At 62.9% G+C, this 57,561-nt stretch carries 51 protein-coding genes; 34 read left to right on the top strand and 17 right to left on the bottom strand.

Annotation, left to right across the window (positions count from 1 at the left end):
• Positions 1–92: 92 nt before the first annotated feature.
• Positions 93–1,220, bottom strand: a complete 1,128-nt coding sequence (locus GPA25_RS09950; protein WP_169260219.1) for a tyrosine-type recombinase/integrase — start codon at positions 1,218–1,220, stop codon at positions 93–95.
• Between the two features lie 255 nt (positions 1,221–1,475).
• Here GPA25_RS09950 and mutS point away from each other — a divergent pair, with 255 nt between their 5' ends.
• Together mutS and GPA25_RS09940 are read left to right on the top strand one after the other, a co-directional pair.
• Positions 1,476–4,019, top strand: a complete 2,544-nt coding sequence (gene mutS / locus GPA25_RS09945) for a DNA mismatch repair protein MutS (RefSeq protein ID WP_425486379.1) — start codon at positions 1,476–1,478, stop codon at positions 4,017–4,019.
• Positions 4,016–4,771, top strand: coding sequence for a fused MFS/spermidine synthase (locus GPA25_RS09940; protein ID WP_169260218.1), 756 nt, complete (start codon positions 4,016–4,018; stop codon positions 4,769–4,771). Before mutS ends, GPA25_RS09940 begins: the two co-directional genes overlap by 4 nt.
• A gap of 42 nt (positions 4,772–4,813) precedes the next feature.
• Here GPA25_RS09940 and dnaQ read toward each other — a convergent pair whose 3' ends face one another.
• Genes dnaQ through GPA25_RS09925 form a run of 3 tightly spaced genes read right to left on the bottom strand, consistent with a single transcriptional unit; the run spans position 4,814 to position 6,793 of the window.
• The gene (dnaQ, locus tag GPA25_RS09935) at positions 4,814–5,539 is read right to left on the bottom strand and encodes a DNA polymerase III subunit epsilon (RefSeq protein ID WP_169260217.1); all 726 of its coding nucleotides are present in this window, start codon (positions 5,537–5,539) and stop codon (positions 4,814–4,816) included.
• 45 nt (positions 5,540–5,584) lie between these two features.
• Positions 5,585–6,052: a ribonuclease HI gene (gene rnhA, locus GPA25_RS09930; RefSeq protein WP_169260216.1), complete on the bottom strand. Its 468-nt coding sequence runs from the start codon at positions 6,050–6,052 to the stop codon at positions 5,585–5,587.
• On the bottom strand, positions 6,053–6,793 hold the full coding sequence (locus tag GPA25_RS09925; protein ID WP_169260215.1) for a class I SAM-dependent methyltransferase: 741 nt from the start codon (positions 6,791–6,793) through the stop codon (positions 6,053–6,055).
• On the opposite strand from GPA25_RS09925, the gene gloB reads away from it, so the two are divergent.
• Entirely contained in the window at positions 6,792–7,583 is a 792-nt protein-coding gene (gene gloB, locus GPA25_RS09920; protein ID WP_169260214.1) for a hydroxyacylglutathione hydrolase, read from the top strand. The genes GPA25_RS09925 and gloB overlap by 2 nt on opposite strands.
• Positions 7,584–7,633: 50 nt before the next feature.
• On the opposite strand, the gene GPA25_RS09915 is transcribed toward gloB, so the two are convergent.
• Positions 7,634–8,602 (bottom strand): GGDEF domain-containing response regulator, encoded by a 969-nt coding sequence (locus tag GPA25_RS09915; RefSeq protein ID WP_169260213.1) that lies wholly within the window; start codon positions 8,600–8,602, stop codon positions 7,634–7,636.
• Between the two features lie 309 nt (positions 8,603–8,911).
• Between GPA25_RS09915 and GPA25_RS09910 the strand changes: the two genes are divergently transcribed.
• Positions 8,912–10,276, top strand: coding sequence for a transglycosylase SLT domain-containing protein (locus GPA25_RS09910; RefSeq protein ID WP_425486377.1), 1,365 nt, complete (start codon positions 8,912–8,914; stop codon positions 10,274–10,276).
• Between the two features lie 40 nt (positions 10,277–10,316).
• Here the strand turns inward: GPA25_RS09910 and GPA25_RS09905 are convergent, their stop codons facing one another.
• The 3 genes from GPA25_RS09905 to GPA25_RS09895 form a co-directional block, all read right to left on the bottom strand.
• The gene (locus GPA25_RS09905) at positions 10,317–12,401 is read right to left on the bottom strand and encodes an ABC transporter ATP-binding protein (protein WP_169260212.1); all 2,085 of its coding nucleotides are present in this window, start codon (positions 12,399–12,401) and stop codon (positions 10,317–10,319) included.
• A 75-nt stretch (positions 12,402–12,476) separates the two neighbouring features.
• A complete protein-coding gene (locus GPA25_RS09900) occupies positions 12,477–12,956 on the bottom strand; it encodes an FKBP-type peptidyl-prolyl cis-trans isomerase (protein ID WP_169260211.1) in 480 nt (159 codons plus the stop codon).
• Positions 12,929–13,429 (bottom strand): peroxiredoxin, encoded by a 501-nt coding sequence (locus GPA25_RS09895; RefSeq protein ID WP_169260210.1) that lies wholly within the window; start codon positions 13,427–13,429, stop codon positions 12,929–12,931. Before GPA25_RS09895 ends, GPA25_RS09900 begins: the two co-directional genes overlap by 28 nt.
• 140 nt (positions 13,430–13,569) lie before the next feature.
• Here GPA25_RS09895 and lexA point away from each other — a divergent pair, with 140 nt between their 5' ends.
• The 4 genes from lexA to GPA25_RS09875 all read left to right on the top strand — a co-directional run bounded on the left by lexA (position 13,570) and on the right by GPA25_RS09875 (position 17,772).
• Positions 13,570–14,181 carry a transcriptional repressor LexA gene (lexA, locus tag GPA25_RS09890; protein WP_169260209.1) on the top strand — a complete coding sequence of 204 codons (612 nt, stop codon included), beginning with the start codon at positions 13,570–13,572 and terminating at the stop codon, positions 14,179–14,181.
• 39 nt (positions 14,182–14,220) lie between these two features.
• Positions 14,221–14,943: a translesion DNA synthesis-associated protein ImuA gene (gene imuA, locus GPA25_RS09885; RefSeq protein ID WP_169260208.1), complete on the top strand. Its 723-nt coding sequence runs from the start codon at positions 14,221–14,223 to the stop codon at positions 14,941–14,943.
• Entirely contained in the window at positions 14,879–16,309 is a 1,431-nt protein-coding gene (locus GPA25_RS09880) for a Y-family DNA polymerase (protein WP_169260207.1), read from the top strand. The genes imuA and GPA25_RS09880 overlap by 65 nt, the downstream gene beginning before the upstream one ends.
• A gap of 95 nt (positions 16,310–16,404) precedes the next feature.
• A complete protein-coding gene (locus GPA25_RS09875) occupies positions 16,405–17,772 on the top strand; it encodes an MATE family efflux transporter (protein ID WP_425486376.1) in 1,368 nt (455 codons plus the stop codon).
• Positions 17,773–17,802: 30 nt separating this feature from the next.
• On the opposite strand, the gene GPA25_RS09870 is transcribed toward GPA25_RS09875, so the two are convergent.
• Entirely contained in the window at positions 17,803–19,614 is a 1,812-nt protein-coding gene (locus tag GPA25_RS09870) for a M61 family metallopeptidase (RefSeq protein WP_169260206.1), read from the bottom strand.
• 333 nt (positions 19,615–19,947) lie between these two features.
• Positions 19,948–20,400, bottom strand: a complete 453-nt coding sequence (locus tag GPA25_RS09865) for a YaiI/YqxD family protein (RefSeq protein ID WP_169260205.1) — start codon at positions 20,398–20,400, stop codon at positions 19,948–19,950.
• A gap of 131 nt (positions 20,401–20,531) precedes the next feature.
• On the opposite strand from GPA25_RS09865, the gene GPA25_RS09860 reads away from it, so the two are divergent.
• Positions 20,532–23,768, top strand: a complete 3,237-nt coding sequence (locus GPA25_RS09860; RefSeq protein WP_169260204.1) for an error-prone DNA polymerase — start codon at positions 20,532–20,534, stop codon at positions 23,766–23,768.
• A gap of 30 nt (positions 23,769–23,798) precedes the next feature.
• Here GPA25_RS09860 and GPA25_RS09855 read toward each other — a convergent pair whose 3' ends face one another.
• Entirely contained in the window at positions 23,799–25,049 is a 1,251-nt protein-coding gene (locus GPA25_RS09855; RefSeq protein WP_169260203.1) for a GGDEF domain-containing protein, read from the bottom strand.
• 25 nt (positions 25,050–25,074) lie between these two features.
• Here GPA25_RS09855 and pabB point away from each other — a divergent pair, with 25 nt between their 5' ends.
• Complete coding sequence (gene pabB, locus GPA25_RS09850) at positions 25,075–27,141, top strand: aminodeoxychorismate synthase component I (protein WP_343034888.1); 2,067 nt, start codon at positions 25,075–25,077, stop codon at positions 27,139–27,141.
• Here the strand turns inward: pabB and GPA25_RS09845 are convergent.
• Entirely contained in the window at positions 27,135–27,497 is a 363-nt protein-coding gene (locus tag GPA25_RS09845; RefSeq protein ID WP_169260202.1) for a hypothetical protein, read from the bottom strand. The two genes, pabB and GPA25_RS09845, sit on opposite strands and share 7 nt — an antisense overlap.
• 249 nt (positions 27,498–27,746) lie before the next feature.
• Between GPA25_RS09845 and GPA25_RS09840 the strand changes: the two genes are divergently transcribed.
• Positions 27,747–29,018 carry an O-acetylhomoserine aminocarboxypropyltransferase/cysteine synthase family protein gene (locus GPA25_RS09840; protein ID WP_169260201.1) on the top strand — a complete coding sequence of 424 codons (1,272 nt, stop codon included), beginning with the start codon at positions 27,747–27,749 and terminating at the stop codon, positions 29,016–29,018.
• Positions 29,019–29,108: 90 nt separating this feature from the next.
• On the opposite strand, the gene GPA25_RS09835 is transcribed toward GPA25_RS09840, so the two are convergent.
• Together GPA25_RS09835 and GPA25_RS09830 are read right to left on the bottom strand one after the other, a co-directional pair.
• The gene (locus tag GPA25_RS09835) at positions 29,109–29,405 is read right to left on the bottom strand and encodes a 4a-hydroxytetrahydrobiopterin dehydratase (RefSeq protein WP_169260200.1); all 297 of its coding nucleotides are present in this window, start codon (positions 29,403–29,405) and stop codon (positions 29,109–29,111) included.
• A 103-nt stretch (positions 29,406–29,508) separates the two neighbouring features.
• Positions 29,509–33,216 (bottom strand): DUF748 domain-containing protein, encoded by a 3,708-nt coding sequence (locus GPA25_RS09830; protein WP_169260199.1) that lies wholly within the window; start codon positions 33,214–33,216, stop codon positions 29,509–29,511.
• Positions 33,217–33,371: 155 nt separating this feature from the next.
• Here GPA25_RS09830 and GPA25_RS09825 point away from each other — a divergent pair, with 155 nt between their 5' ends.
• The 13 genes from GPA25_RS09825 (at position 33,372) to GPA25_RS09765 (ending at position 45,831) form a co-directional block, all read left to right on the top strand.
• On the top strand, positions 33,372–34,595 hold the full coding sequence (locus GPA25_RS09825; RefSeq protein ID WP_169260198.1) for a BaiN/RdsA family NAD(P)/FAD-dependent oxidoreductase: 1,224 nt from the start codon (positions 33,372–33,374) through the stop codon (positions 34,593–34,595).
• A gap of 127 nt (positions 34,596–34,722) precedes the next feature.
• Positions 34,723–35,169 carry a hemerythrin domain-containing protein gene (locus GPA25_RS09820; RefSeq protein ID WP_169260197.1) on the top strand — a complete coding sequence of 149 codons (447 nt, stop codon included), beginning with the start codon at positions 34,723–34,725 and terminating at the stop codon, positions 35,167–35,169.
• Positions 35,166–35,381 carry a DUF2249 domain-containing protein gene (locus tag GPA25_RS09815; RefSeq protein WP_169260196.1) on the top strand — a complete coding sequence of 72 codons (216 nt, stop codon included), beginning with the start codon at positions 35,166–35,168 and terminating at the stop codon, positions 35,379–35,381. The genes GPA25_RS09820 and GPA25_RS09815 overlap by 4 nt, the downstream gene beginning before the upstream one ends.
• On the top strand, positions 35,378–36,643 hold the full coding sequence (locus GPA25_RS09810; protein ID WP_169260195.1) for a hypothetical protein: 1,266 nt from the start codon (positions 35,378–35,380) through the stop codon (positions 36,641–36,643). The genes GPA25_RS09815 and GPA25_RS09810 overlap by 4 nt, the downstream gene beginning before the upstream one ends.
• Positions 36,644–36,799: 156 nt before the next feature.
• A complete protein-coding gene (gene nosZ, locus GPA25_RS09805; protein WP_169260194.1) occupies positions 36,800–38,749 on the top strand; it encodes a TAT-dependent nitrous-oxide reductase in 1,950 nt (649 codons plus the stop codon).
• 222 nt (positions 38,750–38,971) lie between these two features.
• Positions 38,972–41,155 (top strand): 4Fe-4S binding protein, encoded by a 2,184-nt coding sequence (locus GPA25_RS09800; protein WP_169260193.1) that lies wholly within the window; start codon positions 38,972–38,974, stop codon positions 41,153–41,155.
• 18 nt (positions 41,156–41,173) lie between these two features.
• Positions 41,174–41,602 (top strand): transcription regulator, encoded by a 429-nt coding sequence (locus GPA25_RS09795; protein ID WP_169260192.1) that lies wholly within the window; start codon positions 41,174–41,176, stop codon positions 41,600–41,602.
• Between the two features lie 9 nt (positions 41,603–41,611).
• Entirely contained in the window at positions 41,612–42,907 is a 1,296-nt protein-coding gene (locus GPA25_RS09790; RefSeq protein WP_169260191.1) for a nitrous oxide reductase family maturation protein NosD, read from the top strand.
• Entirely contained in the window at positions 42,879–43,820 is a 942-nt protein-coding gene (locus tag GPA25_RS09785; RefSeq protein WP_169260190.1) for an ATP-binding cassette domain-containing protein, read from the top strand. Before GPA25_RS09790 ends, GPA25_RS09785 begins: the two co-directional genes overlap by 29 nt.
• A gap of 12 nt (positions 43,821–43,832) precedes the next feature.
• On the top strand, positions 43,833–44,648 hold the full coding sequence (locus GPA25_RS09780) for an ABC transporter permease (RefSeq protein WP_169260189.1): 816 nt from the start codon (positions 43,833–43,835) through the stop codon (positions 44,646–44,648).
• On the top strand, positions 44,645–45,196 hold the full coding sequence (locus tag GPA25_RS09775; protein WP_169260188.1) for a nitrous oxide reductase accessory protein NosL: 552 nt from the start codon (positions 44,645–44,647) through the stop codon (positions 45,194–45,196). Before GPA25_RS09780 ends, GPA25_RS09775 begins: the two co-directional genes overlap by 4 nt.
• A 6-nt stretch (positions 45,197–45,202) precedes the next feature.
• Positions 45,203–45,475 carry a hypothetical protein gene (locus GPA25_RS09770; protein WP_169260187.1) on the top strand — a complete coding sequence of 91 codons (273 nt, stop codon included), beginning with the start codon at positions 45,203–45,205 and terminating at the stop codon, positions 45,473–45,475.
• Positions 45,472–45,831 carry a hypothetical protein gene (locus GPA25_RS09765; RefSeq protein ID WP_169260186.1) on the top strand — a complete coding sequence of 120 codons (360 nt, stop codon included), beginning with the start codon at positions 45,472–45,474 and terminating at the stop codon, positions 45,829–45,831. Before GPA25_RS09770 ends, GPA25_RS09765 begins: the two co-directional genes overlap by 4 nt.
• A gap of 96 nt (positions 45,832–45,927) precedes the next feature.
• On the opposite strand, the gene GPA25_RS09760 is transcribed toward GPA25_RS09765, so the two are convergent.
• Complete coding sequence (locus GPA25_RS09760; protein WP_169260185.1) at positions 45,928–46,368, bottom strand: c-type cytochrome; 441 nt, start codon at positions 46,366–46,368, stop codon at positions 45,928–45,930.
• A 288-nt stretch (positions 46,369–46,656) separates the two neighbouring features.
• Between GPA25_RS09760 and GPA25_RS09755 the strand changes: the two genes are divergently transcribed.
• From GPA25_RS09755 to serB, 5 genes are all read left to right on the top strand, one after another.
• Positions 46,657–47,142: a rubrerythrin family protein gene (locus GPA25_RS09755; RefSeq protein WP_169260184.1), complete on the top strand. Its 486-nt coding sequence runs from the start codon at positions 46,657–46,659 to the stop codon at positions 47,140–47,142.
• A 51-nt stretch (positions 47,143–47,193) separates the two neighbouring features.
• Positions 47,194–47,358: a rubredoxin gene (locus tag GPA25_RS09750; protein ID WP_169260183.1), complete on the top strand. Its 165-nt coding sequence runs from the start codon at positions 47,194–47,196 to the stop codon at positions 47,356–47,358.
• Positions 47,359–47,492: 134 nt separating this feature from the next.
• Complete coding sequence (locus GPA25_RS09745; protein ID WP_169260182.1) at positions 47,493–48,653, top strand: NAD(P)/FAD-dependent oxidoreductase; 1,161 nt, start codon at positions 47,493–47,495, stop codon at positions 48,651–48,653.
• 82 nt (positions 48,654–48,735) lie between these two features.
• A complete protein-coding gene (locus GPA25_RS09740) occupies positions 48,736–49,815 on the top strand; it encodes a 3-deoxy-7-phosphoheptulonate synthase (RefSeq protein WP_169260181.1) in 1,080 nt (359 codons plus the stop codon).
• Positions 49,812–50,642 carry a phosphoserine phosphatase SerB gene (gene serB, locus GPA25_RS09735; RefSeq protein WP_169260180.1) on the top strand — a complete coding sequence of 277 codons (831 nt, stop codon included), beginning with the start codon at positions 49,812–49,814 and terminating at the stop codon, positions 50,640–50,642. The genes GPA25_RS09740 and serB overlap by 4 nt, the downstream gene beginning before the upstream one ends.
• A gap of 87 nt (positions 50,643–50,729) precedes the next feature.
• On the opposite strand, the gene GPA25_RS09730 is transcribed toward serB, so the two are convergent.
• Together GPA25_RS09730 and yaaA are read right to left on the bottom strand one after the other, a co-directional pair.
• Entirely contained in the window at positions 50,730–51,857 is a 1,128-nt protein-coding gene (locus GPA25_RS09730) for a M14 family metallopeptidase (RefSeq protein WP_169260179.1), read from the bottom strand.
• Between the two features lie 28 nt (positions 51,858–51,885).
• Entirely contained in the window at positions 51,886–52,671 is a 786-nt protein-coding gene (gene yaaA / locus GPA25_RS09725; RefSeq protein ID WP_169260178.1) for a peroxide stress protein YaaA, read from the bottom strand.
• 145 nt (positions 52,672–52,816) lie between these two features.
• On the opposite strand from yaaA, the gene bioA reads away from it, so the two are divergent.
• The 5 genes from bioA to bioD are packed head-to-tail and all read left to right on the top strand — an operon-like array spanning position 52,817 to position 57,535.
• The gene (gene bioA, locus GPA25_RS09720; RefSeq protein WP_169260177.1) at positions 52,817–54,136 is read left to right on the top strand and encodes an adenosylmethionine--8-amino-7-oxononanoate transaminase; all 1,320 of its coding nucleotides are present in this window, start codon (positions 52,817–52,819) and stop codon (positions 54,134–54,136) included.
• 5 nt (positions 54,137–54,141) lie between these two features.
• Positions 54,142–55,302 carry an 8-amino-7-oxononanoate synthase gene (gene bioF, locus GPA25_RS09715; protein WP_169260226.1) on the top strand — a complete coding sequence of 387 codons (1,161 nt, stop codon included), beginning with the start codon at positions 54,142–54,144 and terminating at the stop codon, positions 55,300–55,302.
• Complete coding sequence (locus GPA25_RS09710; protein WP_169260176.1) at positions 55,299–56,054, top strand: alpha/beta fold hydrolase; 756 nt, start codon at positions 55,299–55,301, stop codon at positions 56,052–56,054. Before bioF ends, GPA25_RS09710 begins: the two co-directional genes overlap by 4 nt.
• On the top strand, positions 56,047–56,865 hold the full coding sequence (gene bioC, locus GPA25_RS09705; RefSeq protein WP_343034886.1) for a malonyl-ACP O-methyltransferase BioC: 819 nt from the start codon (positions 56,047–56,049) through the stop codon (positions 56,863–56,865). The genes GPA25_RS09710 and bioC overlap by 8 nt, the downstream gene beginning before the upstream one ends.
• On the top strand, positions 56,858–57,535 hold the full coding sequence (gene bioD, locus GPA25_RS09700) for a dethiobiotin synthase (protein WP_169260174.1): 678 nt from the start codon (positions 56,858–56,860) through the stop codon (positions 57,533–57,535). The genes bioC and bioD overlap by 8 nt, the downstream gene beginning before the upstream one ends.
• The last annotated feature ends 26 nt before the right edge of the window (positions 57,536–57,561 follow it).

Below are 57,561 nucleotides of genomic sequence, written 5' to 3'. Positions count from 1 at the left end.
GGGCGCCCCTTGCGGGTCACCCGGGTGATGCCATTCGTGGCCAAAGTGGTCCCCACCAGAAATTTGGTGGGCACCACTTTGGGCGATCTAGATCACGGGAAAAAGGCGGTGCAGACCGGACGCTTACTTATCGGCAGCCGGGAACGCTGAACGTTTGGCGTCGTCTGGCTGTATGGCTGGTGGTAATAGACCGCTACCTGCACCGTCTTCTGCTCGACCGGTCGCACGTCCTTGGTTCTCGCAGGGAACAGGAATCCGTCGCCGAAACGCTCACGACGCCGAAACACTACGTTCCGCGCCCGGCCATACAATGGCACCCGCAAGTCAGAAGCGTTTGCGTGCCGCGCGTTTTTCGTACGCGCCTTCGGGATGGTCCACCACCACAGACCGTCCGCCTCGCGCGTGACTTCGGCGCCGCGCATCCCACAAATCTCTGCGCCGCGCGTGCCCGTCCACAGGTACAGCGTGAGTACGTCCTCGACCAGTGCGGTGAAGTTCGGCAGCCATCGGATCAACGTGCCGACCTCCTCTCCGGACAGCACTCGTTTGACAGTGCCGACATTTTTTCCGGAGATCTTCTTGCCCTTCGATTGGATCTTCCCACGCAGAATGAGCCGCCACCAGTTCGCTGCAGTCTCGGGCAGACGGCCAGAGTCAATCGCGTAATCCCACGCCGCCCCCAACTCGGCACGAAGCTTTGACGCCTGCACTGGCGCCGACTCGGCGTAGCTTTTGATCAGATCGAACGCCTGCGCGCGGGTCAGCTCCGCCGCAGGTATGCCGGCCGTTCCGCCGAGCATCGAATCGAACATGCGGCGGACCTCCGTCGCCCCCTTCCGCGCCCGCGACAGGCGCACGTGCCCAAGGTAATAATCGTCACAGACCTTGGCCACGGTGTAGGCCTCTCGCTCCGCAGCCAGTCGCCGCTGCTCGAGTTGCCTGCGGGCATCCTCCCTCGCGGCCTTCGCTATGAGGGCGGGATCAACACCGCCTTCTCGCCCCAGGCGCACCTGCTCCCACGCCGCGATCGCTGCATGAACCGACATCGCCGGCCACTTCCCGAGCTTGGTCTGACGCATTCGTCCATCAACCGGACTCTTATAGCGGTAGATCCACGATCGCCCGCCAGCACTCGCGGTGATCCGGAGGCCCGGGAAGTCAGGGCTGGTAAGATGCTCGCCAACCGGAAGTAATTTGATGTCGCGGGCGTCGAATGACATGGGGCCCCGGCGTAGCTTTTTTTCAAGTACCGAGGCGGCGTCAACATCCAAAACGGAACTCGGCGTAGCTTTTGAAAATCACGCTCGAAAAGTTACGCCAAACTGGCAAGTTTAGGCAAGTTTATTTAGGCGTCGTTACGTTAAGATCAACGACGGCATCGAACGCAAAACATAATGAAACTCAAAGACATAGATGTAATTTCCGCGCAAAAACAGGGCGGTGACAGCATTGAGGCGAGTGGCCACACTCCAATGATGCAGCAGTACCTCGGGATCAAAGCCCAGCATCCGGACACGCTGTTGTTCTACCGAATGGGCGATTTCTACGAGCTATTCTTTGGCGACGCCGAAAAGGCGGCGCGGCTGCTCGATATCACCCTCACGACCCGTGGTCAGTCGGCCGGCCAACCGATCAAGATGGCGGGCGTGCCCTTCCACGCTGTCGAACAGTACCTCGCACGCCTCGTCAAGCTCGGCGAGTCGGTGGTGATTGCCGAGCAGATCGGTGATCCCGGTGCGACCAAGGGGCCGATGGAACGGGCTGTGAGCCGCATCGTTACGCCCGGCACGCTGACCGATGCGGCACTCCTCGACGACCGTTCGGACTCGCTGCTGCTGGCGGCGAACCTGCATCGCGGCGTGCTGGGGCTCGCATGGCTGAACCTGGCGAACGGCGATCTGCGGGTCATGGAATGTCCGGCAGAGCAGTTACAGACTCAGTTCGAGCGCCTGCGCCCGGCCGAGGTGCTGGCGCCCGGCGGGCTCGCGTTGCCGCTGCTCGAGACGCTGTCGCCGGTATTGCGGCGGCTGGCAGACTGGCAGTTCGACGGGGAAACCGGCGAGCGCCTCTTGACCGGGCATTTCGGTACGCGCGACCTGACGGGTTTCGGTGTCGAGGGACTGCCGGTGGCCTTGGGAGCCGCGGCGGCCTTGTTCGACTATGCACGCAGCACGCAACGCCAGAGTCTGGAGCACGTAACCGGCTTGAAGGTCGAGCGTGAGGCCGAGTACCTGCGCCTCGATGCCGCGACCCGGCGCAATCTGGAACTGACCGAAACACTGCGCGGCGAGGCCTCACCCACCCTGCTCTCCCTGCTCGATACCTGCATCACCAGCATGGGCACGCGCTGGTTGCGCCATGCGCTGCATCACCCGCTGCGCGACCGGACACTGGCCGCCGCGCGCCATGGGGCAGTCGGCGAGTTGATCGGAGCCGAAACGGGTGGTGACGCGAGGATGCTCGCCGACACCCGCGCAGCGCTGCGTGGCGTGGCGGACATCGACCGCATCACCGCACGCATCGCACTGCGCAGCGCCCGCCCACGCGACCTGGCGGCGCTCCGCGACAGCCTTGCGCGCCTGCCCGAACTGCATGCTGCCCTGGACCGTCCGCAGGCCGCGTTGCTGGCGGCACTGCTCGCGGCGCTGGACGTGCCAGATGTCGCATTGGACCTGCTACTGCGCGCGGTGGCGCCGGAGCCCGCCGCGGCGGTGCGCGACGGCGGCGTGATCGCGGCGGGTTTCGACGCCGACCTCGACGAACTGCGTGGTATCCAGACCAATTGCGGCGAGTTCCTGTTGGCACTGGAAGCGCGCGAGCGCGAACGCAGCGGGATCGCGACCCTCAAGGTCGAATTCAACAAGGTGCATGGCTTTTACATCGAGGTCAGTCATGCGAACACTGGCAAGGTGCCGGATGATTACCGCCGCCGCCAGACGCTGAAGAACGCCGAACGCTACATCACGCCCGAACTCAAGGCATTCGAGGACAAGGCGCTGTCCGCGCAGGAGCGTGCGCTGGCACGCGAGAAACTGCTCTACGAAGCGCTGCTGGAAAATCTCGCCGCCCACATCCCGACGCTGCAGCACATTGCCCAGGCGCTCGCTAGTCTCGACGGCCTGGCGGCGTTCGGCGAGGCGGCGGTGCGCTATGGCTATGTCTGTCCGCGGTTTTCGGACCAGCCGGGCATGGACATCGTCGGCGGACGCCACCCGGTAGTCGAGCGGCAAGTCGAGAATTTCATCCCGAACGACTGTAACCTCGCGCCGACGCGGCGCATGCTGATGATTACCGGCCCGAATATGGGCGGTAAATCGACTTTCATGCGGCAGGTCGCGCTGATCGCCCTGCTGGCCCATGTCGGCGCCTTCGTGCCTGCGCAGTCGGCACGCATCGGGCCGATGGATGCGATCTTCACACGCATCGGGGCCTCCGACGACCTCGCCTCCGGGCGTTCGACCTTCATGGTCGAGATGACCGAGGCCTCGGCGATTCTGCATGGTGCCACCGGACAAAGTCTCGTGCTGATGGACGAGATCGGGCGCGGCACCTCGACCTTCGATGGTCTCGCACTGGCGTTCGCGATCGCGCGCCACCTGCTGGAGAAAAACGGCTGCCTGACGCTGTTCTCGACGCATTACTTCGAGCTCACGCGCCTCAACGGCGACTATCCCGAGTGCGCCAACGTGCATCTGGACGCCGTCGAGCACGCCCATCGCATCGTCTTCCTGCATGCGGTCGAGGAAGGTCCGGCGAGCCAGAGCTACGGGATCGAGGTCGCTGCCCTGGCCGGCATTCCCGGCTCGGTGATCCGCGATGCCAAGCGGCGTCTGCGCGCGCTGGAAAATCGCGAGGTCGGCGCCGGCCCGCAGGCCGATCTGTTTGCCGCCCTGCCGGAACCGGAGAGCGAAACCTTGTCGCATCCCGCGCTGACCGCTCTGGCCGAGATCGATCCGGACAGCCTTAGCCCGCGTGAAGCGCTGGAGCATCTCTATGCATTGAAACGGATGACCGCATGAGCACGCCCATCGACATCAGCGAAGACGCCGGCGTGCGCTATCTGCACTTCGGTTCGGAATGGATCCAAGGGGCGATGCGCATCCGGCGACCCTATGCGCTGGAACTTGCCTACACGCGCGAGATGATGGCGGGCCTGTTGCTACGCGATGCCGACGAATGGCCGCGCAGTGCGCTGCTGATCGGCCTCGGCGCTGCGTCGCTCACGCGTTTTGTGCATCATCACTGCCCGCAGGCACGCATTCAGGTCGTCGAGATCGAACCGCGCGTCGTCGCCGCCGCGCGCCAGTTCTTCAAGCTGCCGGACGAGGATGCGAGGCTGGCGATCCATGTCGGCGACGGCGCACGCTACGTGATGGAGACCGAGCGCCATTTCGACCTGATCCTGGTCGACGGTTTCGATCGCCATGCGCGCGCCGGCGCGCTCGACACCTCCCCGTTCTATCAGGCGGTGCGGGCGCGATTGTCGGGAAAAGGGCTGATGTCGGTGAACCTGTTCGGACGCTCGCGCGGTTTTCGCGCGAGTGTCGAGCGCATCATCACGGCGTTCGACGATCGCGCGATCGCTTTTCCGTCCTGCGACAGCGGCAACGTCGTGGCTTTCGGCGCCGAGGGCGAGCGCATCGAAGTGCCGCTGGCGGAACTGCGCGAGCGCGCCCGCGCGCTGAAGGATAGGACGGGTCTGGACCTCGGTCCGACCGTCACGCGCCTGGAACAGGCGGGCAGTCTGCCGGGGGGCCGGCTGATCCTGTAGACCTTGCCGCAACCTCGCCGCCGGCAAGGATTGCGAGCGGCGTCAGCCGGCAGGCGCCCCGGCTTCGGACGCCGGAGGAATCCACAGGCAGCTTCCCTTCGTCGCCTTGACGATGTCCTGAAGTACGCGCGCGTGCTCGGCGAGCTCCTCGTCGGACGCACGCAGCACCGCCAGCGGTGGCCGCTCGACCAAGACGCCGCCCGCCTCGGCGCTACCCGGCACGGGTTCTTCGAGCGTCATGATCAGGCTTTCCTGACCGCGCGTCATCGCCAGATAAACGTCGGCGAGGAGTTCGGCATCGAGCAAGGCCCCGTGCAATGTGCGCGCCGAGTTGTTGATCTCGAAGCGGTCGCACAGGGCATCCAGAGACGCCTTTTTGCCTGGATTCTGTTCCTTGGCCATCCTGAGCGTATCGACCACGCCTGCACACAGCACGTCGAGTTTGGCGCGACCCAGCAGTGACAGTTCGTGGTTCAGGAAGCCGACGTCGAAGTTGGCGTTGTGGATCACCAGCTCCGCATCGCGTACGAAGGCTTCGAACCCGTCGACGATGTCACGGAATTTCGGCTTGTCGGTGAGAAAGTCCTCGGTGATGCCGTGCACGGCCACCGCTTCGGCGTCGATGCCGCGTTCCGGGTTGATATAGACGTGATAGTGGCTACCGGTCAGGTTGCGATTAAGCAACTCCACACAGCCGATTTCGATCACGCGGTCACCATTGCGCCAATCCAGGCCAGTGGTTTCGGTATCCAGAACAATCTGTCTCAAGGGGGGGTGTCCTCGGTATTTCGCTTGAATCGGTCGCGGCCGCGATCAGCCTTCGACCGTCACGCCACGCGCACGCACGGCTTCGACGCCCTTGCGTGCGAGAGCATCGGCGCGCTCGTTTTCGACATGGCCGGCGTGTCCGCGCACCCAGAGCCACGCTACCTTGTGCCGACTGGCTGCCTCGTCGAGGGCGCGCCACAGGTCGGCGTTCTTGACCGGTTCGCGCGACGCGGTTTTCCACCCACGCGCCTTCCAGCCGTGAATCCACTCGGAGATGCCCTTCTGCACGTACTGGCTGTCGGTATGCACCCGCGCGCACACCGGGCGCTTGAGCAGTTCGAGTGCGCGGATCACCGCCAGCAGCTCCATGCGGTTGTTGGTGGTATGCGGCTCGCCACCCCATATTTCCTTCTCATGCTCGTCAGTGCGCAGGATCGCCCCCCAGCCGCCGGGCCCCGGATTACCACTGCACGCGCCGTCGGTAAATATTTCGACTTTCTCGCCTTCTTCCATCTATTTCTCTTTCTGTATGACGCCCGTCACCTGACGACCGCGCTGGGCCACCGGTGAAAGGCGTTTCGCCGACGCACGGTTGTCGCGCCAGTTCGGAGTTATCAGGCGCATTCCCTGCACCCGCTTGATGCCCTGCAAAATGTAGGCGCCGCCGCAGATCGGCCACCAGCGGTCACCCGCCTTGTCCATGAAACCACAGCGTTCCAGCCATCTGGTCTGATTGAATGCCGGGGCATAGCAGCCGAAGCTGCCCGATTGCGTTTCGAATCCCAGCAACGCCAGCCAGTCCTTGGTCCGCCCCACCGACAAATATTGTCCGCGCCACGGATATGCACCATGTTTGCGCGCCGCCAGACGGCGCAGTCCCCACAGACTGAAGGGGTTGAAACCGCTGATAATGACGCTGCCCTCGGGCACCAGCACCCGCTCGACCTCGCGCAGCACCTGGTGCGGATGGCGCGAAAATTCCAGCACATGCGGCAGCAGAACCAGATCGAGACTGGCCGTTGCAAACGGCAAGGCATCGGCGTTCGCCATCACCGCGGTATCGCCGAAGCGTGCGCAGTGGAAGCGGAACGGAATGCGGTTGCCGCGCAGGAAATCGTGTTCCGGCAAACCGATCTGAACCGCGTTGTAGCCGAAAATGTCGGCTACCATGAGATCGAACTTGGCCTGCTCCCACCGCAACAGGTATTGTCCCTGCGGCGTTTCAAGCCAGTCCGACAGACTGAGGATGGACATGAACAATCAGCACTCAAAAATCCGCAGCGGCGACATTATCCCTCTTCCTGCGTTTCGCGATAACTACATCTGGTTGCTGCGCCACGGTCGGTTCGCCGCGGTCGTGGACCCCGGCGACGCCACGGTAGTTGAGACCGCATTGCAGCAGCAGGGTTTGCAGTTGTGCGCGATTCTCGTGACCCACCACCATAACGATCACATCGGCGGTGTTGCCGAGCTTGCGGCGCGCCATCGCCCGCAAGTTCTCGGCCCCGCCGGAGAGGATATCCCGGCGATCACCCGCCATGTGAGGGAAGGCGACGAAATCGTCCTCGACGAACTCGACCAGCGGTTCACTGTGCTCGAGATTCCCGGTCACACACGTACACACGTCGCTTATCTCGCCCCGGGCGTACTGTTCCCCGGCGACACCCTGTTCAGTGCCGGCTGCGGGCGCCTGCTCGGCGGGACATCCGGCCAGATGTATGCGTCGTTGCAGCGAATGGCGCAATTGCCCGACGACACTGGCGTGTACTGCGCCCACGAGTACACGCTGGCCAATCTGGCATTTTCCCGTGCGGCGGAGCCGATGAACGCAGCGCGCGACGCCCGGCAGGCGGAATGCGAAGCCTTGCGCCGCGAAGGCCGTCCGACGCTGCCGAGCAGCATCGGGCGCGAAAAGCAGATCAACCCGTTTTTACGCACAGACGTGGCAGGGCTTGTTGACGCCGTCACGGCTCACAGCGGCTCGCGGCCACCCGGGCCGCGTGAATGCTTTGCCGCGCTTCGTGCGTGGAAAGACGTGTTCTAGATGCCTTGTGCGGCGGACCACGAGTGCCATGCGTCGAGACGGGAGAATGCTTACTGGGGCGCGACGAGATCGTTGCAGTTGGTCAGCCGCCAGCAATTGCGGCCGTCATGTTTGGCACGATAGAGCGCCTTGTCAGCGCGGCTGAGCAGGCTCACGAAGCCGCCGTCATCGCTGCGGTCCGGCGTGATTGTCGCAATCCCGATGCTGACTGTCACCACCGCTCCGGCGGTCGAGTAACGGTGGGTGATGGCCAGTGCTTCGACCGCTTCGCGCATGGCTTCGGCGACAATTGCCGCGCCCTCTTCTCCGGTATCCGGAAGCACGGCGGCGAACTCCTCGCCGCCGTAGCGTGCGACCAGATCAGCCGGCCGCCGCGAGTTGCCCGCGAGCACCTGTGCGACGGCTTTCAGGCATTTGTCGCCCACCTGGTGGCCGTAGGCATCGTTGAACGGCTTGAAGCAATCGACGTCCGCGACCAGAAGCGAAATCGGTGCTCCGACGCGCGCGCTGCGTCGCCATTCTCGCGACAGGGCCGTGTCGAAGGTGCGACGGTTGGCGATTCCCGTCAGGCCGTCGAAGGAGGACAGGCGCGTCAGATCACGGTTGGCCTCGTCGAGCTTGCGGGTCAGTACCAGCAACGAGTAGCGCATTTGCGCGATGCGCTGCATGGCACGCACTTTTGCCTTGAGTACCGCTTCGGAGACCGGCTTGGCAAGGTAGTCGTCACCGCCGACGGCAATGCCGCGTTCAAGATCCGCATCGCTGGTCCTGGCTGACAGAAAGATGATCGGCGTCCACTCGCCATCCTTCTCTAGCTGCCGAATGCGTTGGGCCACCTCGAAGCCATCCAGTCCGGGCATGACAATGTCAAGCAAGATGAGGTCCGGACGCGCGCTCTTGAACACATCGATTCCCGAAGCACCGTCGCGGGCATGCACGGACTCGATCCCCATCTTGCCAAGCAGTTGGCAGACGACGGTAGCGCTCGTCACGGTATCTTCAATTACCAGGGCCTTCATTTGCGCCGATACTCAATTTTGGGAACAAAAACCGCGCCATCGTATCAACTAACCGAAGGCATGGGGCGAAAATGCAATGTCCGGCGCAAGTTGCTCCCCTGGATGCGACAAACCGGGACGGATTCCGTCATGTCAGCGAGCGGCACTGGCAGACGCGGGTTTGACGCCCTCTCTCCCCTGCCCTAGAGTCCACCCTCCTTTCTCGACCGGGGCGCCGGATTGATGGCGATTCCTATCTTAAGAATCCTGTTGCTGGTATTTCTGTCTGCCATAGTGGGTGCGTCCGCCGTGGCACAGGATTCCTCTTCATTGAGCCTGTCCACGGAGCGCGGCGGCCTGCGCTTGCCGTCTGCGGCGCGCGGGGCGGAGGGGCTTACAGCGTCTCCAGGCCAGGTGCTCGAGTTGCACGAAGCGGCACCGCGTGTGCTGACGCTCGACCTAACCCGCGACGCGAACGATATCTGGGACCGCATCCGCCGCGGTTTCGGCATGCCCGACCTGGATACTGAACTGGTGGCCGAGCAACAGTTGTTCTATCTGAACCGCCCGGGCTTTCTGAAAAAGGTGTTCGAGCGCGGCGGGCGTTATCTGTACCACATCGTCGACGAACTCGAACGCCGCGGCATGCCTACCGAGCTCGCGTTATTGCCGATGGTGGAAAGCAGCTACAACCCGATGGCTTACTCGCGCGCACGCGCATCGGGTCTGTGGCAGTTTATCCCCTCGACCGGACGCAATTACAACCTGACGCAGGACAAATGGGTCGACGAACGCCGCGACGTGATCGCCTCGACTTCTGCCGCGCTCGACTACCTGCAGACAATCTACGAGATGCATGGCGACTGGCATCTCGCGCTGGCTTCTTACAACTGGGGCGAAGGCGCTGTCGGGCGGGCCGTCCAGCGCAATCTCGCCGATGGTCGGTCAACGGAATACAGTTCCCTGCGCATGCCCGATGAAACCCGCAATTACGTCCCCAAGTTGCAGGCGCTAAAGAATATCGTTGCGCAGCCTGAGCTGTTTCACCTCGAATTACCCTACGTCCCCAACACGCGTCACTTCGTCACGGTATCGGCGCCGGCGGGCATCGATCTGGCTACGGCCGCCAAATATGCGGAAATGCCGCTGGATGAATTCATTGCGTTGAATCCCGGTTACAACCGTCCGGCGATTGCGCAGGCCGATTCGCTGGTGGTCCCCGTGGACCGCGCCGAACGTTTCCGGCTGCGCCTGGCAGAGCAGGAGGGCTCGGGGAAACAGTGGCGCACGTACGAAATGCAGCGCGGCGACACGCTGGTGTCGGTAGCACAGAACTTCGGTTTATCGGTCAATGAGCTGCATCAGATCAACGGCTTGGATGCGCGCAGTCGTGTGAGCCCCGGTTATACCCTGCTGGTTCCAGACGGTATCGACCCGGATGGCGCGTTGGCGGCGTCGCGCCTGATCCCGCGTGCTGCGGCCGCGGACCGCAGCACGATTCCGCCCCCTGCTCCGCCAAAGGTCGGGAAGAAGAGCGTCAAACAAGGGCTGCAGAAAAAGGGCAACGCAAAATCGGCAACGAAGAAATCCTCGTCGGGGATGCCGAAGCGCGCCGTGTCCGGTGCCCAAAAGAGTTCTGGCAAGACGACGGGCAAGAACCCCAAGCCGGCACAATCGAAAATCCGTACACGCTGACGCCCGCGTTTGTGCCGACGGGCCATTCCCGTGCGCGCGCCTACCCCGGCCAGTGGCAGCGCACCGTGTGGCCGTCGCGAAGCCCGGTTTGCGCCGGATATTGGGCGCGGCAGATGTCGGTCGCACGGTCGCAGCGTGGATGGAAGTGGCACCCCGCAGGCGGGTCGAGCGGCGAAGGCAGGTCACCGCCGACGATGACTTTCCGTGCCGTGGCAGGTTCGACGCCAAGGTCGATATCATGAAGCTCGCGTTCGATGTTCGGAACTGCGGCCAGTAGCGCGCGCGTATAGGGATGAGCAGGCGCCGCGAGCACCCGCTCAACCGGGCCGTGCTCGACGATCCGCCCCAGATACATCACCGCCACGTCGTGCGCGAGCCAGCTCACTACACCGAGGTTGTGCGTGATGAACAGGTAGGCGAGTCCGAACTCGACCTGCAGTTCGCGCATCAGGTTGAGGATCTGCGCCTGCACCGACACGTCCAGCGCGCTCGTCGGCTCGTCGCAGATGATCAGCTTCGGCCTCACTGCCAACGCGCGGGCGATGGCAATGCGCTGGCGCTGGCCACCGGAAAATTCGTGCGGATAACGCAGTCTCATCGTCGGGGTGAGCCCCACGCGCTGCAACAAGGCGTCGATGCGCTGCGAACGGGCTTGTGCGTCCGGTTCGATGCGGAGGGCGAGCATGCCCTCTTCGATGATCTCGCCGACACGCATGCGCGGATTGAGCGACGCGAAGGGGTCCTGGAACACCATCTGGAAATCGCGGCGCAACGTGCGCAAGGCCGCTTGCGACAGGCCGGTGAGCGGTGTGCCGTCGATAAAGACCTCGCCGCTGGTAGGTGGCACGAGTTGCAGGATGGCTTTGCCCGCTGTCGTCTTGCCGCACCCGGATTCGCCGACGAGGGCCAGCGTGCGCCCCGGCGACAGCGTCAGGCTGACGCCATCGACTGCCTTGATGCGAGCAACTTCGCGCCGCAACAAGCCCTTGCGCACCGGAAAATGCACCTTGAGATCACGCACGTCGAGCAGTGGCGCCTGCACGCTGCGTGGGGGTACGCTGGCGACACTATTGCCGAATGGCGCCGTTGCATCCGGTCCGCCATGGCCCGCGGCGTAAAGATGGCAGCGCACCCCCTGCCCCCCGACCGTGTGCCACGCCGGCGCGTCCCGATGGCACAGGTCGAACGCTGCCGGGCAGCGATCGGCGAAACGGCAACCGGTAAAGTCGCGGTCGAGCGGCGGGACCGTCCCGCCCAGCGCAGCGAGCGGATGCCCGCGTTGCGCATCGGTCGGCAGCGCGGCGAAAAGCTTGCGCGAATAGGGGTGTAGCGGACTGCGGAAAAAATCGCCGCGGGCGCCGGTTTCCACCAATTCGCCGGCGTACATCACGCCGATGCGCTGTGCCATGCGCGCGACGACGCCCAGATCGTGGGTAATCAGCAGCATGCCCATACCGCGCTCGGCCTGCAGGCGGGCGAGCAGATCGAGCACCTGTGCCTGGATGGTGACATCGAGCGCAGTGGTCGGTTCGTCGGCGATCAGCAGCGCGGGGTCGCCGGCGAGCGCCATCGCGATCATCACGCGCTGCTTCATGCCGCCGGAAAACTGGAAGGGGAAGTCGTCAAGGCGGCGTTCGACGTCGGGAATGCCGACGGCATCGAGCAGGCGTCGCGCCTCGACGCGCGCAGGCATGTCGCGTAGCCCCCGGTGTCGCGCCAGCACCTCGCCGATCTGCGCCATGACGGTCATGACGGGGTTCAGGCTGGTGGACGGCTCCTGGAAGATCATCGCGATCTTGCCGCCGCGCACGTCGCGCATGTGCGCTTCGGTCTGTGCCAGCAGGTCGATCCCGGAAAAACTGACCTCTCCGCCATCGATGCGTCCGCCATCAGGCAAGAGACGCAGCAGTGCCAGCGCGGTCATCGACTTGCCGCAGCCCGATTCACCGAGTAGTGCGAAGGTTTCTCCGCCGGCGATCGAGAATCCGACGCCGTCAACCGGCCGTACCCGTTTGTCGCCCTGCCCGATACGCACGCGCAGATCCCTTACGTCCAGCAATGGAGTTTGCGGCGCTGCCTTCCGTTTGGCGAGATGCGGTCCGGCGTTCTCGATCAGTCCGATCATCGGCGGGTGGGGGGTCTTGGGGGATGGAAAAAGGGCCGCTTGCGCGGCCCGTTTGGTGATCAATCAATCGATCGATCAGTGGTGATGGCCGCCCGCCCCGTGCACATGACCGTGCGATAGTTCCTCCGCGGTCGCCGGACGCACGGAGGCGACGGTGACGTCGAACACGAGGGCCGTACCGGCCAGCGGATGATTGCCATCCACCACGACCTTGCCTTCAGCGATGTCGGTGATGCGGTAGATCATCTCTTCTTCACCGTCGTCGGTGACGCGCTCGAACGACATGCCGACTTCGATGTTTTCCGGGAACTGGCTGAGTTCCTCGACCAGCACCAGCTCTTCGTCGTAATCGCCGAAAGCGTCTTCCGGCTGGAGCTTGACCTGCAGCTGATCGCCGACCTTCTTGCCGTGCAACGCCTCTTCCAGCGCCGGGAAGATGCCGTCGTAGCCACCGTGAAGGTAGACCAGCGGCTGCTGACCGTCATCGATCATGTTGCCGTCCGGATCGACGACGGAGTACTTAAGCGTTACGACGCTGTTCTTGACGATTTCCATTTATCTGTTTCCAGTTTCCTGACCAGTTCGAAGACCCCGGCCACATGGCCGCGGGGTGAAACGTCGTGGAGTGCGTGGCGAATGATGCCTTCCTTGTCGATCACGAAAGTCGTCCGTGCCACACCCATCTTCTTCACACCATCGACTTCCTTCGGCTGCCAAACATCGTAGAGCCGACATACCTCTGTCTCCACGTCTGACAGCAGACGTATCGACAGCCCGTGCTGATCGCGAAATTCGGCGTGGGTCAGGCAATCGTCGGGACTTACACCGACCACGATGCAACCGTGGCGGGCGAACTCTTCTTCATGATCACTGAAGTCGGCTGCCTGAAGTGTGCATCCCGGCGTGTTGTCGCGGGGGTAAAAGTAGAGGACCACATGATGCTTGCCACGTTCCGCAGCGAGGTCAAAGTCCTCCATGTCCGCGTCCGGCAGCGAAAACGTTGGTGCGGTATCACCGATCTGCAGCATGTGATCTCCCTGACGTGCATTGGATTCTAGCCGAGACACGAACCGAACTCTACCCGCGCATCTCTCGTTTGCGCTACATCGATTTAGTGCTTGCAGATTGCCATGGACTGTTCAAAAATACAGTCAACCAGGAGGCGTACATGAGTACCCGCGATCACAATCTAACCGCCCGACAGACCGAAATCCTTGATTTCATCCGCCAGACGCTGGAATCCGAAGGGCGACCGCCCACCCGTGCCGAAGTGTGCACCGCGTTCGGCTTCCGTTCGCCCAATGCCGCCGAAAGCCATCTGCGCGCGCTCGCCGCGAAAGGAGCGATCCTACTGGAAGAAGGTCGCGCGCGTGGCATCCGTCTGGTCGAAGCGCTGGGCTTGCCGTTGATCGGCCACGTCGCGGCAGGCAGTCCGATTCTCGCCGTCGAACATGTCGAGGCGCGGCACCAGATCGATCCGGCGCTGTTTTCGCCGCGCGCCGACTACCTGCTGCGGGTGCGCGGCATGAGCATGCGCGACGCCGGCATTCTCGATGGCGACCTGCTGGCGGTACACCGCAGCCCCGAAGCCCGCGCCGGCCAGATCGTGGTGGCGCGGGTGGACGACGAGGTGACCGTGAAGACTTTTTCGCGCAATGGTCCGATCGTCAGCCTGCTGCCGGCGAACCCCGATTTCGAACCGATCGTGGTCGATACCCGTAGCGAGGCGCTGACGATCGAAGGGATCGCGGTCGGTCTGGTGCGCAATGGTTCGCTGTGAAGCGGTCCTTCGTGACCACCCTTCGCTCGATACCCGCCGATGTCCGCTGCCGCACAAGCCACCCTCGCCGCCTTGCCGCCCGGCCTCGTATGGCAGGCCGACCGGCTTGCGCACCCGACTGAAGCAGGCATGGCGACCGGTTTCGCGGCGCTGGACGCGCAGTTGCCCGGTGGCGGCTGGCCGCGCAATGCACTGATCGAACTGCTCGCCGACGCTCCCGGCATCGGCGAACTCGGACTGCTGCTGCCGGTATTGCGTACGGTCTCCGCCGAGCGCTGGATTGTCTGGGTCGCACCTCCCTGGCTGCCCTATGCTCCGGCGCTCGAAGCGGCCGGCGTACCGTTGGAACAACTGCTGCTGCTCGAACCGGCCAACCACGCCGAAACGCTGTGGGCGATCCGCCAGGCCCTGGCGTCGGGTGGGAGCAGCGTGGTACTCGCATGGCTGACACGCGCCGATACCGCGGCCCTGCGGCGCCTGCAACTGGCGGCAGAAGCCTCGGCCACCCCGCTGTTTCTATTCCGGCCGGCCACCGCCGCGCGCCAGCCCTCCCCCGCGAGTTTGCGCTTGCGGCTGGAAGCGCAGGACGATCGGCTTTCGGTAGATATTTTCAAACGGCGCGGTCCGGGTCTGACGGCGCCGATCCAACTGTCGATCCCGCAGCGCCCCATTTCGGCCTGTTCTCCGGTTTACACTGATGCTCTGGTTTGCACTGATCCTGTCCGAATTGCCGCTACAGGTATTCACACGGGGCGTGGATGATGCGGGCGAACTGGCGGTGGTCGAACACCAGTCCGGTGCGCGCGTGGTGGCGGCGACTCCGTCGGCGCTGGCGCGCGGCGTCGAGCCTGGCTACAGCGTGGCCGGTGCATTGGCCGTAGCACCGGCGCTGCAACTGCGTGACCGCAACCCCGCACTGGAAACCGCGACGCTGGCCGAGTTCGCCACCTGGGCCGGTCAATTCACCCCTAATATCAGTATCGACCCACCTGACGCGATCGTGCTGGAGGCGAGTACCAGCCTGCGGCTGTTCGGTGGTGTCGCTGCGCTCGCGCGACGCATCCGGCTCGATCTGATCCCGCTTGGCTTGCACGCCACCCTGGCCGCAGCCCCGACGCCGCTGGCCGCCCGCTGGCTGGCGCGTGTGCGCCCGGACAGTTTGATGCGTGCATCGCCGCACTGGTGGCGGAATCTCGATGCACTGCCAGTCGATCTGCTCGCCGAAGGTGCGGAGGTGTCGCGCGCCACCCTTGAACTGCTGCACGGCATCGGTGTACGCCGCATCGGCGATGTGGCGCGTCTGCCGCGTGACGGGCTGGCTCGGCGACAGGCCGCTTCCGTGCTCGACACGCTGGCGCGGGCACGCGGTGAGCGTCCCGATCCGCGGCCATGGTTTGTGCCGCCGGAACGCTTTGAATCGCGTCTCGTTCTGCCCGCTAGCGTCACCAGCACCGAACCCTTACTGTTTGCGGCAGGTCGCCTGTTTTCCGGCCTTGCGGCCTGGCTTGCGGCACGGCATGCTGCGCTCGATCGCTGCCGCCTGTGTCTGGAGCATGACGATCAGCGGGAAACCCTGCTGGAAATCGTCACCGGCCGCGCAGTGCGCGACGAAGGGCGCTTGCTCATGCTGGCACGCGAACATCTGGCCGCGCTGGAACTACCGGCGCCAGTCGAAGCTCTCCGCCTGTCGGCCGACACGCCGATCAGCGCACCCGGGCGTACGCAGGACCTGTTCGGTGATCCCGACGCTGCACGCGACGGCGCTACTCTCCTGCTCGACCGCCTACGCGCCCGACTTGGTCCGGACGCCGTACACACCGTTCACCCGGTTTCCGAGCACCGTCCGGAGCATGCCTGGCGCAGCGCCGAACCCGGTTGCCGGCCTGCTCGTGGCTCGCCTGCCTGCGGACTGCGCCCACTATGGCTGATGACCGAGCCTCGCGCGCTCGGCTCGCCCCGCGCTTTGAACCTGCTGAGCGGCCCCGAACGGATCGAATCCGGCTGGTGGGACGGTGCCGACATGCGCCGCGACTATTACATTGCGCGTGCGCCGGATGACGGCCTGTGGTGGGTATTCGAGTGCCTCGATCCGCCCGGTGGTTGGTATGTGCATGGTTTTTTTGGCTAAACTGCGCCCTCCTTGCCGCTACCCGTTTCCCCGCGCTTCATCCTGCCCATCGGGACAACCCTCTGCATGTCGGTCTCCATCCGGGGTCTTCCCCATTGAGCGCGCCAGATTCATCCCTTGCGATCGCTCGCCGCCTGCTTCACCACGCATGGCCAGTGCTGGTTGCCCAGCTGCTGTCGATGAGCATGCTGATCGCCGATACCGTGATCGTCGGTCGCTACGGCACGGTAGACCTCGCCGCCATCGCCGTGGGTAGCGGCGTCTACATTTCCATCGTGATGCTCGTTGTCGGCGTGCTGCAAGCGGTGGCTCCGACCGTGGCCCATCATTTCGGCGCCGGCCGGACGCATGAAATCGGCCCTGCCCTGCAGCAGGGCTTCTGGCTGGCGCTGATGCTCGCGCTGCCAGGCATGGCCTTGCTGGCCTTTCCCGGCTTTCTCCTCGAGCTGAGCAGCGTACCGCCGGACGTCGATGCCAAAACCCGCGAATACCTGCTTGCCACCGCTATGGGCCTGCCCGCAGTCCTGTTTTACCGCACTTTTTATGCCTTCAATAACGCGCTCGGCAAACCGCGTGTGCTGATGGCGATTAGCCTCATCGTCACGATGACCCACGTTCCGCTTGCCTGGGCACTGGTCCATGGCCACCTGTGGTGGCCCCCGCTGGGGGTGCTCGGCTGCGGCATTTCGACCGCGGCGGTGAGCTGGCTTGGCTTGGTCTGTGGTGCCACCTACCTCGCCTGCAATCCGGCTTACCGGGCCTACCAGCTGTTTTCGCACTGGCGCGCACCGCAGCGGCGCGAGATCCTGGCGCTACTGCGGCTGGGCGTGCCGATGGGTCTGTCCACTTTCATTGAAGTCTCGTCCTTCACCCTGATCGCACTCTTCGCCGCGCAGCTTGGGGCCGAACCCGTCGCCGGACATCGCATCGTGGCGAACCTTGCGGCACTGATCTACATGCTGCCACTGGCGATGTCGATTGCGATCCTGGTACTGGTCGGGCAGGCCGCCGGCGCACATGACTGGGCGCGCGCGCGCGCCACGGTGCGTATAGGCATGATCCTTACCAGTGTGTTGGTATCGGTGATTGGTATCGGCCTGTGGATTGCCCGCGAACCGGTTGTCGCATTGTTTTCGGACGATCTCGCAGTGCGTGCGGTGGCCCTCGCGCTGGTGCTCTACATTTGCGTCTATCAGCTGTTCGATGCGGTGCAGACTGTAGCCGCGCATGCCTTGCGTGGCTACAAGGTAACCTTCCTGCCGATGTTGTTGCATGCGTTGTGTTTCTGGGGCGTCGGCCTGGCGGGCGGTTACTGGCTGAGTTTTCACGCGCCGGGACGCGAGCAGGGACCCAGCGTCGCAGGTTTCTGGGAGGCCGGAGTGGTATCCACGATTGTGGCTTCGGTGTTGTTCGGCTGGCTTTTGCGCGTGGTGATGCGGCGGCAACAAGTCACAAGCAGTTGAGACCGGGCATACCGCCCCACCGCGCCTTCATCAAGCGCCCAGCCAGCCCTTGCGCAAGTTGCGCATCGTTGCCGAAGCCTTCTTGGCGGCCGCAAGTTTCACCGTATCTGCGGGCGCCGATGCTAGTTCAACATCGAAACGCATCAGTTCGTCGCGGCGGAACGCATGGATTTCGACGCGTTCGCCCGGCCTGCGGCGCGCGAGTTGGGCCTCAAGCGACGTGGCAGTAAGCTTTAGACCATCCATGGCCACCAGCACGTCGCCAGCCGAGAGGCCGCTGCGTTGCGCCGGACCACCGTCGAACACACTTGCAAGCTTTGCCTCGCCATTGCCACCCGCGACTTTCACCCCCAGCGTCGGCCCCTTGCCCCCTGCTTCGGCGCGATATTCGACGCCGAACGGTTTGATCAGTGCTTCGAGTGGCAGATCGTCAGTGCCCTCGACGGCGTCCCTCAACCATCGCGAAAGCCGCCGCCCGAGGCCTTTCCTGCCACCCTCGCCCACCTCCTCGACCAGCGCGAACAGGCCGTCTTCCTCCACGCCTTGCCCGGTCAGTCCATGCCGCTGCCACAACAGCCGCATCACGTCGTCAAGACTCACCTGCCCGGCACTTGCTGCACGCAATTGCAGGTCCAATGCCAGCGCGATCAACGCACCCTTGGCGTAATAGCTGACGACCGCATTCGGGGCGTTTTCATCCTGCCGGTAGTACTTGATCCAGGCGTCGAAAGACGATTCCGCAACGCTCTGCTTCAGGCGTCCGCTGCCGCGCAGGACGTTCGATACCGTTTTGCCGAGCAGTCCGAGGTAATCCTCGACCGAAATCACGCCGGAGCGTACCAGCGCGAGGTCGTCATAGTAGGACGTGAAGCCTTCGAAAGCCCACAGCAGGCGCGTATAGTTTTCGCTAGCCAGATCGTAGGGCGCAAAGACCGCCGGCTTGATGCGCTTGATGTTCCAAGTGTGGAAATATTCGTGGCTGCACAACCCGAGGAAGGTCTTGTAGCCGTCCGAGGCGTCGCTCATGCCACGATACGGCAGGTCGGCACGGCTAGTCAGCAGCGCAGTTGAGGCGCGGTGCTCCAGTCCGCCGTAGCCGTCACCGACGACCATGGTCAGGAACAGATATCGATCCACCGGAGCCGGAGCCCCGAACAGTTCGATCTGCCAGGCGCAGATGCGCGACAAATCCGCACACAGGCGTTCGGTATCGCAGTCATGACATCCAGTCAATGCGATTTCGTGTGGCACCCCAGCGGCCTCGAAGCGTGCATGGGAGAAGGTCCCCATCTCGACCGGGTGATCGACCAGTTCATCGTAGTTGGCAGCCCGGTAGAGTCCGAACCCCATTGGCGGCGCTGCAAGAAGTTCGCCTGCTGGTCGCGGCAGGGTCGTGGCAACTTTCCAGCCCTGCTGCTCGCGCCCGGATGGCGGGAGCAAGTCCACGACACATGGCTGGTCGGTCTGCCCTTCCACCGTGAGGAACACGCTGGTGCCGTTGAAGAAGCCATGTGTCGCATCAAGATGCGCTGCACGTACTGACAGATCCCACGCATAGACTTCGTAGGTCAGCGTCAGCGCTCGACCCCGCGCTACCCGAGCGGCACGCCAGGTATGTTTGTCGAGTTTCTCAACCGCGATCGGCTTGCCGTCGGACTCCGCCCGCAAGGTTACGATGTTGCGCGCGAACTCCCGGATCATGTAGCTGCCGGGGATCCAGGCCGGCAGACGGAAGACCTGCCCGGCCGGATCGGGAGCGCTAACCGTACAGCTCACTTCAAACAGGTGTGCCTCGGGGTGGCGCGGGGCAATGGTGTAGCAGACAGGGGGTTGGCCGGGCATCGACAATTCCGTGAATCGGGCAATGAACTTGGAATTCTAGCCCGGAGCGAGACATCCACACGATTACAGAGATTGTTGTGCCGATGCCTCATTTTTGCGCAGACACAACATTTCCTTTCGCATCAGTACCCTGCACTGTGTCCCCACAAGTTGTCCACAAGACTGCCCACGTCCGGTGGGGATAAATGAAGGACTTGTTACGAATGCCCGTTGCGCAGCTGCCTCATTTTTGTGCAGACGCAACATTTCCTTACGGTTCAGTCGTCTGCGGCGTATCCCCACAACTTGTCCACAGGACTGCTCACGGAGAGTGGGGATAAGCGAAGGACTTGCTCAGCGCGGACCGTGGCGAGCCAGAAACTGGTCGAGACGGTTCGCAAACACCTGCCGGTCGTTCTGGCTTAATGCCGACGGACCGCCGGTCTGTACCCCGGTCGAACGCAGGGTATCCATGAAATCGCGCAGGTTCAGTAGTTCGCGGATGTTCTCCGTTGAATAGAACTCCCCGCGCGGATTGAGTGCGTGACCACCACACGCAATCACCTCCGCCGCCAGCGGAATGTCTGCGGTAACGACCAGATCGCCCTCCGCCAGTCGTCTGACGATCTCGTTGTCCGCCACGTCGAAGCCGGCCGGCACCTGCAACGTCTTGATCCATGGAGAACGGGGCGGAAACAGCGGCTGGTTTGCCACCAGCGTCAATGGGATGCCAAGTCGCTCGGCTGCGCGGTACAGGATTTCCTTGATCGCCTTTGGACAGGCATCGGCGTCGACCCAGATCTGCATCGTTCGTCGCTCCATGCTCATGGTCGCGGCCGGAGTCGGCACCGACCGATCTCATTGTTACCGAAAACACACCGAATGGCGCGATCGCATCGCATCGCGAATCATACCGGGATGGACGCTATACTGTATTTATGAACAGTATCAACTCGCCATCCGACAGGGCTCTGGGCTACGCCGAACTTCACTGCCTTACGAATTTCAGCTTTCAGCGTGGCGCTTCCCATCCGGAGGAGTTCGTGGTCCGCGCTGCAGAACTCGGATATGACGCGCTGGCGATCACCGACGAATGCTCGCTTGCGGGTGTAGTGCGTGCGCATCGTGAGATTGGCCGCTGCGCTCTACCGTTAACCTTGATCGTCGGCACTGAAATCCGGCTCATCGACGGGCCGCGGGTGGTGCTGCTGGCAACTGACCGTGCGGCCTATGGTCGGCTTGCACGACTTATCAGCATCGGACGGCGGGCCGCCGAGAAAGGCCGCTACCACCTTGTCCGCGCCGATCTCGAGGTGGGGCTGCCCGGCTGTCTCGCCTTGCTGCTGCCACCGGACGATGGTTCGCCGGAGCACAGCGCGCTGGCAGCCGACGGACGCTGGCTGGGCGAGCGTTTTCCCGGTGCGGCATGGCTCGCGATCGAACTTGCTTGCGGCCCGGACGACGCCGCACGGCTCGCTGCCCTGCAGGCGATTGCCCGCGAAGCGGGCCTGCCATCCGTCGCGGCGAGCGGCGCATTGATGCACGATGCCGCGCGACGACCACTCGCCGATGTGCTCACCGCCACCCGTCTGCACACCACCGTTGCTGAGGCCGGCCGGCAGCTCGCTGCGAACGCCGAGCGCCGCCTGCATGATCGCGCGACACTCGCCCGCCGCTATCCCCCCGCACTGCTTGCCGAAACGCTGCGGGTCGCGGCGCGTTGCCGATTCCGTCTGGACGAACTGCGCTACGAATACCCCTCAGAACTCGTTCCGGCAGGAGAAACCCCGACGAGCTGGCTACGCCGGCTGGTCGAGGACGGCCTGCGCTGGCGTTATCGGCAGGCGCATGGCGACCCTGCTCCCGGGCAAGTGCGCGCACAGATCGAACACGAACTCACGCTGATCACGGAGCTCGGCTTCGAGGCCTATTTCCTGACTGTGCACGACATCGTGCGCTTCGCCCGCAGCCGCGGCATCCTGTGCCAGGGCCGCGGCTCGGCGGCGAACTCGGTGGTGTGCTGGACACTGGGCATCACCGAGGTCAATCCGGAACTCGGCATCATGCTGGTCGAGCGCTTCATCTCGAAAGAGCGCAACGAGCCGCCGGACATCGATGTCGACTTCGAGCACGACCGGCGCGAGGAAGTCATCCAGTACCTTTACGCCAAATACGGCAGAGAGCGTGCCGCGCTGGCCGCCACCGTGATCCGCTACCGGGCACGCAGCGCACTGCGCGACGTCGGGCGCGCCCTCGGTTTTCCGCTGACGCAGATCGAACGGCTCACGCGCGACCATTTCTGGTTCGATGGCCGTCGCATCCTCCCCGAACGCCTGCAGGAAGCCGGATTCGATCCAGCAAGTCCCACCGTCCAGCGCCTCGTCGTCCTGACCCATGAATTGATCGGTTTTCCGCGTCATCTTTCGCAGCACGTCGGCGGTTTCGTCATTGCGCACGGCCGGCTCGACGAACTGGTACCGATCGAGAATGCCGCGATGCCCGAACGTACCGTCATCCAGTGGGACAAGGACGATCTCGACACCCTGGGGCTGCTCAAGGTGGATGTGCTCGCCCTCGGCATGCTGTCGGCACTACGGCGCAGCCTGGCAATGATGTCAGCATGGCATGGCCGGGAATTCACCCTCGCCGACATCCCGCGCGAAGAGCCGGCGGTGTACGCGATGCTTGCCCAGGCCGATTCGGTCGGCGTCTTCCAGGTCGAATCGCGCGCCCAGATGACGATGCTGCCGCGGCTCAAGCCTCACTGCTTTTACGATCTGGTCGTCGAGGTCGCAATCGTGCGTCCGGGGCCGATCCAGGGCGGGATGGTGCATCCCTACCTCGATGCGCGAGCGCGTAAGGAACGCGGCGAAGCAATCGACTATCCCCAACCGGATTCTCCCCCTTCCAGCCAAGTAGCCACTGCAACACCACGCGTGCGCGCCGAAGTCGGCAACAATCCGGAAACAGGCCAGCCCGCTGGCGTGCGCCGCGTGCTCGAACGCACCCTCGGCATACCGATCTTTCAGGAACAGGTGATGCAGCTTGCCGTTGTCGTCGCCGGTTTCACGCCCGGCGACGCCGACCAGCTGCGCCGGGCCATGGGCGCGTGGCGGCGCCAGGGCGAGCTCGAACGCTACCGAACGAAACTGCTCACCGGCATGGCAGAGCGCGGTTACCGTGCAGAATTCGCTGAACGTCTGTGCAACCAGATCGAAGGTTTCGGCAGCTATGGATTCCCCGAATCGCATGCGGCGAGCTTTGCGCTGCTGGTGTATTTCTCCGCCTGGCTCAAACGTTTCGAGCCAGCCACCTTTCTGTGCGGCCTGCTCAACAGCCAGCCAATGGGCTTCTACTCGCCTTCGCAACTGATTCAGGACGCTCGCCGCCACGGTGTGACGGTACGCGGCGTGGACGTCCTTGTCAGCGACTGGGACTGCACGCTGGAACGCGACGGCGAATCACCGGCTGCTGCCGTGCGACTCGGTCTGCACCTGGTCAAGGGTTTCGGGAGCGACGCCGCTACACGTATCGCAACGGCACGTGCGGCATATCCCTTCGCCAGCGTCGTCGATCTCGCCCTGCGTGCAGAACTGGATGCGGGTGAGCTGAAAATGCTGGCCATGGCGGGCGCACTGGAAAATTTGGCCGGACATCGTCGCCAAGCACTATGGCAGGCGGCCGGCGGGCAGCCGGCAAGCGGCGTGTTGTATGGCGCACCGGTGACGGAAACTGCAGCAAAGCTTGCAGCCCCTACCGAAGCCCAGGAATTGATCGCCGACTACGCCCGGCTCGGCTTCACGCTCGGTCGCCACCCCCTTGCCCTGCTGCGATCACGCCTCAGCGCGATGCGCTTTCTCTCCGCGGCCGAAATCGCCACCTGCCCGGACCGCAAGCTGGCGCGTGCTGCCGGCATCGTGACCTGCCGGCAGCGGCCCGGTACCGCCAAGGGAACGCTGTTCATGACCCTCGAGGATGAGACGGGTCTCGCCAACGTGATCGTCCGGCCGGAACTCCTCGAACGTCAGCGCAGGGAATTGCTGGGCGCGCGATTATTGGGAGTATTCGGACAAATCAGCCGCCAGGGGGATGTGATACACCTGCTGGCAAGCCGGGTCGTCGACCACTCGGCCCTGCTCGGCGCCCTTGATGCACAAAGCCGGGATTTCCACTGAAAATCGTGACCACGCGATCAATGAACCGCGTCACTGGACGTCAGCGGGTGGTGCACCATCCAGACAGTCCATCACCGCGACGACACGGTTGCGCCCCAGACTCTTGGCCCGGTAAAGCGCCGCATCGGCGGAGGCCAGCATTTGTTCCAGTTGGTCGCCCTTCTGGAAGCTAGCCAGTCCGACACTTGCCGTCAGCCCGAAAGACGTTCCTTCGGAATCCGTGAGTTCTATCCCCGCAATGCGCTGACGCAGACGTTCGGCCAGTTCCCGGCCACCTTCAAGCGTGGTGCCCGGCAATAAAATGACAAATTCTTCGCCACCGTATCGTCCCACGATGTCGATCTCGCGTACCCCTTCAATGCAGGTGCGTGCAACCGTGCAGATCGCCTCGTCCCCAGCCGCATGGCCATGCCGGTCGTTGATTTTCTTGAAGTGATCGATATCCAGCATCAGCAATGCCAGCGGTTGCCCAAAGCGCTCCGCACGCAGCCGTTCGTGCTCAGCGCGTTCGACCAGGTAGCGACGATTGCCGATACCGGTCAGCGGGTCGATCTGCGCCAACTGGCGCAGATCCTCTTCCCGCCCTCTGCGCTCGGTGACATCCTCCCGCACTGCAACAAAATGCGAAACGCGTCCAAAGTGGTCGCGCAGAGGGGAGATCGCCATGTTTTCCCAGTACTCATCGCCGTTCTTGCGCCGGTTGCGGACCTCCCCGCGCCAGATTTTTCCTGAAAGTATGGTCTGCCACAGGTCGGTGTACACCTCGATTTTCGTGTGCCCCGATTTGAACATTGCAGGGCTTCGCCCGATCACCTCCTCACGCGTATACCCCGAGCTCCTGAGAAAAGTCTCATTCACATATTCGATACGCCCGCGGGCGTTGGTGATCATGATCGCCGCCGGTGCGTGATCGACGGCCGCCTTGTAGGTATGCAGCGAATATTCGTTCACGGGAAAAGGAAAACCGCCGCTCGAGTTCGCAGAAGCCCGGTCGGCCGCAACTGGACCGCCAATGCCGCGTCGTCCTGCATCGGCAAACACCTGTGTCGATGCGTCGCTCCGCGCCGTGCCCAGCAGCGGCCACACAGCCCACGCAACAACCATCGCCAGCAGGGCTAGCGACACCGCCAGGAAAGGGACGAAGACGTTGTATGGGGTTTTGGATGACTGCGCAAATTCGCCTGCGGCGAACACCCCGTCGAGCATCCAGAGCCCGACAGCGGTAAGTGAAACAAATGCCAGCACCAGGAAGATCGTCAGCGACAGACGGGGATGAATCATCGGTCAGTCAATACCTGATTGCGGGGTGGGATTTTATACATCACGCAATCATATTCCATCCGGCCATTACAATGCCATACAAATTAATATTTTGCAGCAATTCAAAAAATTGGTCGACACGCAACCGGCGACCGGGAATGATTTTTCTACTTTGGCGCGCCATCCCAACGATCCGATGGGTGGGTACAGGTTTGTTTCGGCTAACATTCGCCCGCATTCTGACAGCCCTTCTCCCACTCGCAACACCGACGGTGCCCCGTCTGCGGCAGCCGATACAGTACGCCACGCTCCGAGCCTCTGCATGTTTGACGAATTCCGCAATTTTGCCCTGTTTGACGACAATCTCGACGACAGCGGCGATCTGCTGCTTGACGAACTGGAATCCTGCATCCGTTGTGATGCCGTGGACGGCCTGCAGGACGCCTTTGCGGCGATCGCTGCCGCAGGTGCCAAGGGGCACTGGGTCGCCGTCGCGGCAAGCTATGAACTGGGCTATGCTTTGGAGCCACGACTGGCCCCCCTGCTGCCGGATGGGTACGTCCCTTTGCTCACGGCCTGGATTTTTCGGCGCGCCGAGCGCATGTCGGCGACACAGACGTCCGATCGCATCGAACATGCCTTGTCATCACAGGAAGAGCATCAACTTCTTGCCGGCGTCGCGGATATCAGGCACAGCCTGTCGGAAATCGATTATTGCAGCGCGGTATCGCGCATTCGTGAGCTGATCGATGCCGGCGACTGCTACCAAGTGAATTTCACGCTTGCGCTTACCGGATGCGCGTATGGCAGTCCGCTCGCGCTTTACCAAGCGCTGCGCCTCGCGCAACCGGTGCGCCACGGCACGCTGATACGCCATTCGGATGGTGCGATCCTGTCGCGCTCGCCCGAGCTGTTTGTCGAACGGCACGGCTCCCGTCTGGTGTGTCGTCCGATGAAAGGCACTGCCGCACGCGATAGCGATCCGCAAGCCCTTGCCGAATCGGAAAAGAATCGCGCCGAAAACATCATGATCGTCGACCTCATCCGCAACGATCTCGGCCGTCTGGCCCCGAGCGGCGGAGTGCGGGTCGAACGTCTGTGCGAGATCGAGCCTTATCCCAGCGTCTGGCAAATGACTTCGACGGTGGTTGCCGAACCAGTCTCAGCCAAGCTGCCGGAGATTTTCCGTGCGCTGTTCCCCTGCGGTTCGGTTACCGGTGCGCCCAAGATCCGTGCGATGCAAGTGATTCACGAGCTCGAATCGGCGCCTCGCGGGCTTTACTGCGGGGCGCTGGGCTGGATTGCACCGGATGGAGATTTCCGCTTCAGTGTGCCGATCCGAACACTCGAGATCGACGCCGAAGGGCAAGCCCGGCTTGGTTTGGGTAGTGGGATCGTCGCGGATTCGGAGCCGCAGGCGGAATGGGCGGAATCCTTGCTGAAGGGACGTTTTCTGACCGATCTGAAAGCGGGTTTCGGTCTGATAGAGACCTTGCGCTGCGAACCCGATGCCCCGGTGCGGTATCCGCTGCTCGAACTGCACCTGACTCGCCTTGCCAAGTCCGCCGAGACATTTGGTTTTGTACTGGATCTCGACGCTGTGCGTTCGGCGCTGGAAAATGCCGCCGCCGCTCAGCACGGACCACAGCGCGTACGGCTGATTCTGGATCCCGAGGGCCGGTTCAGCATTTCGTCCACCGCGCTTGAGACCCCGCCGCAGGATGCGCTTCCGACGGTTGTTGTCTCGAGCATGCGTGTCTCGAGTCGTGATCCCTTGCTGCGACACAAGACGACCGCGCGCAAGTTCTACGACACCGAACTGCGGCGCGTCATGGCCGACGGTCACTTCGATGCATTGTTCCTCAATGAGCACGGGGAACTGGCGGAAGGCGCGCGCAGCAACGTGTTCCTTGACCTCGGGGAGGCGTACTTGCTCACCCCCCCACTCGAAAGCGGAGCGCTGGACGGCATTTATCGCCGCAAACTGTTGAACCAAGGAAAAGCGAAAGAGGCCCGCCTCACGGCAGCTGACCTCTCACGCGCGCGGGCGATCCATCTTGCAAATGCTGCACGCGGAATATTCCGCGTAGAACTTATCCACGCCGTTCAATGAGTCGTGCAGCACCGGCACGTTGCGCAATCGCACGCTAACAAACCCCTGCCCTTGTCTTCACACAGGCAGTATCGCTCACCACTGCAAACGGAACCCACATCGGCCGCTTCGCCGGGTTCGAAATTGTCGATGCGAAGGAGCTTCAGAAATCGGAGTGCTGCGCTGAGGCCGTGAAAAACCGTCAAGCCCCCGCTGCCAACACACAACCAGCGATTGTCCATCGAGATTGCGTAGCAGCCACCTTCGCGCTGCCCCAGGGCGTGAACGCGAATCTTGCACTTATTTCGCCGCCATTCGGGCGCGACAGCGAGTTCCAGCCAGGTTGCATGTTTGCCCGAGTGCGCTGCAGTTTCCATTCCCCTCTCCTCCTTCCCGCGATTTATGCATCCGGATTTTTATGTCTGTGCGAACGTCACGCCACAGAATGAATATATTAACAATGATTAATGCAGCATTTCAATAACCTTTTGCCCGATCTGCATGCAAACTACCCAATTTAAGCAGGACGCTAAGCTTTGCAGAATCCCGGCTTCGTGATCGCTTACGTGCTGGTTATACTTTTCCGCTCCGGCAACAGCCTCTTGCCACCAACCAGGGATGAACGCATGAAACTCGAAACACTCGCTGTTCACGGCGGTTACTCGCCCGATCCGACCACCAAGGCGGTGGCGGTGCCGATCTATCAGACCACCTCCTACGCGTTTGACGATACCCAGCACGGCGCTGATTTGTTCGACCTGAAGGTCCAGGGCAACATCTACACGCGCATCATGAATCCGACGCAGGACGTGCTGGAAAAGCGCGTTGCCGCGATGGAAGGCGGGATTGCCGCGCTGGCGATGGCATCGGGCATGGCTGCTATCACCGCGTCGATCCAGACGATAGCCGAGGCGGGTGACAACATCGTTACATCGAGCACCCTGTATGGCGGCACCTACAACCTGTTTGCCCACACACTGCCTCAGTACGGCATCGACGTACGCTTTGCCGATTACCGCGATCCCGATGCCTTCGAGCGCCTGATTGACGGACGCACCAAGGCGGTGTTCTGCGAGTCCGTTGGCAATCCGCTGGGTAACGTGACGGATTTCGAGAAGCTTGCCGAAGTGGCCCATCGGCTCGGCGTACCGCTGATCGTCGACAACACGGTGCCGTCGCCCTACCTGTGCCGCCCCTTCGAGCATGGTGCCGACATCGTGGTGCACGCCCTGACCAAGTATCTTGGGGGGCATGGCAACTCGATCGGCGGCATCATTGTCGATTCCGGCAAGTTCCCGTGGGCGCAGCACAAGGAGCGTTTCAGGCGTCTGAACGAGCCGGATGTGTCGTATCACGGAGTCGTGTACACAGAAGCTCTGGGAGCTGCGGCCTATATCGCCCGCGCCCGCGTCGTGCCGTTGCGCAATATGGGCGCGGCGATTTCGCCGTTCAATGCGTTCCTGATCCTGCAAGGCATCGAGACGCTCGCGCTGCGGATGGATCGCATCTGCGAGAACGCGGTAAAGATCGCGCGCCATCTGAGCAACCACCCCAAGGTAAGCTGGGTGAATTACGCCGGACTGGAAGAGCACAAGGATTACGCGCTGGTGCAGCGCTACATGGGCGGACGTGCGTCGGGTATCCTGAATTTCGGAGTGAAAGGCGGACGTGAAGCAGGTGGCCGTTTCCAGGATGCACTGCAGCTGGTGACCCGACTCGTGAACATTGGCGACTGCAAGTCGCTCGCCTGCCATCCTGCGTCGACGACACATCGCCAGTTGTCACCGGAAGAACTCCTGCGCGCCGGTGTATCCGAGGACATGATTCGCCTGTCGGTGGGCATCGAGCACGTCGACGACCTGATTTGCGACCTCGATCAGGCGCTCGCCGCGGCCTGATCTTCGGTTCATCGGAGCTGTACCCGGCTTTTCTTGCGCACCACGGGTTCCGGGATTCCTTGCCATCCCGGAACCTGTAACTCACGTCATTCAAGCAGAAGCGGCGGCCGCGTCGATGAAGCGTGCCAGGGCAATGTCGCGCTCGCTCAGCCCTCCCGCATCGTGTGTCGACAAGATGATCTCGACGCGGTTGTACACGTTGGACCACTCGGGGTGGTGATCGAGTTTTTCGGCCATCAGCGCAACCCGCGACATGAAGCCAAACGCGGCGTTGAAGTCTTTGAAGCGAATGCTGCGGCTGATGGCGTCGCGCCCCTGTACGGGTGACCATAGCGGCAGTGTGCTGAGCGCGTCGGCGCGCTCGGTGTCGGTCAGCTTTTTCGTCATGATTCTGCTCCCGTTATGGCGGACTGCTTGACGCCGCCTGCCTGAAGAACGGAATTCAGCGCTTTGCCGTGAGCCAGGGCGACATAGGCTCGTCGCGGGTCCCTCACTTCAGCGTGAACATCGTCCGTCGTGCGGCGCCCTCCTCACCTGCGTTGTCTCCCGTTGCGGCTTCGACTTTCGGAGCCAGCAGGAAGACACGATCCGCGGGGACCTTTCCGTCTTCGAGCAGCTTGTCCTTGACCGTTTGGGCACGGCGCTGCGCGAGCTGCCTCAGAGCTTCGTCATCGACCTTGGTGTTGGCGAGCATCAACGCTTCCATCTCCGGCACGGGCAGATCCTTGAGCAGCCCGATGGCGTTGCGGGGCCGCTTGAAATCAGCATCGCGATACACGCGCTTCAGCCAGATGCCGTACTCCTCGTCACTCAGTGTGATCTCGTCAAGCGACGGAGCGTCCTCTCCCTTGCGCACCATTTCCTTGAGCTTTGCAGCCTTGATGCTGCGTTCCAGCAACACTTTGCGGATCCCGTCCGGATCGGTCAAGGGATCCGCATGACCTGTGACCTCGAGCTTGAGCGCGGGCCGGTCGCCGAGGGCGCGGGCAAGTGTTGCAAACTTCTCGCTGGAGCCCTTATCGAAGCTGCTGCGCCCGGGCGGGAACTCAAGATACGAAAGTTCTTCACCACCACCGAACATCGAGCCTAGCAGCGAGAAGGGTGAGGTCAGCGCCTTGCCGATCAGGTTGATGATGGCCTTGATGACGATGCCGGCAACGCTGAATTGCGGATCATCGAGCGAGCCGCCGACCGGCATGTTGAGATCGATCTCGCCACGGCTGTTTTTCAGCAGCGATACGGCCAGGTTTACGGGCAAGTCGAGCGCAGTCGGACTGTCGACCTTGTCGCCGAAGGTAAGCTGATCGAGGAATATCCGATTGGTCGCGGTGAGTTTGCGATCCTCGATCTTGTAGTTGAGGTCGGCGGAAAGTTTGCCCTTCTGGATACCGTAGCCGACGTACTTGCCCGAATAGGCTGAAACGGCAGTGAGCTCGAAATCCTTCACCGAGGCTGCAATGTCGAGGAACCGATCCTGCCGGAAAAGATTGAGTTGGCCGGCGACAGTGACCGGAGCGGCGTTGTCGACCTTGCCCCGCAAATCGAGCTTGGCGATCGTTGACGGATCGGATGACAGGCCAACGAGCTCGCCTTCCATACCGGTGAGGTTGGCATCGTAGTTCGGCCGGATGAAGCGGTCGCTGAAGGCGATATTGCCCTGCTTGATGGCGATTCTGCCGACCGAAATCGGCGGAGGTGGTTCGGCCGGCGGTGGTGGTAGTGTGGTTTCGGCCTTGGCTCCCGCCGCGGGCGGCGCGTTATCCGCGGTGGGGGCAGCTGCGCTCTCGCCCTGCGGACGCGGACGGATTTCGCGCAGATTCAATTGACCTTTTTCATCAAGGATCAGGCGCGTATAGAAATCGGTCAGCGCGATCTCATTGATCGATAATGCAAACGGCGCGGTACGAACGTCAATCCCGCTGATGCCGAGCTTTTTCCAGCGAAGAAAGTCCGCCGCCTGCAATTTGTCGATCGAGGCGAAATTGTCGACACCCAAGTCGCCGCGAAAGCGCCCCTTGAGACTGCCATCGCGGGCCGTTTCAAACGCCAGAGCGCCGCGCGTACTTACGTTGCCGCGCGAAATGGCGATGTTGACCTGCTCGACAACGTACGGCTGCAGGGGCAAAAGGTCGACGCTGCGCAGGTCCAGTCGCAGCTCGCCCTTGAGGGGTTCGAGTCCGACCGTACCGGTAACGCCGAGACGCCCGCGCTTGTTCACGCTTGCGCCGAGATCGAGTTTGGTCGATGCACCCTTTGCCGTGCTGAGACCTTCGGCGTTGAGCTTGATCCCCTCGGCGAGCATCACGATGGGCTTGCCCTGGGTACGATCCTCGAAACGCACCGTCCAGTTGTCCAGTGCAAGCCGGTTCAGTGCGACGACCCATGCCTTGTCGGGTGCAGCTGGCTGACTGGCGGGGGATTCGGGTGCCTGAGCGGATTTGGGTGCCTTGACCGCCGACTTGTCCGGCGCGGGGTCGCGGAGCATGCCGAGAACATCCAGTTTGCCCTTGTTATCCTTGACGAGCGCGAACGCTGCACCGCTGGATTCGAGCGCGCCAATGCTTACCGATCGATCAGCGGGACTGATCGTGATCGTACTGAGCGCAAGGCGTGGCACTTTGATCGCGGGCTGCTTCTGTTCCCGGAGCGCGAGTTCGAATTCGCGCAAGACGAGCGATTCGGCGAGCAGATCGATTTGCGGTTCGCCGCTTCCCGTCTTGAATTTGTATTGCACCGTCGCGTCGACGCGGCCGTTGCGCACTTCACCGCCGGGCAATTGCGTGCCGTAATACGGGCTGTAGCGCGAGACAAGGAAATTCTCGGCGATGATCCGCCCCTCGAGTTCGAAGGGACTGAGCCGGATGCGATCACGGTGGCTGCTCTTCTCGCCAGCATCGGTGATGAAATCGAGCGCCACGTCGGCGATTGCATCGGGCACATTACTGATGTTCCGTGCTTCCAGTTGCAGATCCTTGAGTTCGGTACGGAAAATGGCGCCGCCGGAATCCGGTCCGCTCGCCGCGCGGTCCTCCATTCGCACCGTGGCCCCGACGATTTTGGCATTGTCGAGGGTAAAGACCATCGGGGTCGTTGCCGACGCGCTTGCCGGGGCCTGCTGCGTGCCCCCACTCCCCGCAGTGGTGCCTGCGCTGGCTGGCGGAAGGATCTCCTGAAAGTTCAGACGTCCGTTTGCGAGGCGCACGATATCAACGACCGGCTGCTCGATCTCGAGCCGATCGAAATGCAACTTGGCTGCGAGCGGCTGCACATCGGCAAGCCCAAGCGACAGGCGCGGCAGGCTCAACAAGGGGTTGCCGGCGAGATCCTGCAACTTGAGTGCAGCGAGATCCACTGATCCCTTCAAACTCAGTTTCGCCCCCCCATCGCCAGTCTGGCCAAAGGACAATTCGAGATTGGTCGACAGCCGCCCCTCGGTCAGCTTGAAGGCGGGTTTGAAAGGCAAGTACGCGAGATAGGGGGTGAAGTCGAAACTGTCGAGACTGAGGTCGAGCAGTGTCTCGCGATCCTCGCTGAACGGGCGGGTACGACCGCCGATCTTCAGCGGCCGTCCATTAACCAGGGCGGATATCGAAGGCTCAACGAAGAGGCTTACCTTGACCGGCAGGTTGGACAGAAATGGCAGCCCGATGTTGAGCGCCGACAACTCGTTCTTGATCCCCGCCGGCAGATCCTCGAATACCACCGAACCGTTGACGAGCTGAATGTTGTTGAGTGAGAAAAGCGCCGGCTTGTCGTCTTCGGATTTCGGTCGGGCAGCGAGGCGCTCCACCACATCGGACCAGTTGTGTCGCGTGGCGTCGAGCCGTGTAAAGCGCACCTGCGGCATTTCGAGCCGCACTTCCTGCAAGACAGGTCCGCCACGGAAGATCGATTCGGCTTCCAGGTTCGCATACAGCGTCGAGAAGGCAAATGCGCCGGGCTGCCCATCCGCTTCGGCAATGCTGACGCCGTTGGCAGCAACGGAGAGCGTGAAAGGATTGATCTTGACCTGATCGATCGCGACCGTTCGCCCGAGTAGATCCGCCAAAGCACGTTCACCGAAGTGACGTGCCAGCGGCGGCATCACCAGAAATCCGAGGGCCGCGACAACGACCACCGTGCCCCCCAGCCACTTTGCCGTGCGTTTCAAGCGTGCGGGCGTGATGCGCGTGCTGCGACCCTTTCCTTCATCGGACATCCAAGAACTCCATGACAATACCGTGCGGATTACCGGACGCATGGCGCGTCCATGACACCAATCTAGCAGGCTGGCGCCGGGCTGTGAATTGCAGGACTGTGAATTGCTGCGAGATTGCTGCGGCATGAGGTGCCGCGTATGCTGCGCCGCTTTCAATGTGCGAGTCTGCCGTGGCCGAGTCGGGTTTCGATGTAATCGTGGTTGGAGCCGGTGCGGCGGGCATGATGTGCGCGGCGCAGGCCGGTCAGCGCGGGCGACGGGTGCTGGTCATTGACCACGCTCAGAAGCTGGGAGAAAAGATCCGGATTTCCGGCGGCGGCCGGTGCAATTTCACCAACCGGCGCGTCGGTCCGGAAAACTACCTGTCGCGGAATCCGCATTTCGCCCGTTCGGCGCTGGCGCGCTACGCCACGGCCGATTTCATCGAGCTGGTGGACCGTCATGGCATCGCCTACCACGAGCGCAATCTGGGGCAGCTGTTCTGCGACGACTCGGCACAGCAGATCATCGACATGCTGCGCGCGGAATGCGAGGACGGCCGGGTGCGCTTTGCGATGCCGCTGGGTATTGATGCGATCGCACGCACCGACGATGCCATCAACCGCTTTGCGGTACATACGGCGCGCGGGACTTTCTCCTGTCACAGCCTTGTCATCGCGACCGGCGGGCTGTCGATTCCGAAGATCGGCGCGACCCCGTTCGGTTACCGGATCGCCGAGCAGTTCGGGCTACCGATGGTGGCGCCGCGCCCCGCACTCGTGCCGCTGACCCTGCCGCCGGAAACGTTGCAGCGTTTTGCGCCGTTCGCCGGCTCTTCGCTCGAGATCGAGGCGTGGTGCAACGGCGCGCGCTTTCGAGAGGCCGCACTGATTACGCACCGGGGGCTTTCCGGTCCGGTGGTGCTGCAAGTGTCGAGTTACTGGCAGGCGCAGGCCTATGGTGGGGAAGAGTGGGCACCGGTGAGTTTCAATCTGTTGCCCGGCGTCGATGCGCATGCGTGGCTGACGCAGCATGCCGGCGACCGTGCGCTGCTGGCGAATCTGCTCGCGGAACGTCTGCCGCGACGTTTTGCCCATGCCTGGTGCGCACTGCATGGCTGGGAACGGCCGATGAACCAGTTCCGCATGCCGGAGCTGAAGGCCATCGCCGAGGCCCTGTCGGACTGGCAGATCGTGCCATCCGGGACGCAGGGCTATGCGAAGGCGGAAGTAACGCTCGGCGGTGTGGACACGCATGCGCTGTCGTCCAAGACAATGGAGGCCGCTGCCTGTAAAGGACTCTACTTTGTGGGCGAAGTGATGGATATCACCGGTCATCTGGGTGGCTACAATTTTCAGTGGGCTTGGTCTTCCGGGCATGCAGCCGGGCAATTCGTGTGACGTTGCGCTTTTCGTTCGGGCACCCCGAACTGATGCGAAATTGCTGGATGCACCAACGGTTTGATGCTAATCAAGGATCGTTACGGGGGATATCGCAGAATGGACTCACCTAACCGGAGAGCCGACCATGACCCAGATCACCGCGTTGATGACCGACGACCATCGCAGTTGCGACGAAGCCTTTGCACGCGCCGAAACGGCCGCCTCAAAAAGCAAATGGGATGAAGCCAGCGTGGCATTGGAGCAATTCATTTCCGCACTGGAATCGCATTTTGACGCTGAGGAATCCTTCCTGTTTCCGCGCTTTGAAGCCGCAACGGGAATGACCGAAGGTCCGACGAAAGTAATGCGCGGTGAACACGCCGAAATGCGCAGTGCGCTGGAGCGCATGCGTGACGCGCTGGTGCGCAAGGATCGCGACGATTACGCCGGCGAGGCAGAAACGCTGCTGATCCTGATGCAACAGCACAACATGAAAGAGGAAAACATCCTCTATCCGATGTGCGATTCGCAGTTGCCCGCCGGTGAAGTGTCTGCCGCACTGGGCGAGCGCTTGCGCGCGGGGGCACAATGAGCAGGATTGTCGACGGCCGCGGCCTTGAACCACCACAGCCCTTCGAGTTGGCGATGGATGCGCTCATGGATCTGCCCAAGGGTCAGAGCCTGACATTGTTGCTGGATCGCATGCCACACCCGCTGCTGCGTATTCTCGATCGCGACGGTTACAAGCATGAGAGCCGTATTCGCGATGACGGCGTGGTAGAAATCAGCATCCTGAATCCATGATTCCCGCCGGTCAGAGCCTCAGTTACGACTCGGCACCGGCATTTTCGACGCCGCTGCGCTTCTTCCTTACGGCGCCAGCGTTCGGAATTGCGACAGGGGCCACACTACTCGCAGTGCCGGAGCTGCTGGATTCGCGGTGGACACCAGGGGCACTGGCAGTCACCCACCTGATAGCGGTCGGTTTCATGCTATCAGTGATGCTGGGCGCACTGCTGCAGATCTTGCCGGTAGTTGCGGGGGCGGTCATTCCTCTATCCGGAGCCGTTTCCACGGTCGTGCACCTTGCCCTGACCATCGGTGCCATCTGTCTGGCTTGGGGCCTCGGCAGTGGCGCGCATGGATACCTCGTGCCCGCCACCGTGCTGCTGGGCGGTGCGCTGGCTCTGTTTCTGATCGCAGCGGCGGTCGGGCTGCGGCGGGCACCCATCGCGCAGGCTACTCCGCGCGACCTGCGACTGGCGCTGCTGGGGTTCGGGATCGCCGTGACACTCGGGATCGCTTTGGCGCTGGTCCTCGCGCGCGATGTCACGCTGCCGCTGTTGATCGTGCTCAAGCTGCATATTGGCTGGGCGCTACTTGGCGGGGCGGGTGTATTGCTGGCCGCAACGAGCTGGGTGGTGGTGCCGATGTTCCAGATCACGCCGAACTACCCGGTGGCGCTGACGCGCTTCTGGGCGATGGGTACGGGGAGCGTGCTTGTATTGTGGAGCGCTGCGGTGCTCGGCGAGCTTGTGAGTGCTGAATTCGCGCTGGCAATTGTCCTGACCGGATCATGTGTGGCTTTTGCGGTGAGCACGTTGCGACTGCAGCGCCAGTCGCGACGCTCGGTACCGGACGTGACGATGCGCGCCTTTCAACTGGGCATGGCGAGCTTCATCGCGGGACTCGCCTGCGTGCTCGTCGCGCACCAGTCGGATCAGGCGGTCTGGCCGGTGCTCGCCGGCATCCTGGTGTTGCATGGCGGTTTCGTCAGTGTCACTGTCGGCATGCTGTACAAGATCGTCCCCTTCCTCGCGTGGCTGCATTTGACGCAGGAAAAGGGAAAAGCGCCGAACATGAAGAAGTTGCAGCCGGACACGCCGGTTCGACGGCAGCTGATGGCGCATGCCGTGGCCCTTGTGATGCTGGTGCTCGCTGCGGTGGGTGGCCACGCGGTGCTCGTGCGCGCGGCGGGAGTGGTGCTGGTGATCGAATTTGGCTGGCTGCTGGCGAACCTGCTCAAAGTCATCGCGGCCTATCGCAACGCGCGCGCTGCGTCCTGAGCGGAGCGCGCGCAAGCGCATTCAGCATTTTCTTGTCTTTATCCTGGATCAAGGATTCCGTACTCGAAGGTCCGTAGAGTGTTCGAAGCATGCAGGGCAATTGCCACAGAAAAACGCCCGTGCCCATACCGATCACACCTGAGAACGGAGTCAACGATGAGTCAAGACCACAGCAAGCCGCTTGATGCACAACCCGATCCGAGCCGTCGCAAGTTTCTGAACACGGCTGCGTTCGCTGGCCTTGCCGGCGCCGGGCTATCGGTCGGCCTGTCGGCCTGCAAACAGGAAGAGGCTGCGGCACCTGCAGCGGCACCTGCCCCGGCACCCGCTGCACCGGCAGCGCAGGCGGTGTCGAACGGCACGCACCTGAAGCCGGGCGAGCTGGACACTTATTACGGATTGTGGAGTGGTGGCCATACCGGCGACTTCCGCGTACTGGGCCTGCCGTCCGGGCGCGAAATTCATCGTGTGCCGTGCTTCGTGCCGGATGCGCTGACCGGCTGGGGCATCACCAACGAATCGAAGAAAATCATGGGCACCAAGCCCGACGGCAGCCTGCGCTACACGGTGGGTGACAGTCATCATACTCATGCGTCTTACAAGGACGGCAACTACGACGGCCGTTACGCATGGATCAACGACAAGATCAACAGCCGCATTGCGCGCATCCGGCTGGATTACCTAATCTGCGACAAGATTACCGAACTGCCGAACGTGCAGGGCTTTCACGGTATTTTCCCGGACAAGCGCGACCCGGTCGATCCGGCGATCAACTACACCACGCGCGTGTTCTGCGGCTCCGAGTTCCAGATTCCGCTGCCGAACGCTGGCAAGGACATCGATGATCCGTCGAAGTACCGCTCGATGTTCACCTGCGTCGATGCCGAGACCATGGATGTCCGCTGGCAGGTGCTGATCGACGGCAACTGCGACCTCGCGGCAAGCTCCTTCGACGGCAAGTTGGCGGCAACCAACCAGTACAACACCGAGAGCGGCGTTACTTATCCCGACATGATGTCGGCCGAGCGCGACGCGTGCCTGTTCTTCAATATCGCACGCATCGAACAGGCGGTGAAGGACGGCAAGTTCAAGACCTACGGCGACTCGAAGGTGCCGGTGGTCGATGGCACCCGCGAAGCCAACAAGGATCCGAAGACGGCGTTGATCGCAGTGGTGAGCGTGCCGAAGAACCCGCACGGCGTAAATGCGAGCCCGGACGGGAAGTACTTCATTTGTTCCGGCAAGCTGTCGCCCACCGCCACCGTGATCGACCTGTCGAAAGTGCTCGAATGGTTCGAGGGCAATCTCGAGAGCCCTGACAAGGCGATCGTCGCCGAAGTTGAAATCGGCCTCGGCCCGCTGCACACCGCGTTCGACGGCCGTGGCAACGCCTACACGACACTGTTCCTTGACAGCCAGGTCGTCAAATGGAACGTCGAGAAGGCGATCAAGTTCCAGGCCGGCGACAACACCGCGCAGTACGTGGTCGACCGCCTCGACGTGCAGTACCAGCCGGGCCACATCAACGCGTCGCAATCCGAAACCATGGCTGCCGACGGCAAGTGGCTGGCAGTCGGGTGCAAGTTCTCGAAGGACCGCTATCTGCCGGTCGGCCCGTTGCATCCGGAAAACGAGCAGCTGGTCGATATTTCGGGCGACAAGATGGTGCTGATAGCCGACCACCCGGTCCGCCCGGAACCGCACGACTTCATCATCTTCAAGCGCGAGCTGCTTAATCCGAAGCCGATTTACACGCTCGAGGACTTCCCCCTGGCAGTGAAGGACCCGAAGGATTCCGGGGTATTCCGCGACGGCAAGAAGGTCACGGTGAAGCTGAGTTCGCAGGCACCGGCGTTCAGCCTGCCCGAATTCAGACTGAAGGTGGGCGACGAAGTCACGCTGATCCTGACGAACCTGGACAAGGTTGAGGATCTGACGCACGGCTTTGCGATTCCGAAGTACAACGTCAACTTCATCGTGAATCCGCAGGAGACCGCGTCGGTGAGCTTCAAGGCCGACAAGCCCGGCGTGTTCTGGTGCTACTGCACGCACTTCTGCCACGCGCTGCATCTGGAAATGCGCAGCCGCATGATCGTCGAGGCCTGATCCGCCTCCAACCGAACTGCGTCGGCGGCGCACAGACGCCGGCGTAGTGCATGACCCCTGCAAAGGGTTTCGATGGGTGATCATTTCGAGGGGCCACGTGCCCCTCATTTTTTCGTCTGCGCGTCTTCGGCGGCTACCGGATTTTCGTCAATTGATCGGAAACAATTACATCGGAGGGCACAATTCCTAGACTGTTGCTGGTCCTGCCCAACGGTACGTCTCATGAAATTCCTGGCTGCATTCCGTAATACCCTGCTATCCCTCGTCCTGTTGGCGACAGCCCCCCTTGCGCTTGGCGATGCGTATGAAGCCAAACTGCCGGACGAGATCAATACCGCGCCCGAATTGTGCAAGTACGTATCCTGCGGGGACGTCTTGCCCGGTGCGACCGTGTTTTCCGAACGCAAGGGGCAGCCACGTTATGTCGAGGGCTATGCCGAGGAGAATGGCCAGCGGAAGCTCATCGGCTACGTGATGCTGTCGACGGACATCACCGACACTCCCGCATATTCCGGCAAGCCGGTAATCACGCTCATAGGCATGGACACCGGGGGGCGCTTTGTCGGCGTGAAAATTCTCAAGCACTCCGAACCGATCCTGCTCCTGGGCATCCCCGAATCCGCACTGATCCGCTTCAACCAGCAATACATTGGCCAGTTCGTCGGCAATAACATCGAAATCGGGCAGTCACGGCCCGAAGAAAGCATCATTGGGCTGGATGCGATCTCCGGCGCGACCGTCACGGTGATTGCGCAGAATCAGGTCATGATGACGTCCGGCACGGCGGTGGCACGGCAGGTCGGCATCCTCAAGCCGACGATCCGCGAACAGGCGAAGTTCGTCGAGACCGGCACCAAACCCGACTGGGCGACGCTGGTGAAGGATGGCAGCGTCAAACGCCTGGTGGTTAAACCCGAGCAGGTTGGTCTGCCGCGCGGCGACACGCTTTTTATCGATCTGTGGTTTGGTTACCTAAACCAGCCCGATGTCGGGCGTGCGATTCTCGGCGACGCGGCGTACCGCAACCTGATGTCGCGATTGCACGAGGGCGAACATGCGCTGTTCGTGATTCGCTCCGGCGGCGTTGAGTCCTTCAAGGGCTCCGGTTTCGTGCGTGGCGGCATTTATGATCGCGTGCAGGTGCGTCAGGGGGGCGACTCCTTTACCTTCCGCGACCTCGACTCAAGCAATCTTTATGGTATCGAAGCGGCCGGTGCCCCCGCATTCAACGAGTCGGCGATCTTTATCGTGCGTTCGAAGGCCTTTTCCGCGGCCTATCCATGGAAGTTTGTGTTCCTCGGCAACCGCGTCGATCGCGCGACCGGCGCGCGCAGCTTCACCAACTTCGACACCGAATACTGGTTGTCGGCGGCCTATCTGCAAGGCGGCCGTCCGAAAGTCGTGAAGCCCGACGCGCCGTGGGTCAAGGTCTGGAAGGCGCGTGCTGTCGAAATCGGATTGTTCGCCGCATTGTTGGTCGCGGTCGCCGTGGTCTATGCATTCCGCGACGCCCTCACCCGCCGCGCGACGCGCAAGAACAAGTGGCCGGTCAATGCGTTCAAGTACAGCGCCTGGGTCGTCAGCATCGGCTTCGTCGGATTCGGTCTGATGGCACAGCCGTCGATCACCCAGGTGCTCACCTGGTTCCACGCCATGCTGTTCCATTGGACCTGGGAGCTGTTCCTGACCGATCCGTTCATCTTCCTGTTCTGGATCTTCATCATCGTCACGACCTTCGTGTGGGGGCGCGGCCTGTTCTGTGGCTGGCTGTGTCCGTTCGGCTCGCTCTCCGAACTGCTGTACAAGGTCGGCGCTGCGGTCGGCTTGAAGCGCTTCCAGTTCCAGTTGCCGCGCAAGTGGCACGACCGCCTGAAGTGGGTCAAGTACGGCGTGTTCTTCGGCTTGCTCGCAGTGTCGTTTTTCTCGATGGGGCTGGCTGAGAAGTTGGCCGAGGTCGAACCGTTCAAGACCACCTTCCTCGTCGGCCTGTTCAACCGTAGCTGGCCCTACACCCTGTTTGCCGCCGGGCTGCTGGGGCTGTCCATTTTCACCGAGCGTCCGTTTTGCAAGTATCTGTGCCCACTCGGCGCGTCGCTGGCGATGCCTTCGACCTTCCGCTGGTTCGGCCTGAAACGCAAACAGGAATGCAACTCGTGCAAGGCGTGCGCCGTCGTCTGCGGCTCGCAGGCAATCGATGAAAACGGTCGTATCGACCACCGCGAGTGCCTCCACTGTCTGGACTGCATGGTTCTCTACGCCGACTCGCACGCCTGCCCGCCGCTGTCGCAGGAGCGCAAGCGCCGCACCAAAGCGGGACTGCCGCTGACGCCGATCGGCGCGAACGGTTACTTCATTCCGATCAAGCCCGTTCCGGCACGCGCCGAAGCGCTTGCGCCGAAAAACTGAGTGCCGGAGAAAACTGTCATGGTCAATCCGATGATGCCGACCGACCCCGCGGCGCCGCCTTATGCCTCCACCCAGAGCGTGGCGCGGCTGATTGCAGCAGAAATACGGGATCACCTGTGGCCGTGGAGCCGCAGCGGTTTTCAGCGTCAACGTGCGGTTCAGGCCGCCGGGCTGGCGCTCGCGCTGGCGGCCAGTGTGGCGTGGGTGCTGGCCGCCCTCGGGCAGCTTCAGGCTGGCGCCGTCATCGGCTGGTGGTTCGGCTGGAGCGTGTTCGAGGTCGTCGTGCGGCTAGGCTCGAAGCCGTACGTCAAGGACGGCCCATGGTGGGGGCGTCGCTACCGCGTCGCGAACACGATGGACATGGTCTGCTACGTCGGCTTCAAGAACCTGCTTATCGGTGCGACGCTGTTCATAGGGCTGAAATCGCTGGGGTTTTTGGTGATCTAGGTCAACACGATGCGCAGCACGATCGCACTTCTGGCAAAAGCGCTTCGAAGCGGATGCGCGCTCGCCCCGCTGTTGTGCGCCGGTCCGCTGTGGGCGGCAACCTTGGCAGTGGCGCCGGGCGAATCGATCCAGGCGGCCATCGAAGTCGCGGCGCCGGGGGACGTCATCGAGGTTGCACGCGGACGTTACGTTGAAAATCTGCGCATCACAAAACCGCTGACCCTACGCGGAATGGAGCGCCCGACCATCAGTGGCAACCTCTCGGGCGACACCATCCGGGTCACTGCCACCGATGTGGTGATCGAGGGGCTGATCGTCAGGGACTCCGGCGACAGCCTGCTGAAGCAAAACGCCGGCATCTACCTGTGGCCGGGCGCGCACCGGGCGGTGGTGCGCAATTGCGATCTCACCTACAACCTGTTCGGCCTGTGGATCGAGAAAGCCAACGACGTGCGCATCGAGCACAACGTGATCACCGGAAAGCGCGATTACCGCTCCTCGCAGCGCGGCAACGGCATCCAGCTATACAACACGACAGGTGCGCAGATCATCGGCAACAACATCGGCTTCGTACGCGACGCTATATACGTCGACGTTTCCCACCGCGCCGTGTTCCGCAGCAATCGTCTGCACCACAGCCGCTATGGCACGCACTACATGAATTCCTACCACAACCTGTGGGAGGACAACGACGTCTACATGAACCGCGGCGGCCTGGCGCTGATGGAAGTGCGCGACCAGCTGGTGCGCAACAACCGTGCGTGGGCCAATTCCGATCACGGCATCATGCTGCGCACGATCCAGGACTCGGTGGTCGAGAACAACATCGTCGCCGGCAACGCCCGCGGTCTCTTCATCTACGACGCCGAATACAACACCCTGCGCGGCAACCTGGTGGTTGATAACGTCGTCGGCACGCATTTGTGGGCGGGCTCGAAGAACAACATCGTCGAGGGCAACGATTTCATCAGCAACCGCGAGCAGGTCCGCTACGTCGGTGCGCGCGACGAGTTGTGGGGAATCAAGGACGGCAACCACTGGAGCAACTATCTTGGCTGGGACCGCAATGGCGACGGTCACGGCGATGTGCCGTACGAGGCCAACGACTTGGTGGACCGGTTGTCCTGGCAGCACCCGATGATGAAGCTGCTGCTCGCCAGCCCCGCAGTGCAGACGCTGCGACTGGTGGGGCAACAATTCCCCTTGCTGCGGGCGCCCAGCGTGGTTGACCCCAAACCGCGCATGCGGCCCGCAAACGACAACTGGAGAGACTGGCGTGGCAGGTACTATCCCGGCTCCCGCTGAATCCGCAGCATCGGTGATCGCCATCCGCGGCGCGACGCGGCATTACGGTACGGTGCGCGCCGTCGACGGCGTGGACCTCGACGTCGCGCGCGGCGAGGTTTTCGGCCTGATCGGACACAACGGCGCGGGCAAGAGCACGCTGTTCAAGATGATGCTCGGACTCATTCCGGTGACCGCCGGGGACATCCGTATCGACGGTGCGCCGGTGGCGGGCAGCGGCTTTCGTGCGGTGCGTCGCAAGATCGGCTACCTGCCGGAAAACGTCGTGCTCTACGACAACCTCACCGGGCTCGAAACCCTGCAGTTCTTCGCCCGCCTGAAAGGTGCGCCCGCGCAGGAATGCATCCCCGCGATGGAGCGCGTCGGGCTGACGCAGGCCGCGAAACGCCGTGTCCGCGAGTACTCGAAGGGCATGCGTCAGCGGCTCGGTTTCGCTCAGGCACTGCTCGGAAAACCGCAGATTTTGTTCCTCGACGAGCCGACGACCGGTCTGGATCCGGAAGCGATCCGCGAGTTCTACGTCATCCTGCGCGGCCTCAAGGCCGAGGGCGTGACGATGATCCTGACCTCGCACATCCTCGCCGAAATCCAGGAACGGGTGGATCGGCTCGCGATCATGGCAGCCGGCAAGTTACAGGCGGTGGGCACGGTGCAGGCTCTGCGCGAACAGATGGATCTGCCGCTGTGGTTCCACGTGCGGCTTGCGCCCGAGGATTTCGAGCAGGTACGCACCGTCCTGGGCAACCTGCCCGTCACCGCCGTCGAAGCGCGTGAGGACCACGTCGCGGTGCAATGCCGACGTGAATCGAAAATGCTCGTTATGCAAGCACTGGCCTCGCTTGGCGCCAAGGTGCTCGACCTGCATGTGCACGAACCCTCGCTCGAAGACGTGTTCTTCGGCTTTTCGGATTAAGGCGCAACGCGCATGGAACTGAGACAGATCGGCACCCTCGCCGGCAAGGAATTCTGGGACCGTATCCGCAACCGCTGGGTGCTCGCGGTCGCGCTCGTGTTCACGGTGTTTGCGCTGGTGATCGCCTATTTTGGCGGCGCGCAGCAGGGCGCGGTCGGTTTCCGCTCGATCGAGTTCACGATTGCAAGCCTCGTCAGTCTCGTCATCTACCTGATCCCGCTGATTGCGCTGGTACTCGGGTTTGATTCGATCGTCGGCGAACGCGAACGCGGCTCGCTCGACCTGCTACTGTCGATGCCGATCACCCGCTTCGAATTGCTGCTCGGCAAGTACCTCGGGCTCGCCGCCGCCCTCACCTTTTCCACCGTCGCCGGATTCGGGCTGGTCGCCGTCGTGCTGTCCGCGCAGCTCAATCTCACCGCCCTGTTCCACTATTTCGGATTCATGGCGAGTTCGGTGCTACTGGGGCTGGCTTTCCTCAGTCTTGCGGTGATGGTGTCGGTGTTCGCCAGCGACCGCACGCGTGCTTCAGGTCTGGCCATCGCGCTGTGGTTCTTCTTCGTTCTGGTCTTCGACTTGCTGCTGCTCGGCGCACTGGTCGTCACTGGCGGCAAATACGGGGGAGAGATTTTCCCCTATCTGCTGCTGCTCAATCCGGCCGACGTGTTCCGTATCCTCAACATCTTCGCCCTCGATGACGTCCGCACACTGTACGGACTCGCCACCGTTTTCCCACGCGCACTCGCCGAGCCCTGGTTGCTCGGGCTGGTGATGTTTGCATGGATCGCAGCGCCGCTCGGCGTTGCCGCCTGGAGATTCCGTCGATGAACGCCTTCCCGCCCCGCCTCAGACGGGCCTTTCCCTACCACCCGGTACTCGCCGCCTGCGTCGCCACGGCGCTGCTTACGGCCTGTTCCCCGTCTTCCGGTCCGGGCGCCGAACTGGTCGCCGTCGACATCGACCAAAGCACCGCCTGCTCGCTCGATGGCATGCTGCTCGCCGACTACCCCGGACCGAAGGCTCAAATTCATTACGCCGACCGTCCGGAACCGGAATTCTTCTGCGACACCATGGAAATGTTCGGCATCTATCTCAAACCCGAGCAGGTTCGCCCGGTGAAGGCACTGTTCGTGCAGGACATGGGCAAGGCGGACTGGGAGCAGCCGCGAGGCGCGTGGATCGATGCCAAGGGCGCCTGGTACGTGGTGGGCAGCTCGCGCCATGGCTCGATGGGGCCGACCGTTGCCTCTTTTGCGCAGGAAGCCGACGCGCAGAAATTCGCCGGCGCACATGGCGGCAAAGTATTGCACTTCGATGCCATCACGCCCGACATGGCGGTGCTCGATGGCGGCGCCCTTCACGACAGCAAGATGTGAGCAATCATGGCCAACTTCTTCGACAACATCGAGCTTACCGACGCCCAGCAACTCGAGCAGCTTTCGCGGCTGATCTTCGAACTGCGCGAAAACCGCAACGATATCCTGAAGTCCTACGGCGTCACCGATGAGATCGAACTGCTGGAACAGATCTACTCGACGAAGGTTCCCGAACACCCGTCCTACGAGCACTATCTCAGCGCGCGCATCCTCTGCGATACGCGCGAAACGGTGCGGGTCATGATGGGTGAATGTCTCAACGAGGTCAGACGCACATGAGCCTGCATATCGAACTAGCCAATGCCATCGAGGGGGCATTCGCCGACCGTCTGCAATCGCCGATCGAGCACAAGCAGGACGCCCTGATCGTGAGCCTCGACAACGGTGTCGCGCTGACCGTGCGCTACGCTGCGACCGACGCCTATTCGCTTCGCTGGGTTTGCGGGGGTGTCGAGCTGGGCATCGATACCGCCCCCCTGCACCGCCAATTGGCGACCTTTCCGAATCACCTGCATGACGTCAGCGGGCAGGCGCGGGTCGATCCCCTCACCCGTCCCGAAGATACGCCTGCGAACAACGTTGCCCGCCTCATCAACGCGCTTCTCGCCGATCCGATGCTGGGTTTGCCCGGGTAGGCGAACGGGCCGTCAGAAACAAAAAGGGAGACGCAATATCTCCCTTTCGATCCACATGGGTCGGCGCATTGGCGCCAACCCGCCGGCACAATCTCCCTATTCCGACTTCGAAACCATGAAGTCGACCGCCGCCTTCACTTCCTCGTCCTTCAACGCAGGACTCCCCCCGCGTGGCGGCATCATGCCCTTCTGTCCGGTAAAACCTTCGAGGGCGTGCTTGTACAGCAAGTCCTTGCCTTGCGCGATGCGCGGCGCCCAATCTGCCTTATCGCCCGGCTTCGGCGCCCCGCCAACACCCGCGGCGTGGCACAGCGCGCAAACCTTGTTGTAGATGCTGTTTCCCGCCGCATTGGCTGCGGCGACCGGTGCCGGCGGCGTCGCCGCGGGTGTTTGCGCCGCGGGCGCCACTGGTGCCGGAGCGGGTGCGGCCGGTGCCGGAGTGGTTGCCGGCGCAGTCGGAGCCGTGCTTTCTTTCTGGCCGCAGGCCGACAACAGAACAGCCAGCGAGGCCGCGATCATCACGGATGTCTTCATCATTGGGGGTCTCCTGTTATGCCCGGGAGAGTGTGGCTTCCCGGATTCGAGGGGCAGATCCTATCGGCAGGTGTCGCTGCGATCTTTGACCCAGCTCAATGCAAAAATATTTGCGCACATACAAAACGTTACGCTACGTCCCATAGGGCGATGAGGGATAACCGGTCAGGTCGACGCTCGATCGAAATAGGACATAGCTATTGACTTAATGCCTACGTTCAATTTTTACAATACATCCGCCTTGCGTACCATTCACTCCATCGCAACATCAACGACGCAAGGAGAGACGCAATGGCAACCCCCTTCCACAGTCCCGAATCGCCCACCATCCAGAACCTCGAATCCGCCTTTGCCGGCGAATCGATGGCCCACATCAAGTATCGTTACTTTGCCAAGCTCTGCCGCGAAATGGGCGATGAGGAAACCGCCAAGGCCTTCGAAGCCACTGCCGATCAGGAAGTCATGCACGCCTTCGGCCACCTCGACCTGCTCTACCCCAAGGCGAAGATGAGCCCGGCGCGCGCCCTGCAGTTCGCGATCGAAGGCGAAACCTATGAGTACACCGAGATGTACCCGAGCTTCCGCCACGCCGCCGTCGAGGAAGGCAACGATGCGGCGGTCAGGGAGATCGATGAGCAGATCGAAGAGTCAAAGGAGCACGCCGAGCAGTTCAAGTCCGTGCTGGAAAAGGCCGCCAAGCGTTTCGCCGCGCTGGCCAAGGTTGAAGAGCGGCATGCCAACCACTACCAGCAGGTGCTGGACCGTATTTCCGCCTGAGATTTCCCCTGCTCCAACCCTGACAAACCTGACTGAACGGAAGAAAACATCATGAAAAAATGGCAATGCGTTGTATGCGGTTTCATCTATGACGAAGCAGCCGGCATGCCGGAAGACGGCATCGCGGCGGGTACGCGCTGGGAAGACATCCCCGCGGACTGGGCCTGTCCCGACTGCGGTGTCGCCAAGGCGGATTTCGAGATGGCCGTGATCTGACCTGAGCAAAACGGAGGCCGCATTGGCGGTCTCCGCGCGCAGTCCGCTCACCCCACACCCCAGAGGCTTGCCTTCAGCCGGGCCTGGCTCATGGCCGCCGCGGCACAAGACCAACAACACAGAGAGATCGCTCCATGCCCCAACCCATTGTCATCGCAGGTAGCGGCCTCGCCGGTTACACCCTCGCCCGCGAATTCCGCAAGCTCGACCGCGACACGCCGCTTCTCATCCTCAGTCGCGACGCTGCCGGCTTCTACTCCAAGCCCATGCTGTCGAACGCACTGTCGGGTAACAGGACAGCGGAAAGCCTGGTGATGAAGTCCGCGGAAAAAATGGCGACCGAGCTCAACGCGACGATTCGCGCACGCGTCGACATTGCCATGATCGATCCGCAGCGGCGGGTCATCGAACTCGTCGACGGCGAGCAGATCGCCTTTCGCGATCTCGTCCTTGCCCTCGGCGCTGACCCGATCCATCTGCCGATCGAGGGCGACGGCGCCGCGGACATTCTGTCCGTCAACGACCTCGACGACTTCGCCCGCTTTGCATCGCACCTCCACGACGCGAAGCGCATTGTCGTCCTTGGCGGCGGCCTCATCGGCTGCGAGTTTGCGAACGACCTGCTCGCCCGCGGCATTGAGCCTGTCGTCATCGACATCGCGGCCTGGCCGCTGGGCCGCCTGCTGCCGGAGGCGGCCGCGACCTGGTTCCGCCAACAGCTCGAAGCGGCAGGTGTCAGCTTTCGCATGGGGGTTTCAGTAACGTCGGTGGCGCGCAATGGCGGCAACTATCACGTAAGCCTAAGTGATGGCAGTGTTCTCGACACCGATCTGGTGCTGTCCGCCGTCGGCCTGCGCCCGCGCATCGCCCTTGCTAGCGCCGCCGGCCTGGCCGTCAATCGCGGCATCCGTGTGGACCGCCGCCTCGCCAGCTCGCAGCCGAATATCCATGCGATCGGTGACTGCGCCGAAGTCGAAGGGCTCGTCCTGCCTTTCGTGATGCCGATCATGCAACAGGCCCGCGCCCTCGCCGCAACCCTCGCGGGCACGCCGACACGTCTCAACTACCCGGCAATGCCGGTGGTGGTAAAGACACCCGCCTGCCCCACCGTAGTCTGCCCACCTGCCCCCGACGCCCAAGGCAGCTGGCAAATCCTTGGCGGACAGGATGCCGCAGCCGGCCTTGAAGTGCAGTTCCTCGCCCCCGACGAAAAGCTCCTCGGCTTCGCCCTGCTTGGCGCCGCAACGGCACGTAAACAGGCACTCGCGGCGCACGCCCCGGCCACGCTGGCGTAATGCCCGCGCCCTCACGCACCTGTCCCGAGGCCCCCGTGCTTCGGGTTACAATGCTGACCTTTGCTGCACTGCGGAGCGTGCCATGCCAGTCGCTAAAACCGAAAACCTCAACATCGCAGCCCTTGATCACATGCCCTCCCCGGAGGAGATCAAGGCGCGCGTCCCGCTGACCGAACGCGCCGCCGATACGGTACTCGCCGGTCGCCGGGCTCTCGCCGACATCCTCGACCGCAAGGACAATCGCATTTTCGTGGTGGTCGGGCCTTGCTCGATCCACGACCCCGTTGCCGGCGTCGATTACGCCCGTCGCCTGAAAGCCCTGGCCGACGAGGTTTCGGAGACGATGTTGCTGGTGATGCGCGTATATTTCGAGAAGCCACGCACCTCGACCGGCTGGAAGGGTTACATCAACGATCCGTACATGGATGACTCCTTCCGCATCGACGAGGGCATGGAGAAGGCACGTCGCTTCCTCATGGACATCAACGAGACCGGACTGCCTGCCGCAACCGAGGCGCTCGACCCGATCGCGCCGCAGTATTACGGCGACCTGATCTCGTGGACCGCGATCGGCGCACGCACATCGGAATCCCAAACGCACCGCGAGATGTCCTCGGGCCTGTCCACTCCGGTCGGCTTCAAGAATGCGACCGACGGCGACCTCGACGTCGCGATCAACGCGATCGTTTCGGCCTCGCATCCACACAGTTTCCTTGGCATCAATGGCAAGGGACAATCGGCGATCCTGCGCACGCGCGGCAATCGCTATGGTCACGTTGTCCTGCGCGGCGGCGCCGGCCGCCCGAACTACGACACGGTGTCGATCTCGCTCGCCGAGCAGGCACTGGCCAAGGCCAAGCTACCGCAAAACATCGTGGTCGATTGTTCGCACGCAAACTCCTGGAAGAAGCCTGAACTTCAGCCGCTGGTGATGAAGGATGTGATTCACCAGATCCGTGAAGGCAACCGTTCGGTTGTCGGCCTAATGATCGAAAGCTTCATCGAAGCCGGCAACCAGTCGATTCCGTCCGACCTGTCGCAGTTGAAGTACGGCTGTTCGGTCACCGATGCCTGCGTCGGCTGGGACACCACCGCCGACATGATCCGCAAGGCGCACAATGTGCTGCGCGAAGCATTGCAAGGCCGGAGCCGCGCGGAATGAATCTTGTCGTGCAGGGCGAGGATGTCGATTCGGTCGCCCTGAAAACCGTCGCCAAACTGTCAGGCGCCAGTGCTATCGAACAGATCACACCGCAGGCTTTCCGCCTCGTGGCAGCGCGCGAGAATGACCAGATCGAAGCGGTCTGTACCGAAGCCCGGCTCGACTGGGCATGGGTGCAGGCTGGCCGCAGGCTGGCCGATTTCGGTCTGTTCGTCACGGACATGGACTCGACGCTGATCAACATCGAGTGCATCGACGAGATCGCCGACATGCAGGGCCTCAAGACTGAGGTCGCAGCCATCACCGAAGCGGCAATGCGCGGTGAGATCGACTTCCGCGAGTCCCTTACTCGCCGCGTCAGCCTGCTGGCCGGGCTGCCGGAGTCTGCGCTCACCGAAGTCTACGAGCAGCGCCTGCAGCTCAATCCTGGTGCGGAACGGCTGATGCACGGCCTCAAGGCCGCCGGCATCCACACCGTACTGGTGTCGGGTGGCTTTACCTACTTCACCGAACGGCTCAAGACGCGCCTCGGCTTCGACGAGGCTCACGCCAACGAACTCGAAGTGCGTGATGGCCTCCTCACCGGCCGCGTTGCCGGCCCGGTGGTCGACGGCGCAGCCAAGGCGGCCCACCTGCGCAATACTCGCGACCGCCTCCGCCTGCGCGCCGACCAGGTCATCGCCGCCGGCGACGGTGCGAATGACATCCCGATGCTCACCGAAGCCGGCTTCGGCGTCGCCTATCGCGCCAAGCCGGTACTACGCCAGGTTGCCGATTGCCGCCTCGACCACGTCGGGTTGGACGGACTCCTTAACATCTTCGCGTAGGCGGCACTGTCCGTATGGCGGAAAATCTCAGCGCCTTCCGCCGCACGCTCCCGGTTCGGCGGCTGATCGTGCCGCCCTATCCGGTCCTCAAGCGCCCTCGAGGTGCGCCAGTACCGCATTCAGCATCGCCCCACCAAGACGCTTGCTGCGCGCACCGTTCCAGCCGCTCAGCCCATCGGGCAGATTCGCATTGTCCTTGAACGGCATCTCCAGCGTCAGCGACACGCAACCGAAGCGGTGCGCCACCCACTTGCTCGCCAGCGTCAGCAGCTCCTCGCCGAAGCGCCCCGGCTTGTAGCCCTGCTCGGTCTGGAAATCCGGGCTTGCCGCACATAGTGCCGCCACCAGCCGGGCCTGCTGCGTGGCCATCTCTTCGGTAAAGCCCGGCACTTCCTCGGCTGTGGAAAAGAACACATAGGGCAGCGCCTCGTCACCATGAATATCGAGAAACAGCGCACAGCCCGTATTTTCCATTGCCCGCTGCACATGAAACACTTCCGGACTGGCCTGCGCATCCTGTGCCCGCCATTCGCGATTAAGGTTGCGCCCGGCTGCATTCGTGCGCAGGTTGCCATGCACCGCGCCGTCCGGATTCATGTTCGGCACGATGTAGAGCACTGCGTGCTCGCGAATCCGGCGCGCCACCGGATCGGACGCGTCGAGCAGACGCTCCAGCAGGCCTTCGATGAACCACTCCGCCATCGTTTCGCCCGGATGCTGGCGCGCAATGATCCACACCGGCTTGCGCTCCGGCGCCATGCGCCCCACTGTGATTCGGTCCAGGTCGCGCCCTTCCACCGTCGAGCCCAAACAATCCACCTGTGCAAATGGCGACATCTCGGCCCAGCCGAGCAAATCCAGATGACGCTCGTACGAATACGGTTCGAAATAGGCGTAATAAACACTGTTGCGCTCGGGCGTGTGCTCGACGATCAACCGGCCGTCCTCGAAGCGCGTTGCCGGCACGCGAAACCAGTTGCGTCGGTCGTACGAAGCCACGCATCGGTACCCCGGCCAGCCATCCGGGTACGCCGCCTCCGCGGCATTCTCGAACACCATGCGCACGCGCACGCCTGCCGCTTCCTGCAGACGGAAATAAAACCACTGGCGGAATTCCGCCGCATTGTCCGCACGCAGGCGCAGGCGAACGTCCTGCGGGTCGGCGATGCTGACGACCTCGATCGCACCGGCGTCGAAATTGTGGCTGATCTTCATGCTCCCTCCCGGGATGATCATAGGGGTTTCAGTCGATACGCCGCCTGAACGCCAGCGTCGTCCCGTCCGACGCTTCCGGCGCAAAGGCGTAACCCTCGAGGTTGAAGCCTTTCAGGCTTTCCACATCCTCCACCCGGTTGTGGATCGCATAGCGGCTCATCAGGCCGCGCGCGCGCTTTGCGTAGAAGCTGATGATCTTGTAACGTCCGCCCTTCCAGTCCTCGAACACCGGCGTTACCACCGGGCCAGCGAGCTTCGTCGCCTTGACCGACTTGAAGTACTCGTCCGACGCCAGATTCACCAGGATTCCCTCCTTGCCCGCCCCGCGCTCCGCCACAAGTAACTGATTCAGCGCCACGGTCAGCTTGTCGCCCCAGAAGGCGTAGAGATTCTTTCCCTGTGGATTGGGCAGTCGCGTGCCCATCTCCAGGCGGTAGGGCTGCATCAGATCGAGCGGTCGCAAGACCCCGTAAAGCCCGGACAGAATGCGCAAATGCCCCTGCGCCCACTTCAGTTCCACCGGCGACAGGCTCGCGGCATCCAGCCCCTCATACACGTCGCCGTTGAACGCCAGCACCGCCTGCTTCGCATTCGCCAGCGAAAACGGTGGCGCCCAGGTCTCGTAACGGGCCGCGTTCAGCGTCGCGAGCTGATCCGATAGATGCATCAAGGCGGCGACCTCCGCTGGCGACTTCTGTCGCATGATGCCGATCAGTTCGCCTGCTTCCTGCAGGTAATCGGGCTGCGTGAATGCATCGACTACGGGAGGGGTATCGAAATCGAGTGCCTTGGCCGGGGAAATGACGAAAATCATACGGATTCGTTCTTTGCGTTGGGGGACGGCACATGGTAACAAATCACCCTCCTCCGGGTCCGCGACAAAGTCAGGACAGTGTCGCGTTTGACACGGCCCGCTCACTTGCGCGACATTTGCCGGTCGCACGCCGCCGGAACCCCTGATGTCCTCAAACACCCTGCTCGACCGATCCCTAAAGGCCGTCTGGCATCCCTGCACGCAGATGAAGCAGCACGAAACGCTGCCGCTGATTCCAATCGTGCGCGGCGAAGGACCGTGGCTGATCGATGCGGACGGCCGACGCCTTCTCGACGGCATCAGTTCGTGGTGGGTGAATCTCTTCGGGCACTGCAATCCGCGCATCAACGCCGCTTTGCGCGATCAGCTCGAGCGGCTCGAACACGTGATGCTCGCCGGTTTCACGCACGAACCTGTGGTGGAACTATCGGAGCGCCTTGCCACCCTTACCGGCCAGCGTCTCGGCCATGCCTTCTATGCTTCGGATGGTGCGTCCGCCACCGAAATCGCACTGAAGATGAGCGTCCATTACTGGCGCAATCTCGGCCGTCCGGAAAAATCCCGCTTCGTCAGTCTTTCCGGCAGTTACCACGGCGAGACCGTCGGTGCGCTGGCCGTCACCGACGTCGCGATCTTCCGCGATGCCTACGCGCCGCTCGTGCGTGCCGGCAGCCTCGTGCCGACACCCGATTCACGCCTGGCACAGGACGGCGAGTCACCCGCCGACGTCGCCCGCCGCGCCGCTGCCGTGTTGGAAGCATATCTCGCGGACCATCACCGCGACACCGCAGCACTGATCGTCGAACCTCTGGTGCAGGGCGCATCCGGCATGGTGATGTATGACCCGGAATACCTGCGTCTCGCGCGCAGCTTATGCGACTGTTACGAAGTGCATCTCATCGCCGACGAGATTGCGGTCGGTTGCGGACGCACGGGGACCTTCTTCGCCTGCGAACAGGCCGGCATCTGGCCCGATTTCATCTGCCTGTCGAAGGGCATCTCGGGCGGCTACCTGCCACTGTCGCTGGTACTGACGACCGACACGATCTACGCCGCGTTCTATGACGACGCCACGAGCCGCGGCTTCCTGCATTCGCACTCCTACACGGGCAACCCGCTCGCCTGCCGCGCGGCACTCGCGACGCTCGACATCTTCGAACAGGACAACGTACTCGCAGCTAATCGCGGGCTCGCACAGCGTATCGGCGACGCAGTGCGCGAAAAGTTTGGCGATCATCCAATGGTGCGCCACCTGCGCCAACGCGGCATGATCCTCGCGTTCGACGTCGCCACCGAGCGCCCGGACTTCGCCCGTCGCTTCTTCGCAGCCGGTCTCGAGCATGGCGTATTGCTGCGCCCGATCGGCAACACCGTCTATTTCATGCCCCCCTATGTGCTCGACGACTTACAAGTCCGTCACCTGGTCGACGGCGCTACCGCCGCGCTTGTCAAAGCTCTGGCCTGACCATGATGCTGCTTGACGCACTCAAGGCCGACTTGGCCGAACTCGATGCCCGTTCGCTCAAACGGGTCCGGCGCGGCCTCGATACGCCCTGCGGGCCGCATGCGCGGGTAAACGGCCGCGACATGCTGGCCTTCTGCAGCAACGACTACCTCGGCCTTGCCGCCGAACCTGAGCTCGCGCGGGCATTGCAGACTGGCGCGAAACGCTGGGGCAGCGGCTCTGGCGCCTCGCACCTCGTCAGCGGTCACTACACGATCCACGACACGCTTGAAGCACGCCTCGCCGTCTTCGTCGGCTGCGAACGGGCGCTCTACTTCTCGACCGGCTACATGGCCAACACCGGCACGATTCCCGCGCTGGTCGGTCGCGGCGACGCCATCTTCGCGGACCGCCTCAACCACGCCTCGCTGGTCGATGGTGCCCTGCTATCGCGTGCCGAGCTTCATCGTTACCCGCACGCCGATGTCGCGGCGCTCGAACGCGCACTCGCCGCCAGTAGCGCGAAACGCAAGCTGATCGTCACCGACTCGGTGTTCAGCATGGACGGCGACGTCGCCCCCCTCGCAGCACTGCTCGAACTCGCAGAACGCTTCGATGCCTGGCTGATGGTCGACGACGCCCACGGCTTCGGCGTACTCGGTCCCGAAGGGCGCGGAGCGCTGCGCGAAGCCGGCCTCGCCTCGTGGCGCCTGATTTACGTCGGCACACTGGGCAAGGCGGCCGGCGTATCGGGAGCCTTTGTCGCCGGACAGGCCGATGTCGTCGAATGGCTGATGCAGAAGGCACGCACCTACATTTTCACCACCGGCGCGTCCCCTGCACTGGCCGCCGCTTTGCTGAAAAGCCTCGAACTGATCGAGAACGGCGAGTCCCGTCGCGCGCAGCTTGCCGGCTTGATCGCCCAGCTGCATACCGAGCTGAAACTGGAACGCTGGCAACTGATGCCCTCGCGCACGCCAATCCAGCCCGTGCTGATTGGTGACAACGCCGAAGCCGTCGCGGCTGCTCGAGCGCTTTGGGACACCGGGCTATGGGTGCCCGCGATCCGTCCGCCGACCGTGCCGCAGGGTAGCGCACGCTTACGGATCTCGCTGACGGCGGCACACAGCAGTGACGACGTGCATCGCCTCGCCCAGACGCTCATGCAACTGGAGCACGGTGCGTGAGCACTCACAACCTCGTTCTGCTCCATGGGTGGGGGCTGGGACCACAGGTATGGTCCCGACTTCGTGACGCGCTCCCGCCCGACCTGAGCGTCCTCGCCCCCGAACTGCCCGGGCACGGCGCCGCCCCGCCTGCCGCGCGCGCCGACATTGCCGGATGGAGCGATACGCTCCTCCCGGACCTGCCGGAGCACGCCGTACTATGCGGCTGGTCACTAGGCGGGCTGATCGCACTCGACCTCGCGCACCGCTACCCGGAAAGGGTCGAGCGCCTCATCCTGATCGGTAGCTCGCCATGTTTCGTCTCCCGCTCAGGCGAGGACGCCGCCCCCTGGCCGCACGGACTCGACGCCGATACCGTCGACGGCTTCATCGCCAGCTTCGCCGCCGATCCCGCGATCACGCTACGCCGCTTCATCGCGCTGCAGGCGCTCGGCGACGCGCGCCGACGCACCGTCGGTGCGGGGCTCAACGCCGCGCTGACCACGCTCGACGGCGATCGGGCAAAATCCTTGGCCGATGGACTCCAGCTCCTGGCGAACACCGATCTGCGCCCCATCGTGCGCGATATTCGCCAGCCGGTGCATATCATTCACGGCGCGGGCGATGCGTTGATGACGGCGACAGCGGCCCGATGGCTCGCCGATCACTGTGAACATTCGCAACTCACGCTGTTCGACGATTGCGGACATGTGCCATTCCTCTCGCGCCCCGACGACTGTGCCGCGCTCATCGCCGGAGCCCTGCGTGACTGAACGAACCCGTCACAAGCAGTCCGTACGCAAGGCTTTCGACCGCGCAGCCGAGAGCTACGACAGCGCGGCCGCGGTACAACGCGAAATCTGCCACCGGCTTGCAGCGCTCTCGTCGGCGCAGCGCCCTGCCACTCCGGTCAGGCGCGTGCTCGATGCCGGCTGCGGAACCGGCTACGGACTGCATCTGCTCGCCGGCGAGTATCCCGATGCCGAACTGATCGCACTCGACTTTGCACCGGCGATGCTCGCCCGCGTGACGAGTGCCGCCGAAGGCCATCGCGCGATAGTCCCCTTGTGCGCCGACCTCGAAGCGCTGCCGCTTGCATCCGGCGCCATCGACGCGATCTGGTCCAGTCTCGCGCTGCAGTGGTGCGATCCATCACTCACCCTTGCCGAACTGGCGCGCGTATTGCGCCCCGGCGGCATCGCGTGGATAGCAACCCTTGGTCCGCGTACGCTATGGGAACTCCGCGAGGCCTTCGCCACCGTCGATCAGGCCGAGCATGTGATCCGTTTTCACCCCGCCGAGCAGTGGATCGAGCACGCTCGGCGGGCCGGCTTTTCCCTCCGTTCACAAGACCAACGCCCCGCCTTCGCGCTAGCCGCCGACCTGCGCAGCCTGTTGCGCGACATCAAGGCCATCGGCGCGCACCACGTTGGCGAAGAACGCCGTCGCCAGCCGCTCGGACGTGCCGCGTGGCGCGCGCTCGAAGCCTGCTATGAGGCCCACCGACGCGACGACGGAATGTTCCCCGCAACCTACGATCTGATTCTCCTCGCTCTGAAGAAGCCGGAAACCGCCAATGACTGAACGCCGCGCCTGGTTCCTCACCGGAACCGATACCGAAATCGGCAAGACCTTCGTCACCTGCGCCCTGCTCCATGCGGCACGTGCAAATGGCTGCAGCGCACTTGGCATGAAACCGGTCGCCGCCGGCGCCGAACATATCGATGGCGAGTGGGTCAACGAGGACGCCGCACGCCTGCGCGCGGCCGGCAGCTTCGACCCCGGGCTGAAGGACCTCAATCCATACTGCCTGCGGAATCCCGTCGCACCGCACATCGCTGCCGCCGAAGAGGGCGTCAACATCGACCCGACGCGTATCCGCGCTGCCTTTGAAAATCTGCGCGCCCGGGCGGACGTCGTCATCGTCGAAGGCGTCGGCGGCTTTCGCGTACCGCTGGGGGCTGACTATGACACCGCCGATCTCGCCGTCGACCTCGACCTGCCTGTGATTCTCGTCGTGGGCATGCGGCTCGGCTGTATCAACCATGCGCTACTGACAGTCGAGGCGATTGCAACGCGCGGACTCCGCCTGGCCGGCTGGATCGCGAACCGGATTGACCCGGGGATGCTCCGCTTCGAGGAAAACCTCGCCGCGCTGCAGGCGCGCGTACCGGCCCCGCTACTGGGGACAATTCCTCATGTCGCGGACCGCGATCCGGCAATCGCCGCGCAGGCCCTGCGCTTGCCAGCCTGAGGCCCCGTCTGCGCGGACGACGGGGC

Origin of the sequence: Aromatoleum diolicum (genome assembly GCF_012910955.1) — a bacterium.
In the GTDB taxonomy this organism is placed as follows: Bacteria; Pseudomonadota; Gammaproteobacteria; order Burkholderiales; family Rhodocyclaceae; genus Aromatoleum; species Aromatoleum diolicum.
Note: the sequence above shows the minus strand (reverse complement) of the source record. Positions and strands in the feature narration are given on the sequence as shown.

Excerpts from the sequence above, each read along its gene's own strand:
- GPA25_RS09950 (WP_169260219.1), bottom strand. The coding sequence starts at position 1,220 with ATGTCATTCGACGCCCGCGACATCAAATTACTTCCGGTTGGCGAGCAT.
- mutS (WP_425486379.1), top strand. The coding sequence starts at position 1,476 with ATGCAGCAGTACCTCGGGATCAAAGCCCAGCATCCGGACACGCTGTTG.
- GPA25_RS09940 (WP_169260218.1), top strand. The coding sequence starts at position 4,016 with ATGAGCACGCCCATCGACATCAGCGAAGACGCCGGCGTGCGCTATCTG.
- rnhA (WP_169260216.1), bottom strand. The coding sequence starts at position 6,052 with ATGGAAGAAGGCGAGAAAGTCGAAATATTTACCGACGGCGCGTGCAGT.
- gloB (WP_169260214.1), top strand. The coding sequence starts at position 6,792 with ATGAACAATCAGCACTCAAAAATCCGCAGCGGCGACATTATCCCTCTT.
- GPA25_RS09925 (WP_169260215.1), bottom strand. The coding sequence starts at position 6,793 with ATGTCCATCCTCAGTCTGTCGGACTGGCTTGAAACGCCGCAGGGACAA.
- GPA25_RS09915 (WP_169260213.1), bottom strand. The coding sequence starts at position 8,602 with ATGAAGGCCCTGGTAATTGAAGATACCGTGACGAGCGCTACCGTCGTC.
- GPA25_RS09905 (WP_169260212.1), bottom strand. The coding sequence starts at position 12,401 with ATGATCGGACTGATCGAGAACGCCGGACCGCATCTCGCCAAACGGAAG.
- GPA25_RS09900 (WP_169260211.1), bottom strand. The coding sequence starts at position 12,956 with ATGGAAATCGTCAAGAACAGCGTCGTAACGCTTAAGTACTCCGTCGTC.
- GPA25_RS09895 (WP_169260210.1), bottom strand. The coding sequence starts at position 13,429 with ATGCTGCAGATCGGTGATACCGCACCAACGTTTTCGCTGCCGGACGCG.
- lexA (WP_169260209.1), top strand. The coding sequence starts at position 13,570 with ATGAGTACCCGCGATCACAATCTAACCGCCCGACAGACCGAAATCCTT.
- imuA (WP_169260208.1), top strand. The coding sequence starts at position 14,221 with ATGTCCGCTGCCGCACAAGCCACCCTCGCCGCCTTGCCGCCCGGCCTC.
- GPA25_RS09880 (WP_169260207.1), top strand. The coding sequence starts at position 14,879 with ATGCTCTGGTTTGCACTGATCCTGTCCGAATTGCCGCTACAGGTATTC.
- GPA25_RS09870 (WP_169260206.1), bottom strand. The coding sequence starts at position 19,614 with ATGCCCGGCCAACCCCCTGTCTGCTACACCATTGCCCCGCGCCACCCC.
- GPA25_RS09865 (WP_169260205.1), bottom strand. The coding sequence starts at position 20,400 with ATGCAGATCTGGGTCGACGCCGATGCCTGTCCAAAGGCGATCAAGGAA.
- GPA25_RS09860 (WP_169260204.1), top strand. The coding sequence starts at position 20,532 with ATGAACAGTATCAACTCGCCATCCGACAGGGCTCTGGGCTACGCCGAA.
- GPA25_RS09855 (WP_169260203.1), bottom strand. The coding sequence starts at position 25,049 with ATGATTCATCCCCGTCTGTCGCTGACGATCTTCCTGGTGCTGGCATTT.
- GPA25_RS09845 (WP_169260202.1), bottom strand. The coding sequence starts at position 27,497 with ATGGAAACTGCAGCGCACTCGGGCAAACATGCAACCTGGCTGGAACTC.
- GPA25_RS09840 (WP_169260201.1), top strand. The coding sequence starts at position 27,747 with ATGAAACTCGAAACACTCGCTGTTCACGGCGGTTACTCGCCCGATCCG.
- GPA25_RS09835 (WP_169260200.1), bottom strand. The coding sequence starts at position 29,405 with ATGACGAAAAAGCTGACCGACACCGAGCGCGCCGACGCGCTCAGCACA.
- GPA25_RS09830 (WP_169260199.1), bottom strand. The coding sequence starts at position 33,216 with ATGTCCGATGAAGGAAAGGGTCGCAGCACGCGCATCACGCCCGCACGC.
- GPA25_RS09825 (WP_169260198.1), top strand. The coding sequence starts at position 33,372 with ATGTGCGAGTCTGCCGTGGCCGAGTCGGGTTTCGATGTAATCGTGGTT.
- GPA25_RS09820 (WP_169260197.1), top strand. The coding sequence starts at position 34,723 with ATGACCCAGATCACCGCGTTGATGACCGACGACCATCGCAGTTGCGAC.
- GPA25_RS09815 (WP_169260196.1), top strand. The coding sequence starts at position 35,166 with ATGAGCAGGATTGTCGACGGCCGCGGCCTTGAACCACCACAGCCCTTC.
- GPA25_RS09810 (WP_169260195.1), top strand. The coding sequence starts at position 35,378 with ATGATTCCCGCCGGTCAGAGCCTCAGTTACGACTCGGCACCGGCATTT.
- nosZ (WP_169260194.1), top strand. The coding sequence starts at position 36,800 with ATGAGTCAAGACCACAGCAAGCCGCTTGATGCACAACCCGATCCGAGC.
- GPA25_RS09800 (WP_169260193.1), top strand. The coding sequence starts at position 38,972 with ATGAAATTCCTGGCTGCATTCCGTAATACCCTGCTATCCCTCGTCCTG.
- GPA25_RS09795 (WP_169260192.1), top strand. The coding sequence starts at position 41,174 with ATGGTCAATCCGATGATGCCGACCGACCCCGCGGCGCCGCCTTATGCC.
- GPA25_RS09790 (WP_169260191.1), top strand. The coding sequence starts at position 41,612 with ATGCGCAGCACGATCGCACTTCTGGCAAAAGCGCTTCGAAGCGGATGC.
- GPA25_RS09780 (WP_169260189.1), top strand. The coding sequence starts at position 43,833 with ATGGAACTGAGACAGATCGGCACCCTCGCCGGCAAGGAATTCTGGGAC.
- GPA25_RS09775 (WP_169260188.1), top strand. The coding sequence starts at position 44,645 with ATGAACGCCTTCCCGCCCCGCCTCAGACGGGCCTTTCCCTACCACCCG.
- GPA25_RS09770 (WP_169260187.1), top strand. The coding sequence starts at position 45,203 with ATGGCCAACTTCTTCGACAACATCGAGCTTACCGACGCCCAGCAACTC.
- GPA25_RS09765 (WP_169260186.1), top strand. The coding sequence starts at position 45,472 with ATGAGCCTGCATATCGAACTAGCCAATGCCATCGAGGGGGCATTCGCC.
- GPA25_RS09760 (WP_169260185.1), bottom strand. The coding sequence starts at position 46,368 with ATGATGAAGACATCCGTGATGATCGCGGCCTCGCTGGCTGTTCTGTTG.
- GPA25_RS09755 (WP_169260184.1), top strand. The coding sequence starts at position 46,657 with ATGGCAACCCCCTTCCACAGTCCCGAATCGCCCACCATCCAGAACCTC.
- GPA25_RS09750 (WP_169260183.1), top strand. The coding sequence starts at position 47,194 with ATGAAAAAATGGCAATGCGTTGTATGCGGTTTCATCTATGACGAAGCA.
- GPA25_RS09745 (WP_169260182.1), top strand. The coding sequence starts at position 47,493 with ATGCCCCAACCCATTGTCATCGCAGGTAGCGGCCTCGCCGGTTACACC.
- GPA25_RS09740 (WP_169260181.1), top strand. The coding sequence starts at position 48,736 with ATGCCAGTCGCTAAAACCGAAAACCTCAACATCGCAGCCCTTGATCAC.
- serB (WP_169260180.1), top strand. The coding sequence starts at position 49,812 with ATGAATCTTGTCGTGCAGGGCGAGGATGTCGATTCGGTCGCCCTGAAA.
- GPA25_RS09730 (WP_169260179.1), bottom strand. The coding sequence starts at position 51,857 with ATGAAGATCAGCCACAATTTCGACGCCGGTGCGATCGAGGTCGTCAGC.
- yaaA (WP_169260178.1), bottom strand. The coding sequence starts at position 52,671 with ATGATTTTCGTCATTTCCCCGGCCAAGGCACTCGATTTCGATACCCCT.
- bioA (WP_169260177.1), top strand. The coding sequence starts at position 52,817 with ATGTCCTCAAACACCCTGCTCGACCGATCCCTAAAGGCCGTCTGGCAT.
- bioF (WP_169260226.1), top strand. The coding sequence starts at position 54,142 with ATGCTGCTTGACGCACTCAAGGCCGACTTGGCCGAACTCGATGCCCGT.
- bioD (WP_169260174.1), top strand. The coding sequence starts at position 56,858 with ATGACTGAACGCCGCGCCTGGTTCCTCACCGGAACCGATACCGAAATC.